Here is a 57671-nt window from a genome sequence, read left to right on the forward strand (position 1 = left end):
TAATTCTAAATAGGGCAGAGCCTTTTGTTTCGGTTCTAAATCATTCAACACATTTCGAATTGCTTGCAAATGCTTTACATTCATTATCTCACCTACTTAAGTACTTTTGAACATCCAATATCTCTTTGATATTATTATATGATCATTGCGATCACTTGTCAATGTTATTTTAAGCTTTATACGTTATTATCGTTTCCTCATCGAGAAGTTTCCAAACCCTTTTTGTTTGCCCCAACTTATCTCTGCGTCTATAGCTTAATTCTAAAAATATCAAATGTGGCTAGCATTTTTTCAAGCAGAAAAAATTAGGGGCTCCCACATGAAAACTTGGTTATCACGGAATTAATAACAACATAACCTGGAATTAAATGCAGGGAATTCCTACATCATTGTAGAAGAAAGAGACAATATTCTAATTGGGAGATGGTGGATTATATGTTTTATGAAGGTAAAATTTTTCGTCCTCCAAGTGAGGCGAAAAGCGTTATTTTACAGATCTCTGTTGGGTGTAAACATAACGCTTGCACATTTTGCACAATGTATAAGGACAAATCTTTTAGGATTAGATCACGAGCTGAAATCAAAGAAATTCTTAGCGTTGCCCAGGCTGAGGAACCAGATGCAGAACGAGTTTTTTTGGCAGATGGAGATGCAATTGCCCTTAATACTGACCTGCTGACTGAAATTCTTGATCAACTCTATCAAAGGTTCCCTCATTTAAAGCGAGTAGGAATTTATGGCGGCCCTAAAGACATTCTCGCCAAGAGCTCAGAAGAATTAGCAGCCCTAAAGGCCCATGGCCTTAATATCGTTTATTTAGGTGTAGAAAGCGGTAATGAAGATATCCTGAGGTCTGTTTGTAAGGGTGTCACCACTAACCAAATGATCGCTGCGGGGCAAAAGGTTAAAGCAAGCGGTTTAACACTATCCTGCACAGTTATTACCGGTCTGGGAGGAAAGGCTCTTTCCCATGAACATGCCATTGATACCGCACATGTTATCAGCCAAATAGACCCTCAATATTTAGCTGCTCTTACGTTAATGATAGACGGAGATGCACCTCTTGCCAAGGCTATAAAAGATGGTTCCTTCCAACTTCTCAGTCCTTTTGAATCATTAAAGGAACTTAGAACTATGCTTGGGAATCTAAAAGTATCAAACTGTATCTTTCGGAGTAATCACGCCTCGAACTATCTGTCGCTTCGAGCTACGCTTCCTGATGACAGAGATGAATTGTTACAGATTTTAGATAGTACTATTAATAATCAGACTATAGAGAGCCTTCGTCCTGAATACTGGAGAGGGTTCTAACATAAAAAGAAGCATAAATTGATCACTCAATTTTGCTTCTTTTTTTAATAAAGTTACGCTAACATTTCTTTTTTAACCAACCTAAGCATCTCTCCAACCGCACATTTTGTAGAATGACCAGGTAAGGCAGTAGCAGTCTTATCTCTCATTTTCTGAACTTCTTCAGGATAGGTCAAGAAATAATTTATCAACTGACTTACTTCCTCTTCAGTCTGAGCAACGATTCCCGCTCCTATCTTCTGAACAAAGTGTGCATTTTCTTCTTCTTGTCCGGGTATCGGCTTAAATATAAGAAGTGGTAAGCGCTTAGTTAGCGCTTCCGAAACCGTTAGTCCGCCGGCTTTAGTAATTATCAGATCAGAGACCGCCATTAATTCTTCGACATTATGGACATATTTCAACCTCACTAGAGGGTTACACCCTTGAGCGCTAAGCTCTTTCAAGGATTCATATAGTTTTTCATTTTTTCCACAAACAATTATAGCTTGAACGGGAACTTTAGAATCAACAAGCTTCTGGCAAATTCTATTTGCACTCTTTAAAATTCCATAGGATCCTCCCATTACTAAAAAGGTAGGTATCCCCGACTTTAAACCTAACTTAGAAAGTATTAACTCTCGGTTTACAGTTTCTTCAAATTTCGGACTTACCGGTATCCCGGTAACATGAATACACTCTGCCTTTATCCCCCAGGCTTGTAAACTATTCTTAACTTCTCCACAGGCAACGATGTATCGATCAACACCGGGATGCACCCAATGACTGTGAACTGTATAGTCAGTAATTATCGTAACTACAGGAATCTGTAGAATCTTTTCAGATCGTAATTGGGCTAATACGGATGAAACTGTTGGATAAGTACACACGATAAAGTCCGGTTTAAAGGTCTTAATATACTTCAGGAAATCGTTTCGTCCTAATTTATTTAAAAACTGTTGACTTATTGAACGGGGCTGAACCATAGAGGTTTTGTAATAAAACCGTCCCCAAAGTTTCGGGATATGATTGATAATTTCACCATAGACACTCTTGATCATCGAATTAATGGGTTTACTTAGAAAATCACCAAAATCCAGGTGAGCAATTGTTGCGGAAGGTTCCTGAATACGTATCCCTTCAATAACAGCTTCCGCTGCCCGCAAATGTCCGTTTCCGAATGATGCGGAGAATACAAGAACCTTTAATTGTTTCAAAAGTTTACTACCTCCCTCTTTATATGAGCTATTAACATGACGATATCACGACTTAGTGAACTTGTACAGCCAAGCCAAAATAAACCACTGAAAAGCAAGGAGTTCGGAGATATCTACAACCTAATACGTAGAATAGGAAACTCTCAGAATTCAAATCAAGTCATGGGTAAAAAAATCTTGACAAATTCCCAAGGCTATAAGTTATATTATAGGGACATCCTTCGTAAAAGAAAAGAAGCTTGGCGAAGATAGATTATCTTGGTCAGACTTCCGAAAGTAAATTTCTTCTGCTTTAATAAAAGGAGCGTGAATTTATGTCCCATAAAACAAATGCAGCCCGAATTTTAGACAAGAATAGAATACCCTATGAGCTAAAGGAATACGTGGTCGATGAATCAGATTTGTCAGCCGTTACTGTTGCTAATAAGGTCGGGCTAAGCATTGAGCAAGTCTATAAGACTTTAGTTGCCCGTGGTGATAAAACTGGGGTCATCGTTGCTTGTATCCAAGGCGATCATGAACTCTATCTCAAAGGGTTAGCTGCACTGAGCGGGAATAAGAAAGTTGAGATTGTCTCTCTAAAGGAGGTATTGCCTTTGACTGGTTATATACGAGGAGGGGTTTCCCCTATTGGAATGAAGAAGAGCTATCCTGTTTACATTGACTCTTCTATAACTAATCAAGAAAAAGTTTCTGTAAGTGCAGGATTGCGAGGATTCCAGCTTTATCTTAATCCTCATGACCTAATTTCAATAACTAAGGCACATTTAGGTACGATCTCAACAAAGCTATAATTTTAATTTACATATTTTTATAACCATAAGACAAAAAATCCTACAGGTTTTATTTCCTGTAGGATTTGTGTCGTTTTCACCTGGCCATTTAGTTTATCACACTAATACATAGTATCTATTTAAGGTTAGCGAAATTTGATCCTAATCTACCGCTTCCTAAATCACTCGCCGGGCCCCTACATAAACTGATTTCCAGTATGGCCCAATGCTATAAATTGTAACTCCCTTTGAAGAGGAAGCGTTAATAAATTGTCCGTTACCTACATAAATCCCGTCATGATCGACAACTCCATTGCCAGCAAAGGAGAAGAATACTAGATCGCCCGGCCGTAGATTCTCAAAGGATACATAGGTTCCTACAGTATATTGATCCCGGGATATCCGAGGCAAAGTGATTCCATTTTGTTTAAAAACATAATACACAAATCCGGAGCAGTCAAAACCCGTTGAAGGGGAAGTCCCCCCCCATTGATACTTAACTCCTATATACTGTTCTGCTGTAGTTAGTATACTATCGACCTTGCTCTGTGTTGGAGTCTGAGTCGGAGAAGTCTGAGTTTGGGTCTGTTGTTTTTGGAAATAAACATTGTTTAAGGTTTTTGCTGTTATCGGACCAACGAGTCCATCAGCAGTTAGCTTATTAGCTTTTTGAAAATTAATTACGCCTTGTTTGGTCAAATTCCCGAATACACCATCTGCCTTACCAACATTGTAGCCAACATAATTTAGTTTTGTCTGCAACTCCACAACATCCGGTCCTTTAGAACCTACTTTGAGTAAAACATCCCCAAGGGTTGCCATAGCAGTTGTTGGCAAAGAAAACATGAGACAAATTAAAAAAAACACAAGGATAATTTTCTTTTTCATTCTGTTCCTCCTATTACTTTGTTAATTTTGGGGACATTTATAGTGAAAAATCCACTTACTTTAATATCGGAATCCATAGGATAAGATTTCATTCTAAAAATCTGCCACAATTGAAAACTTTTTACATTGCTGTGTTTAATTGACGTTATAAGAGACGACCCCTGATCTACGTCTAGAAGGTCGAAACCGTTATGTTTTGGGTTTCGACCTTTAATTAACCAGTCGTTAATAAAAATTTTTAAAAGTGGAATGTTAGTTTATTTTTTTGGGGCAAAATAACTCAAACATTTAAGGAGGATACCGGATGAGTTACCAACTACCAAACTATAAACACCCCAGTTTTGATCAAGAACCTTTCGTATCCGCTCCAAATGCTCAAATTGTCGAAGTAAAAAATGCGGGGTCGGCTCCGGAAAACTATCATGCTCTCTCGATATATCCGGAGTATTTTAAAATAAATGGGAAATGGATTTTAGCGAGTGAAAGCCGAATGGATGGGGTTCCTGTCCTAAGGACAGATGGAAGGGTTCAAGTGGTTGAGTTTAGAAATTTAAACATTGGGGATAAAGTGATAACCGGAAGAGCCGAAGATGGAAGTGAGGGTGTTTTTGTTTATGCATCAGGGTTCAGTTCAACTGATACCCATTCAGAGTTATTTTCTTTTCGTTCCGGCCGTTCTAGGGAAACCGCTTTTTCAAAGGACTACGATGAACTTTATGAACTATTAAAGTATGAGCGGGATAATGGGTACATTGTTTGGGTCTTAGGTCCTGCAGTTGTCTTTGACTACGATTCTAGAACAGCTCTTTCCAGCCTTATATCAAATGGCTTTGCTCATGCTATTCTGGCAGGCAATGCTATGGCAACCCATGACCTGGAAGCAGCTATTTTTGGTACGGCGTTGGGGCAAAACACCTATAATCAGCAGTCTCCTCCTAATGCCCATTATCACCATTTAGATTTAATTAATATGGCTCGAGAGGCGGGCTCTCTTGAAGGTCTCATAGAAAAGAATCATATAAATGAGGGTATTGTGTATTCTGCTATCACTAATAACATCCCCTTGGTTCTTGCAGGTTCAATTCGTGACGACGGTCCACTGCCTTCCGTAATAGCCGATGTATATAACGCCCAAGATGAAATGCGCAAGCATACTCGTAAAGCTACGACTCTCATTTGTCTAGCCACTCAGCTTCACACTATTGCAACAGGAAATATGACACCGGCTTACATACAACATAATGGAGAGATCCGCCCCGTCTTCATATACTGTATTGATATCGCCGAGTTTGCCGTCAATAAACTCAGAGATCGCGGATCTTTAGAGGTCACTACTATGGTAACCAATGTACAAGACTTCCTAGTTCACCTTAAAAACAATTTGGTTCAAAAATGATTATCTTTGTTGAACACTTGTACCAGAGTCACTTAAGCCCAAAAAGAGTAGAGGCAAAAATCAATTGCCTCTACTCTTTTTGGATATATACTTTACATTCAGCCTAATCAGGAAAGCGTAAGCTCTTGTACCTGTGCATTTCTTAGTTTCTGCTGACTGAGTCCGATAGAGTCATCCAAATTATTTGATATCATTTCACTATTAATATTTCCATTAACCACTACTTCACCTTGAGAAACCCCATTACCTTGAGTCTCTTGATTTTCCACTATTTTCCCTCCTAACAATTTTTTATTATTATTCTCAAAAAGTAAAAAATCATTCAAAAAAGAACTCTCCAAAGCTGAACTGCTCCCTGCCAAGTTGACAGGGAGCAGTTCAAGCTATTTAGAGAGTTCTTTTTACGTCATTATCTATTATTTATTTAATTGAAATGAGCTCTTCAATGACACAATTCTATTAAATATGAGCTTGCCTTGTTTCAAGGACAAGGGATCAACATTAAAGTAGCCATGCCTAAAAAACTGAAATTTATCTTGTGGCTTTGAATCTTTAATATTTGCCTCGACAAACCCCTGGACGACCTCTAAGGAGTTAGGATTAATATGCTCTAAAAAGGAAGTATCGTCGCCTTCTTCCTGATCCAGAATCAAAGGTTCGTATTGTCGAAACTCTGCCGGGACTGCCTGAGAGGCTTCCACCCAATGAATAGTCCCCTTTACCTTCCTTCCTGTAAAGCCGGTTCCACTCTTAGTTTCAGGGTCGTAGGTGCAATGCAATTCGATAACTTTACCGGTTTCATCTTTTACTATATCGTTGCATTTTATAAAATAGGCGTTTTTTAAGCGAACTTCATTTCCCGGAAAAAGCCTGTGATATTTTGCCGGGGGATTTTCCATGAAATCATCTTGCTCAATATAAATTTCTCGCGAAAAAGGAATTTGGCGACTTCCCATTTCAGGATTTTCGGAATTATTTTCCGCCTCCAACATTTCAACTTGGTCTTCAGGGTAATTTGTAATAACCACTTTGAGGGGCTCTAATACAGCCATTGTTCTGGGTGCTTTAAGCTTTAAATCTTCTCTTATAAAAAATTCGAGCATTTTACTATCTACTACACTATCCGCTTTAGCAACACCTATTTCCCGAGCAAAACTACGAATAGCTTCCGGAGTATAACCTTTTCGACGAAGTCCCGAAATTGTCGGCATGCGCGGGTCATCCCAACCGTCAACAACCTGTTCATCCACTAGTTGTTTAAGTTTACGCTTACTCATAACAGTATTAGTAATGTTTAACCGGGCAAATTCGTATTGCTGTGGTACCTTATCCATTTCACACTCTCGTATGACCCAGTCATACAGAGGGCGATGATCCTCAAATTCCAAGGTACAAATTGAATGGGTCACCCCTTCAATTGCATCCTCTAAGGGATGGGCAAAGTCATACATGGGGTAGATACACCACTTGTCTCCTGTGTTATGGTGGGTTGCATGAGCAATCCTGTAAAGAACCGGATCCCTCATATTAATATTGGGAGAATCCATATCTATCTTAGCACGGAGAACCTTTTGTCCATCTTTGAATTCCCCTTGGCGCATTCGCTCAAATAATTCCAAGTTTTCTTCAACTGAGCGATCCCTATAAGGGCTTTTTTGTCCGACCTCAATAAGGGATCCGCGCATTTTACGAATCTCCTCAGCTGTAGAATCACAAACATAAGCCTTACCTTTCTTAATTAACAGGACAGCTCGGTTATACATTTCTTCAAAATAATCTGAGGCAAAGAATAATTCATCCCATTTATATCCCAGCCACATTACATCTTCTTTGATAGATTCTACATATTCAGTATCCTCTTTGACTGGATTAGTATCATCAAAGCGCAGATGAGTTTTACCCTTGAATTCATCAGCTAATTCAAAATTTAAAATAATGGATTTGGCGTGACCAATATGTAAATAACCATTAGGCTCAGGCGGGAATCGAGTAATAATGTGATCAACTTTGCCCGATTTCAAATCCTCGTTAATAATATTCTTAATAAAGTTCGAGGAGGCTTTATGTTCCATCGATATCACCTTTCTATTCTTCATCCTATCTGCCATTTTTTCCTTTGCACTAAATAATACTGCATTAGAACCGAGAGTTCAACTTTAGCCTATAAATACTTTCGAAGTGGTTTAATATTTTTTCTATATTATAGCATAGACAATTTTGGAATGATTTCAGTCCCATTATTTATTAATTTCGATAATCGATGTTAGGTCATCAAAACAAGTTAAACAGATAAAAAAGGGATGTAACAAAACTTAAAGCTTTGTTACATCCCCCTTTGAACAGATAGCTACGACAGGTTCGGCTCATCCTCGCTAAAGGATATGGTTTTACGGAATATAGCACCAATACTCAAATCTCGTTTTCTACATACTATCTATTGGGATTTGATTTCTACTAACGTAACCGAAACATCAACATTTTTGTTATCCCGGTATACTGTGACGGTGACCGTATCACCTGGCTTATTCTTTAACAACTGGTGGGTTAATTCCAAGGAGCTCTTAATCGCTATTCCATTGATCTTCGTTAAAACGTCTCCAGCTCGAATTCCTGCTTTCTCAGCCGGTCCCCCAGGTGTAACTTTGGAAATATACGCTCCTTCCGGCCATCCTCGTTGAGTGGCATATTCAGCCGTATATCTCGGATCAATTTGGACATTTAGCCCGGGATGACTGGCATATCCCTTCTCAATTAGCTGCTTAATTGTCGGCAGTGCATCTGTAATGGGGATTGCAAAGCCCATACCTTCAAATCCTTGTTCCTGATTCTTTGCAGAATTGATCCCAACCACCTGTCCTTGGTAATTAACAAGGGGACCACCGCTATTTCCCGGGTTAATAGCAGCATCTGTTTGGATAAGGTTAAAACTGGCTTCTCCGGGAATATTTAAAATACGATTTGTTGCCGATACAACCCCTGTTGTTACTGAGCGAGCAAATTCCTGTCCGCCGGGATTCCCAATAGCTACGACCGGTTCTCCAACTTGCAGTTTGGAAGAATCACCCAGCTGTGTAGCCACTAAGTCCTTCGTATCAGGTATTTGTACTACCGCTAAGTCAGTACGCTCATCACCGCCAACTAGTCTAGCATTAATATTTCGGCCATCCGCCAAACTAACAATAATCTTTTCAGCCCCTGAAATGACATGGTTATTGGTGACGATATATCCATTTTGGGCATCAATGATAAACCCGGATCCACTTCCTACTTCCGTCGATCCGCCCCCTCCAAATAAGGAGCCCCGAGATTGGAAATTAGCAATCCCGACCACAGCCGGACCTGTAGCTTTAGCAATCTGAGTTACAGGAAAATTCCCAGTCCCTTCAGTTTGAACAGAAGGAGTCGTAGGTCCTGTATTTAAAACAACTTGGCTTGAGGGGGTTACTTGTTTATTCCCGTATACCGTTGGTACTAAGGTTACGGCAATGATTCCGCCTAACAAGGCACTGACTAAAGCAACAATAACTGTCGAAAAAAAGCCAGGACCTCTCCGAGAATAATTATTATCCTTATAGTAGTCCATAACTTTAACCTCCTATTGCTATTATTCCATTAACACCATCAATTCATGCGGCGAATGCCTGGGGGCCACATGGACAGGGACATTTGCGAGATTCTTAGACCCCTTTGAATCGCGAAGAATGCCCAGCACTGTGGATAGGGCAATTTCCGGGGTATTATTTTCTTGACTCAGATGAGCCAAAACTACCCTTTGGGTGTTTTCCTGGATCCACTCTAAAAGTCCTTCAGCTACCTGTTTATTATCTAAATGACCAAACTTTCCTCGTATTCGCTTCTTCAGATAGGCTGGATAGGGCCCATATTGCAACCGTTGATCATCATAATTCGCCTCAACGATAAGGGCATCGCACCCCTTCAAATGACGATGCATTTCCTCAGTGATTATGCCACTATCAGTAGCAATTCCGACAGCCAAATCCTTCTTATTCTTTTTTTTGGGGCGTGAGATCTTGAGCCCATAGCTTTCCCGGCTATCGTGGGATGTCGGGTAGAGCAGGACGTCCAAACCGGCACAAGAAAAGGACTCTTCCACTTCAATGCGTTGATCTTCGGCAAGCTTTCCCAAGGAATGATTCATTACTTTCCAAAGTCCGGTTGTAGCATAGATGGGAATTTTTAGTTTCCTGGCAAGAATCCCTACTCCCCTAATATGATCCACATGTTCATGGGTAACCACAATTCCTTCGATGCCTGAACAAGAAAGATTTATTTGAGAGAGGTTATGTAACAAACTCTTGCCACTAATTCCACAATCCACAAGCAAATGTCGGTTATCCTCTCCAATAAGAATTGCGTTTCCGGAACTTCCGCTTGCCAAAGTTGTAAAGTGCAATTTTAGTTCCTCCGTTACTCACCATTTTTTAAGTTGGGATTGGACAACCCGTCGTTCGTTTGATTAGTGCTGAGTTGGCTTTGGGCCTGACTAATCATTGCCTCGATTTGTTCTTTGTCAGTACTGTTTTGAGCCAGGGGCAAGGCCTTTTGCCAATAATTAATTGCTCCTGTCCAATCCTGCTTAGCTTGAGAAAGGAAAATGCCATAGTTGATCATTGCTGTCATAAAATCCGGCTTGATGGTCAGCGCCTCTGTATAACTCTTTTCGGCTAGTTCATAATCCCCGCTGTAAAAAGCAGATGTGGCCATATCCACGATAATATTAGGATCTTTATTTGTTTGCAAAACCTTTTGGTAAACCTCAACAGCCTTTTTAAAATTATCCTGGACTTCAGTGGGCGCAACCATTTGAGCTGTCATACCGGCATTATAATATTCATTACCGAGAGCCGTCAGTAAAGAAATATTCTCCGGGGTACTTTTTTCCTGCTCAACCATTGCAGCTATGCTCGCCTTCTGAGATTGGTATTTTGCCTCTAAATTGGCGGTAGCATTGTTTGCCGGATTAGCCGAGGGGGTCTGGTCGAAAAAATATCCAATAAATGCTGAACCAACCATCGCAAGACTTACTAGAACTGCCAGGATACCTGCAAAAATTCGTTGTGATTTTTTATTCAAACCCATCCCTCCATTGACCATTAAATCCCAGTTACCATTGTACCATGTCTCTTTAAACCATCCAACCTATAATCTTAAGGGATATCCCACTCTCTTAACTTAGCAGTGACTATTCTACGCAAGAGATAAGGGATTTTGATTGTGTTGGATTTCTTTGATCTTTAAGTATAATGCTACTTCCAGACGCTTCTTCTGAAGCTCGCATCCTAAAGTATAAACATCTGTAAGACTTTTAGTAAAGGAGACGTTAGCAGCGTGACATCCCCCGCTGCAAGCAAAGCGGGCCCAACATTCACGACAAAGAGGCTTCATATATATGTGCGCCGAGCGAAAAGACTTAACTATCTCTTCCTTTAGCTGATTCGGATTTTCAGCGTAAAGTGATCCCAGTTTATAGTCCTCTTGTCCAACAAACTGGTGACAAGGATAAAGATCGCCCTCTGGAGAAATTGCCACATATTCATGCCCCGCGCCACATCCTGAAAGACGTTTAATCATGCAAGGCCCCTGGTCCAAGGCAACATTAAAGTGGAAAAAGTTAAACTCTTTATCTTGACCACGACGGCTTAATAATTCCTCTCCTAGCCGATCATAGGCTTCACATATTTTTTCAAGATCTCCTTCTTGGAAAGCGTAGGGTGCTTCCGGACTGGCTACGACAGGTTCAACAGAGATTTGATTAATCCCTAAATCCGCCATGTGTAAAACATCTTGATCAAAATCCGGGTTGAAATGGGTGTACGTCCCTCGAACGTAGTAATAGGTTCCTAAGGCGTAAGGTGAACTTTCCGGTCGTTTCGCAGCAAACTGTTTGATTAGAGGGGTGATTTTAGCGTAACTTCCCCGGCCATCGGAAAAGGGTCTCATTCGGTCATGCACTTCAGGGCGACCGTCTAAACTTAACACAACGCTGATATCCTCTTGTTCGAGATACTCCTGGATTTTATCATTTAATAATATCCCGTTGGTTGTTAACGTGAATTTTATGGTTTTACCCCGATCCGCCGCAGCCTTTCTTCCGTATTCAACCAGAGACCTGATTAAGCCGAAATTAAGCAAGGGTTCACCACCGAAGAAATCTACTTCACAATGATTTCTATGTCCAGACAAATTTAAAACAAAGTCGATCCCCTTCTTGCCTGTCTCCAAATCCATCATGCTTCTGCTTCCTCCAAAAGCACCTGTTTCTGCAAAACAATATTTGCAACGCAGATTGCAGTCATGAGCTACGTGAAGACAAATGGCTTTAACAATCGGCTTTTCCGGGTACGCCGGAAGCACCTGCTCTGCCTCTCTGGAAAATAGTGTACCTTGCTGGCGTAGTTCACCCAGTTCTCCAAGTATTTCAGAAAGTTCTTCTACCGTTAGTTGATTGCCGGATTGCCAAAGAAGCTGTCTAATCCCTTCTTCATTGACTTGCTCCGAGGCTTCCTGCAGCTCCTCGATGGCCTTCAGTACCTCATACGTGTCCTCATCAAGAATGTGCAGCGATCCGGAATTGACGTCGTGAGCGATGAATAAATCTCCTTGACGATAACTATGCACATTTTTTTTAACCAAATATTCGTTGTTTGACAATAAATCAAGCATTAATAATCCTCTCTTCCATAACCCTTATGAACAGAAACAGAACCCAACCCGGTATGCGGGTGGGTTCTGATATCCTATGTTGCAATTAAGCCTATAAGCCTTATTTAACACACACTTGGTTTCCAACAGTGCACGACGTCTTACAAGCAGATTGACAAGAGGTCTGGCACTTGCCACATCCTCCGGTTTTCACAGTAGAACTTAAGTTTGCTTTCACAATGGTCTGAATGTGTTTTGCCATTCAAACACCCTCCTCTCGAGTCTATCACGTCATTTAATTTGATTTATTTTTAAATTATAACACAACAATAAGAGGAATGGCAAAGCCTAAAACTTTATAAAGGGGCCTTCTTAAGGTTTTTTCTTCAACATTTTGTGTTGTAATCTTTTAAAAATTTGATCTGAAACCCTTATAAAAGGTATTAAAAAAATAATCTTTAAGGATAATCCTAATTATTCCCGAAGGATGTTGACGAATTTACTAGATTGTACATATAATGAGGTGTCACCGGGAAAATTTAAATTCTCTGTTAGGTGAGGCTCCTGCATAGACATACGCCACTGCCCAGAAATGTCGAGAGACGCCAATTGGGTAGAACAGGTACTACCGACATAAGGTTTTACTTAAGGTGGCTGAGATCCCTCTACGCTATGCAGTGCTAAAGCTCAACGAGTAGGGAGGTCGAACTTGTGTTTGCAGACCTTCTATTTTGGCATAGAGGTCTTTTTCTTTTTGTTCCATTAGTTTTTTTAACATTAAAGGAGGTGGATTTTATGGATTCTGGCCCTTATCACTCGCGTCTTCAAGTTATTAATACGAAGCATCTCGATTTTCCGATGGTGCCAGAACTCCGTTGCTGAAAGGAGGAAATTAAATGGAGGATCTAAAATTATTAGGAGAATTTTATTTTAGTCAATTACTTAACAAACCAATTAGAGATGCTGACGGACATCGGGTTGGTCGATTGCTGGATATGGCAATCCGTTGGGATAGCGTCTCTCCTCATGTTACAGGTATTCGTTACACAAAAGGGGCTCATGACTTAATTCCCATTAAGTTAGTGGATTCCTGGGATCATAACGGAATGAGGCTTAATACACTGTTTAATCCCAAATTAACCTGCCCTATACATGAGGATGAAACGTTTATAGGTAAATGGCTGTTAGATAAACAAATCATCGACTTAGAAGGCTCAAGAATAGTACGGGTCAATGACATTTCATTGTCTTGGGTGGCTCGGGAAGGTCACAATTATATTGTTTTAGTAGCAGTAGATATTGGTGTGCGCGGCTTATTCCGAAGATTAGGGGCAGAGTTCTTACTTAGTCGCCTAGATAATAAGTTTGTTGGTTGCCAGTTTATTAAACCTTTGGAAAACAGGACTTCAGCTCTTCAGCTCACTCGTGAAAAAGAGCAGCTTCGTCAACTTCATCCTGCAGATATCGCGGATCTAATAGAAGACATGGACTACAAGCAAAGAGCCGCTTTCCTTGACTCTTTGGATTCTCAACAAGCCATTGATGCGTTAACTGAGATGGAATTGGATGTACAGGTCGAAGTTATTACCCAAATGGATGAGGAACGCGCTTCTGATATTCTAGAGGAAATGCCACCGGATGAAGCAGCTGATATCCTAAGTGAATTATCCTCTGAGAAATCCGAAGAGCTTCTAAGTTTAATGGAGTCGGACGATGCCGAAGATGTTCGCGAATTAATGCAGTACGAAGAAGACACTGCCGGTTCTCTTATGACGACAGAATTTATTGGCTTGCCGATTTGGCTTACTGCTGAACAAGCAATTAATGAATTAAGACGCTTAGCTCCTGAAGCAGAAACTATCTATTATTTATATGTCGTGGATGAGCAAGAAACCTTAGAGGGTGTTCTTTCCCTCCGAGAGCTGATTATTGCCTCCCCTGAAACTACACTTAAAGATTTAATGCATACTAAAGTTGTCAAGATCTCTCCTTACGACGATCACGAGAAGGTGGCCGACACCATTCATAAATATGGTTTACTGGCTGTACCTGTCGTGGATGACCAAGATCATATCTTGGGGATCATCACTGTTGACGATGTCTTAGAACTATTGATGCCCGACCGACCTCGGGTGGAAATTTACTCCACCTTGATTGCCCGCCGGCGCCAAGCGAAAGGAGGGCATAGCGAATGAACTTAAAAGCACGTTTCGCCTTGTTTTTTGCTATCATGGGGCCGGGAATGGTTACTGCCTTTGCTGATAATGATGCCGGTGGAATCGCAACTTATGCTGCAGCAGGGGCTAAATATGGCTACTCCCTTATCTTTACCATGCTTATAAGTACTGTTCTTCTGGCCATAGCTCAAGAAATCTCAGCCCGAACTGGTGCTGTAACCGGCCGTGGACTCTCAGATTTAATCCGGGAAAACTTCGGAGTCAAATGGGCATTTTTTGCAATGAGTGTCCTCTTAATTGCTAATTTGGGAACCACCACCTCTGAATTCTCGGGGATTGCAACAAGCTTCGAAATATTTGGTGTGAATAAATATCTCTCCGTACCGATTATGGCCTTCATAATTTGGTGGCTTGTCATTAAAACAGATTATGCCAAAATGGAGAAAATCCTTCTGTTTTTGTGCTTAACATTTTTTAGTTATGTTATTTCCGGAATTATGGTCAAACCGCCTTGGCCGCATGTCTTCGTCGAATCTATCACTCCCACCCTCTTGGGAACTCCCGCCTTTCTGCTCATGGTTGTCGGAGTCATAGGAACTACGATAACTCCTTGGGGGCAATTCTATGTTCAATCCTCAGTTGTCGATAAGGGAATTACTGCTCAAGATTATCGCTATACCCGTTGGGATGTCTTGATCGGAACCTTCTTTACCGGATTCATTGCCTTCTTTATTATCGTATCCACTGCTGCAACTCTTTTTGCCAATAATATCTCTATAGAAACTGCTAAGGATGCCGCTCTGGCGCTAAAACCTTTGGCCGGAGAATATGCCAGTTTATTGTTTGGCTTTGGCTTACTCGGTGCTTCAATGTTAGCAGCCTTCGTGCTGCCACTCAGTACCGCTTATGCTGTTTGTGAAGCCTTCGGTTTTGAACACGGGATCAGCAAGTCTTATCGAGAAGCCCCGGTATTTTTCAGTCTATATACTATCTTAATTGTTTTAGGAGCAGCTATTGTCTTATGGCCTGGGCTATCCTTATATCATGTCATGTTGACGACTCAAGTGGTTAACGGGGTTCTCTTACCGCCTATTCTTATCTTCATGGTTCTTATCGCCAGCAAAAAAAGCATCATGGGGGAGTATGCTAATTCAACGTTTTTTAATATTATCGCTTGGACATTCACCTTAATCCTTGTTTTACTTTCTCTACTTTTGTTATTATCTACCTTGTTCCCTGAATTAGTTACTAATGCTTTCAGAAGCATAGGATTGTAGTCAACCTTCTAGTTCAATATGTAAGCTTTTTCGAGTATAAAAAATAGGCACCAGGGTGCCTATTTTTTGTGCTTGAGGCAGCTCCTCCAGCAGTGAATACTGTTGATTTTTCCCATTAGCGTATATTCCTATAGTTATCGTTTAATCTACCAACATAGGTAAAAAAAGGAGTGTTCTGTTTATGGGCTTTGGGCAATTGACAGTAGAGCTGATCTTTGGTTTTTTTAGCTTATTACTAGTTACGAGATTTTTAGGTAAAACTCAAATCACACAACTTACTGCTTTTGATTTTATTTCAGCTCTGATCATGGGTGAGCTTCTAGGGAATGCCATCTATGACGACGACACCGGCGTAGTAAAGATCTTTTATGCCATTACTGTTTGGGGACTCCTGATCTTTGCAATTCAAATTCTGGGTCAAAAATCTATTTTCTTTAGAAACCTTCTAGAGGGTACACCTTCTCTAGTCATTCAAAAGGGAGTCATTAACCGTCAAGCCCTTAAAAAAAACCGTATGAACATTAATGAACTACTTAATCTGCTAAGGATTAAAGATGTTTTTTCTGTTCGAGAAGTTGAATATGCTATCCTCGAAGCAAATGGGTCTTTGACTCTTTTAAGAAAACCTGAATTTGATACCCCGACACTAAGTGATCTTAAAATTCCTTTTCAAAGCAAATCACTACCCAAGCTTCTTGTAAGTGATGGAATAATACTTTCACATGAGTTACAAGAAGCTAACTTAAGTGAATCTTGGCTTAGAAATGAGTTGGAAATGCAGGGCTATAGCGATATTAACAATATTTTCTATGCAGAATGGAGAGAGGAAGATGGATTATTTGTTATTGAAAAGTAATTATTATAAATTTTCTATTGATTTATGGGGATTGCCTTCACCATGCGGAACAAGCCTACATATGCTGTTATTAAACTATTAAAACGTCGGGAAACAAAATGGATAAGGGGGCAACTCAAATTCGTCAGTACTGACGAATTTGACCCTACTACTAGAGGATTCGTTATCCACTAACCTTTCACTGATTAAGAAAATACCCACAAAATCCAGTGCTATTTAATCACAAAGTTGCTTTTCATCCTGGTAGTTGGGGATATCGAACATTCCAATACGCTTAAAGTAATACAGACTTTGAGTCTCTTGCTGCTGTATTCCGCCATATTCTTCGCAGACTCTTATAGTTTTTTCCATCGCACGGTTCCGGCCACGCCATAATTTATCGTAGATGCAATATTCTACGATAAATTAGGTGCCTTCACTTTTTTATTTCTAATTATTTAATATTGGGTCAACTTACAAGCGTTTTGAGGTATAATAAATATAATTTGGTTGTATGACCTTTTATCGAAAACTGCGGTCCATTGAAAGGGATGATCTTTTGAATTTCTCGGCATCCGAACTAATTTCCTTTATGGGGTTAGTAACTATACTAGTTATGATTCCTGGTCCAAATACTATATTAGTCACCCAATCAGTTAGTCTATACGGTAAGAAAGCGGGACTCTATAACGTAGTTGGCTTTATTTCCGGTCTTTACGTTCACGCTATTCTCTTTTCCATAGGTCTATCAATATTGATCATTAAATCATCAGAGATATTTCAGACAGTTAAACTTTTAGGTGCAGGATACCTCGCAACTCTTGGGGCAATTAGCTTATATTCTGCTTATAAAAATGATTTAAAAGATATTGATGATGTGCCCGGTAGAAGTGATACTACTCATCAATACAGTACTGAAGCAATAATAAAGTCTTTTCTCAAAGGTTTTACTTCTAGCGTCACAAATCCTAAGGCGGCCTTATTTTTCATATCTTTTTTCCCTCAGTTTATTCACAACTATTCTAATGTATTAGTTCAATCGTTATCTTTGACAATGTTATATTCAATTGTGTCTTTAGCTTGGTATTCTTTACTTATCTTCTTCATTCATAGATGTAGCAAGGTTTTCAAAAGCAGCAGAGTCCAAAGAAGAATAAAAATCATAACCGGTTTTATTTTCCTTGGCTTAGGGTTTAAATTAGCTACCCAAAAATAATGTATCTAAAATTTCAGAAGCATGAAATCTTTAGATGACCTGTAGCTATTAGGGCAAACATATCTCGTTGTCAACTTTTCAAGTTGTTGTTCTACTCTATGTATGGCTTTGTGTTTCCGCTCCAATGCAGACAGCTTTTACCATTTATCGAATTTATATAGTAAAGTCAGAGCCGTCACAAGGCTTGGCAATTAATTCTAAAGTCAGTCAAATAAAGCGCTGAGGTTTGTTATGCTCCCCATAAGGTAGACAGGTTAAATAAAAAACCGACTACCAGAAGGGGAGCATTTTTACGTCTAAACGATGCAAATTCACAGCAGAGGAAAAGAATAACATTTTGAAGGCTTACGAGAACGGAGCAACACTCCGTGAAATGACAGGTACCGTCAAGAGTTTTTCGCAAATTAGTTTCCGCTTGGTATGATAGCAAGGTCTATCTCCCGTGACCCAATAGCTGACTTGACATGGGGGCGAGGATGCTACCCTTAATCAAGGGATGGGGCTTACCCAAAAGAAATACATCCTAATGAGCCTCAGCCCTCGACCCATTGAAGCATCCGAGCAGGGTCCCATGTCAAGTCGACCCCAGAGATTCAATCGTCAATTAACCGGCTATTTGGTTTTTTTCTTTGTTCATTTCTTCAAGATGTTTCATGCTCATATACATTTTTGTTCCCCAAGCTTTACTGGCTACATGTCGCAATCTAGCGCACACAAGCATCAATGCCGAGTTTCCGTCAGGAAATGTACCAACGACTCGAGTTCTCCGACGAATTTCCCGATTTAATCGTTCGATGACATTGTTACTCCGCAGCTTTGTCCAGTGTACTTGTGGAAAATCCATGTAGGTTAGTGTTTCTACGATACTGTCTTCGACCTTCTTTGCCGCTTCTTTCAGCTTCATGTCTTTGAGTTTGACTACAACTGCTGCTGCCTTTTCTTTGGCCGCAGCTTTATCCTCCTGAGCATGAATTGCCTTCAACATAGCAATCATTAATAAAATTCTGTTTTAGGAGGAATGTTTACCTAACATGTGGAATATCGAAAAATATAAGATTAAATTTTTAATGCAAGGAAGTGTCTAAAAATGGCAATTATTGACGTAATAAAGTATAATGGCGGATCCGACGTCTTCGCTTGGAAATATCCAAGTGAAGAAATTGGCACATGGACGCAACTGATAGTAAATGAGTCGCAAGAGGCAATTTTATATAAAGGTGGACAGGCTTTAGATTTATTTACAAGCGGTCGACATACATTAGAAACAGCAAATATACCTTTATTGAATAATTTAATTAACTTACCTTTTGGAGGAAGGTCTCCTTTTGCGGCAGAGGTTTGGTACATAAATAAAATATTTTCGCTTGATATTAAGTGGGGAACTCCTACACCAATTCAATTGCAAGACCCTAAGTATAAAGTGTTTGTACCGCTTCGTTCTTTTGGACAATTCGGAATACAAATAGAAGATTCAAGAAAATTTCTCATGAAGTTGGTAGGAACTTTGCCGATATTTGATAAAGACAATATTACCAAGTATTTCAGAGGACTTTATTTGACGAAAGTAAAGGATGCCATTTCATTTTATATTATGAAACAGCAAGTAAGTGTCCTTGAAATTAATGCCTATCTTGATGAATTATCTGAGCATTTAAAAGAGAGAATGTTTCCGACTTTAGAAGAATACGGAATAAGATTGGTTAATTTTTATGTTAATGACATCAGTGTACCGGAAGATGATTCGGCCGTAATGAAATTGAAAGAGGCCCTTGCCAAAAAAGCAGAAATGAATATCGTTGGATACAATTATGTACAAGAGCGTTCATTTGACACTTTGGAAGGCGCTGCAACAAATCCAAGTTCAGGTCAAGCAGGATTAATGGGAGCGGGAATAGGACTTGGTATGGGTGTAGGTATCGGAGGAAATTTCGGACAACAAATGGGAGGAATTGCACAAACTATAAATACAAGAGTAATGAAAAAATGTCCTATCTGTAGTACCGACATAGAAGTAGATAAAAGATTTTGCGGTAACTGTAGTTTTGATACAAGCGCTAATGAAGCTCAAGGAAATTCCAATAATGTCACCTGCAGTAATTGCGGTTACGAATTTTCAAAAAATATGAAATTCTGCCCGGAATGTGGGGATACATATAAACCTTGTACCTTTTGTGGGGCTGATTTAAAAGAAGCTGCTACTAAATGTCATGTTTGCGGAAATGAGATGCCGAAGCCTTGTACGAAGTGTGGAGCTTTAATTCCTAACAATAATATCAAGTTTTGTCCAGAATGCGGAGAATCGCAAGTTAAAAAATGTTCAAATTGTGGCAATATAATTCTAGGCACCCCAAAGTTTTGCTCAGAATGTGGAACTAAAATTTAAGAGGTGATTTAAAATGAATATACGCACAAAGATATCTTTGAGTATATCTATCGGTTTTATAGTAATTGCGACTACTTTAGCGATTTTTTTCTTAGGTGATTCAATTTATAGTAAAACTAATTTGGAGTGGCTATCCCTTGCATTTGTTATATTATCTGAGATCGCTTTGTTTGCAGGAACAACGATAATGTCACTACAAGTTTCACCAACAAATAAAATGCTTATTCGTTCAGGAATGATTTCCACACTTTTTATTTATTGGGTAATTACTGTTGTTTGTGCTTTTTTTAAAAACATTTTTATTGATAACCTCAAGGGATATATCGTATTGCAAATAATCATCATTGCTATAACTGCGATTATAATTATTTTATTAAATTCGCTTGCAACAAGAGTTAGGCATGTTGATGAAAGAATAGTTCACTCAAAGGGACTAATGGATGATTGTCAAAAACGATTATTTGGTTTGAAATCAAATAATCGATATACACAATTTCAAAAACCTTTAAATGATATATATGAAATGTTAAAATACGGAGACAAAATCGGATCAAGCACTGTAGATACTGAAATCTCAAATGAGATTACTAATTTAGAAAAAGCTTTAGCAAATAAGGAAGCTCCCTTAACCTCCAATACAGATACAATTGTCGGTAATATCAAATTCTTAATAAAACGAAGAAATATGGAATTATCACAAGCAAAGAGAGGGAGCTATTAAATGAATTTTTCAAAGGCTGCAATAGTATCTCACATGATTTTAGGGAAAATTTTTAGCATTATCGGGTATACAGTTGGTTCGTTCTTTCTGTTATGCTGTTTTATATTTGTTAGTGACAATGATATGCCTGCCTCTCATAGAACCGCAGCTATAATTTTCTGTTTAATAATAATTGGAATTTCAATAATATTAATAATTAAGGGTGCTAAAATCAAACGCCTTATTGGTAGATTTAAAACTTATGTTAACCTTATATCAATAGAAAACATTACATCTATAGAAACCATTGCTTCTAGAACATCACAATCTATTGATTTCGTGAATGCTGATATGAAAATAATGATAGATAGAAAGTTTTTTGAAAATGCGTACTTAGACACAAAAACAAATGAGATAATTATTAGCAAACAGAATGCTACAACACCACAGTCATCTAATAATGTTCAAGCTATTACTACTGAGATCGAGACGGTAATATGTTCAGGTTGCGGTGCTTTAAATTCTAGGCAAAAAGGTTTAACGAGTAGTTGTGAATATTGTGGCTCACCATTGAAATAGCGTTTGATTAAAATTTGACACAAACTGAATTCACGCTATATCAAAGATAGAGGGACTATGAAAATAGAGGTGGATTTTATATGGAAAATGGATCAGAAAATCAAAAACTAAGTGCCCTTTATTCGTGGTGGGCAATTATATTATTTTTATTTTTATTTTTTCCCATCGGACTTTATTTGATATTTAAACGTATCTCACTGGATAAAAAAACGCTTTATCCTTATAGCATAGCAAAAGTAATAGGTTGGATATTTGTTTTTATTGGTAGTACGGGTGTCATATCCACATATAGTAGCACGTCTCAGAATTTTGTAGGAAAAACAGCCGCAATTATGTTTTTGATAGGCGGTATTACGTTAATTATATGGGGCGTAAAATTGCAGAAACAATCGTTAAGGTATAGTAAATATAGTGCTCTTATTATCGATCAAAATATATCAAGTTTAGATAATATTGCAAGCGCAACATCATTGAATTACGATGAAGTAAAAAAGGATTTGCAAAAAATGCTTAGTAAAAACTATTTTATCGGTGCTTACATTAATGAATCTTCAGGAGAAATTTTATTACCCAAGTCAAAAGCCAATAGAACTTACAATCAGTCATCCTCTGAAAAAGTACCCATCGTTTGTAAAAGCTGTGGTGCAAATAATATAGTGATTGCAGGAAGAGTTAGTGAATGTGAGTATTGTGGTTCACCTATAAATTGAAATACATAACTTCAAGAGTTCCTTTAGTCGCCATAAGCTTGATATGGTCATTCTTAATTTCAGTGACTTCCTCAGCTCTTAATCCTTCTGAAAGACTTAAAACGATCAGTAAGACAATTGGTACCGTCAAGAGTTTTTCGCAAATTAGTTTCCGCTTGGTATGATAGCAAGGTCTATCTCCCGTGACCCAATAGCTGACTTGACATGGGGGCGAGGATGCTACCCTTAATCAAGGGATGGGGCTTACCCAAAAGAAATACATCCTATGAGCCTCAGCCCTCGACCCATTGAAGCATCCGAGCTGGGTCCCATGTCAAGTCGACCCCAGAGATTCAATCGTCAATTAACCGGCTATTTGGTTTTTTTCTTTGTTCATTTCTTCAAGATGTTTCATGCTCATATACATTTTTGTTCCTCAAGCTTTACTGGCTACATGTCGCAATCTAGCGCACACAAGCATCAATGCCGAGTTTCCGTCAGGAAATGTACCAACGACTCGAGTTCTCCGACGAATTTCCCGATTTAATCGTTCGATGACATTGTTACTCCGCAGCTTTATCCTCCTGAGCATGAATTGCCTTCAACATAGCTGCGACTTCCTTCGTCTTCGATCGAGGTGTTACTGAAAACACATTTCGATAAAAATGGACATTACATCGCTGGAATTTTGCTTCAGGAAAGGTTTCATTCACTGCCTCCAGGAGTCCCAGGCATTTGTCTCCAATCACCAATTGGACTCCGGAAAGGCCACGCTCTTTTAAGCTTTTAAGGAACTCATGCCAACTGGCCTTGTCTTCTTTCATTCCTTCGGAGGCACCAATGACTTCTCGATAACCGTCTTCATTGACTGCCATAGCAATTAAGATAGCCACATTCTCATACTCTCCGCCCCAGTTGCGTTTGAGGTAGATACCATCAACATAGACATAGGGATACTTACCCTGCAGAGGCCGTTTACGCCACGTGTCTATGTGCCCATAGACTTTTTTATTAAGCTGGCTGACTGTCCCGGCGGATACTTTAGTTCCCCACAGGGCTTCAGTGATGTCCTCAACTCGACGAACTGAAACACCGGCTAAATACATCTCAATCAAAGCTTCTTCAACGGAGCTTTCTCGTCGGCGGTATCGTTCGATAATGGCTGTTTCAAAGGCAACTCCTTTAAGCTTAGGCATTTTCAACTTAACCTCCCCAGAGGTAGTGGTTAGATTTCGCTCGTAATGACCCGATCGGTACCCTTTACGATCCTCAGTACGTTCATATCGACCGGCATTCGTCAGCTCATTAGCTTCCTGATCCAGAAGGTTATTAAGAGTTTCCTCAACACTATGACGGACGAGTTCCTTTAACTCCTGCTTTATGACGCCTTCATTTAAGTGTATAATTTTCTCAGACATAGTCGCAACCCCTTTCTTGGTAGATTTGGTGTGGTAACTTTATCTTTCCAAGCGGTTGCTTCTATGTCCTTCTTTTTTGGGAACATAATTTTCTATTTGCGAAATTTATAATACCTTATCTGTCAAATCTGGGACGGTATGAACTGCAGCCTGCAACGCGATAGGAGGAAATAGGCAATGGGTGAAGAAAAGCCAAAGAAGAAAAAGAAGAAGGCGGGCAAACGGGGCAATAACGAAGGAACTATTTATGAGCGTTCAGACGGTCGCTGGACTGCCCAAGTTATTACCGGCTATGACAACTTAGGAAAGCCTAAACGCAAGACAGTCTATGGAAAAGGTCGTCAAGAAGTGGCTGAAAAACTTAAAACACTTTTACATGAAATCCAAACAGGAAGCTATGTTCAACCTACTAAAGTGATCTTTGGGGACTGGTTATTGAAATGGCTTAAAGCCTATAAGGAACCCAATGTAAAACCTGAAACTTATGTAGACTACATTGATTTAGCCAATAAGCATATCCTGCCCCGTCTAGGCGATATCCCCCTGCAAAGCATAGATTCTATTACTATCCAAGAATTCTATAATTATAAGGGTAAATTTGGCCGTCTGGATGGCAAACCAGGAGGCCTTTCACCTCGCCGCTTACATATGATGCACCAGCTTATCAATGGGGCCTTAATGAAGGCTGTAAAGGGTCGTATGATTCGTTTCAACCCCGCAGATGATATAGAATTGCCCAGCATTGAACATGAAGAATTTCAAACTTTTAGTATAGATGAGGTTAACCAATACCTTGAAGCACTTCAACAGGATAGATTGTATGCTCTTTTCCTATTAGAATTAACCACCGGCCTGCGAAGAGGCGAGATTTTGGGAATACCAAGAGACAAATTCAATCCAAACAAGGACGAAATTGAGATAGTTCAGACACTTAAGCGTAAGAAACTTGATGGAGAAGAGAAATCCCAACTCATATTCTCTACTCCCAAGACTAAAAAAAGCAAACGAAAGATTCCCCTTCTTCCAGAAGTGATCAAGCAAATTATTAAGTTCCAAGCAACTCAACGCCAGGAAAGACTATTTTTTGGCCCCAAATACCGAGATTGTGGATTGTTATTCACAAGTGAAGTAGGGACTCCCATTGAGCCGCGTAATCTCAATCGTAAGCACTATTCAATCTTACAAAAGGCCGAGCTTAAGCATATACGGGTACATGATCTACGCCACACGGTAGCTTCTCTGCTGCTTGACGATGGAGTAAACCCATCCAACGTGAGTGATATCCTTGGGCATACTAAAACCAGTACCACATTAGATATTTACGGACACAGCTCTACCCATGGCAAAGAAAGAGCCATCGCGCGTTTAGGAGATCTCCTAAAATCAGCTCGATAAAACCACAAAAGATCGGTCAACCCGATCTTTTCTATTTTGCATCATATTTTTCCCCGTTGCAGTAAAATTGCAGTCAAAAGGATTTTGATATACAGTTGCAGTAAATATAAAACACCGCAATCCCTTGCGGTGTCTACGTTTTCTTATGGAGCGGACGACGAGATTCGAACTCGCGATCCTCGGCTTGGGAAGCCAATGCTCTACCGCTGAGCCACGTCCGCATTATATTGGAGAGTTTGTCCTTTTTATCATTGGACACCTTTTTCCTGACAAAGAGAATTATAAGCGGAAAGCTCGAATATGTCAACTTCTAATGCCAAAGGTTATTATACTACCGGGAAACCGATATATTCCGATATGTATCCGATTTGCTGATCTGTAAGAGAATCAAACTCGGAGTTTTTAGCTGCAGTAAATACGCAAGTTCCCATGATCCAACCTAGCCGGTCATCATAGAAATTCCTTCCTAGTTCTTGGCTTTCACCTTTCTCATTACAGATACACACAATGTTGTCTGTTATAGGTACGATTTCAATAGACTCTCCAACTATTTCTTGGAAGTCTTCAAACGCACCTTCAATTTCCTTCAACTGTAAAGGCTGATTGATCGGTTCTCTTACTAATACTCTCAATCTAACTACCTCCTCTATTTTACTATGGACTCAGATATAGAGTCACTTCAGGTAAGAATACCTCAATATTCATAAATATTCTACCCTTAGTAAAATAAAAGAACCTCCAGAACTTTAGTTAACCTTGAAAGGAGTCTGCCCAATTTGCGAGCTCCCCTCTAAAGTTCTTGGATAATGTTAAAATTTTACAATATGGTTGGCTTCTGAAATGCTCCATGTAAGGTACAAAACCGCTTTTAGCAGCTGGAATATCAATTTGGCCCGAATGTCCGATACATATGACTTTGCATGAATCATGTACTCGAGTAAATATCTTTCTTAGTTCTTGCACGGTGAAATTTTGGCATTCATCTATAATAATCGTCATATCTTTAAGATTAGTTCCCCTAAGAAAAAGCGGAGTTTTAGGATAACACCAAATACTATCCATTACACGCTTCATACTTACCTTTCTACGTATAGCTTCGTTCACTAACGCCTCTTCATTATAAACACATTGAGCTGGGTTCTCATTTATTTCTAATAAAGCATCTATCAAGGGTTGATGATAAATGCTTTCCTTCTCAGACTGAGTCCCAGGTCTAAAACCCATTGCGGATTCTTGGACTGGATTAAAAATATATGTAAGTGGCTGCTTAAAAAGCTTAGCACATGCAACCGCCAAAGTTGTTTTTCCAGTTCCCGCCTTAGCATTAACCATTACTAATTGATAATCAAATATTGCATCAACATATTCACGTTGTTCTGCCGTCAGTCTAGGTGCAAACCCAAACAACAAGTTATTCTCCGCTAATGGCATAGTCCTCACCATCCTTTTGTGAATCCTTAAGTCCTCTGTTCCTGTTATTGTTAATTCATCCACAATAACTGACAATTCATTTTCTAGTATTTCTAAAAATGTTAACTTAATTCAATAGCATTTGCAATCTATAACTCTTAGACAACCTTCACAAATAATAAATAAACAAAAAAAGTCCTGATATTTCCTCGCAGGAAATTTACAGAACCTTAGGTTTCTCTCTATAATTATGACCTTAACTAACTACATCCAAATGATGGTGCCTCAGGACGGAATCGAACCGCCGACACGAGGATTTTCAGTCCTCTGCTCTACCGACTGAGCTACCGAGGCAAACAAATTGGTGACCCGTACGGGATTCGAACCCGTGTAACCGCCGTGAAAGGGCGGTGTCTTAGACCGCTTGACCAACGGGCCATTATAGTTTGTGAGGCATTTAAAAGGCGCTCACAAATATGAATATTACACTAAGTATCTACTTTTGTCAACACTAATTCTTTAATTCTTATAGTTTATTTGGCAAATTTCTTACGCTTAGAAAAGCCTCTTTATTTTAAAGATAAAACTATCAAATTTATTATACCTTTATAGGTTTTCGCACTACCAATTTAAGGAGTCTCTTACATTTAAGAGGGTTTATATCATTTTGGTAATGATTAAAAACAACCACATTGAGAATAAAGAAATGCAAACTTCAAGTCTACAGGACGCCCCCACTATAGATTATAGAATGGGGGCGCTAAAAGGCTAGGCCGTCTTATAACTCATTTCACTGAAACTTATTAGTCTACACTAAATTTCTTTAAAGTTTCCTGCAACTCTTCCGCCATATTAGCCAACACCTGGCTGGAAGAGGCAATTTCCTCCACCGAGGCTGATTGTTCCTCTGTGGCTGCCGATACGGTTTGGGTCTGTCCCGTAATTTCTTTACTCGTCTCATAGATCTCCGAAACCGAGGCGACTATTCTTTCACTGCCTACAGCCATTTGTTGAATTTCTTCAGAGATTTCTTCAATCTGAGCGGTTACGACATTAATTAAACCCGTTATTTCGCTAAATGCTTGTCCTGCAGTTTCTGCTACCTCTGTTCCCAATTTGACTTGATGGGTTCCTTCACTAATCGATAACACAGCCTTTTGTGTATCTTGCTGGATACCCGTAATTAGTGTCGCAATTTGCTTTGAGGCTTCTTGAGATTGTTCTGCTAGCTTTCTTACCTCGTCTGCAACCACCGCAAAACCACGGCCCTGTTCGCCCGCTCGTGCTGCTTCAATGGCTGCATTCAAGGCCAGAAGATTGGTCTGGGCAGCGATACCGGAAATGGTATCAACAATTTGTCCGATCTCCTTAGAACGCTCTCCTAAGTTCGTAACCATATCGGCTGATCCGGTAACCGTTCTTTCAATGTTCATCATTTGTTGTATCGTCTTATCGATCGCCTGACTTCCTTCAGACGCTGAGTGTGCAGTCCTTTCCGATGACTTTACCACTGTTTTCGCATTCTCCAACATATGCTGGATTCCTGCTGACATCTCTTCGACGCTTGCTGATGTCTCATTGACGGCAGTCAGCTGTTTCTCAGCACCTAAAGATACCTCCGTTATGGCTACCGCCACTTGGTGCGACGCTTGAGCAGATTGCTCCGCTCCCAGACTCAACTGCTGAGATGAGGCAGCAACTTGCTTGGAAGACGATGATATATGGTCAACCAGCTCGATTAAGTTTTCCGTCATTGTTTTAAAGGCTTTGCCCAGTTGACCTAACTCATCTTTAGAATTAATACTAAGATTCTCAACCTTGAGGTTTCCTTTGGCAATTTCATCAGCATTTTTTGCTATTGCTACAATATTATTTGTGATCTTCTTACTTAACATAGTCCCTAGAACGAGCGATATTCCTATAGCAACGAGCATGGATACTAGCGTAAAAATTATATCTCGTTTAGCCTTTTGTTCCAATTCAAGTTGTTTGACTTCAACAAGTTTATCAATATTATCTACCCAATTCCCAGTCCCGATTACCCAATTATAGGGTTCAAATAGCAAGGTGTAACTTCTCTTTGGCAAAGGCTCTGTTTCATTCGGCTTAGCAAATGTATAATCTGTATAACCACCACTAACTTGAGTTCCATTCTTTATGAACTCCTGAACAAAGGATACTCCGGCGCTATCTTTGGCTTCATAGCGGGATTTACCTTCAGTATCTCTTCCCAGCAGAACAACGTTTATCCCCTCTGTGGTATCCACCCAAAAATAATTTTCTCCATCAAAGCGCAAATTTCTTACTAAATCCGCCGCTTTCTTTTTCGCTTCTTCTGGAGTCAGTTCTCCCTTTTGCTGACTATTATAAACATCCTGTACTAGGCTGTGGGCAGTCTGTACCTGAAGCATAATCGTCCGATCGAATTGATCGTACAAGGTAGTTCGATACTGTTCAAGATTAGCTTTTTCCGCAACTAGTAAATTATAAATGCTGTACCCGCCGAGAATGGAACCCATTATTAGGGCCAATGTTACTAACATAAGAATAATTCGGTATTTAATCTTTGTCATCTCTATATATCCCCTTCATCCAAATAATTTGAGTCCATTACCTAATAAAAGAAAAAACCGCCCCCTTTAGACAAGGCGCGTTATAATCCTAATTGGTAACTCGGCCATCTTTACCCCTAAGAGTGGAAGATCCGTAGCTTTGCGTCCTGAGCTTTCGCTCAGTTTGCCTTGTCAATAACTTTATATCTTTATATAATTTTAAAAAATCTTCTTCATATTTGCTTTTATTTGACTATAACATACAAAAAGTAAATATTATATATATTTTTTCAATTTTCATCAAATTTCTGTTTCCTTTTACGTTCCAACCTTTGCTTTAACTATAATTAGACTAATATATAACAAAAAAAGACAGAGACCCCATTTAGTCCCTGTCCTTTTTTGAGCGCTATTTTAGGGTTGTAACCCTTTCGAATACCTTCTTGATACACTTAAACAATTATTTGGTGAGCCATCCGCGACTCGAACGCGGGACACCCTGATTAAAAGTCAGGTGCTCTACCGACTGAGCTAATGGCTCGTATTGGTACCACGAGTTATTATTCTACACGAAATTACTAAATGTGTCAAGATATTTTTGTCATTATAGGTATAGGTTTTCTATAAAACAACATAGAACATGGACAATGCTATATCGTGAATTTCTTCAAAGTTTCTTGCAACTCTTCCGCCATATTAGCCAACACCTGGCTGGAAGAGGCAATTTCCTCCACCGAGGCTGATTGTTCCTCTGTGGCTGCCGATACGGTTTGGGTCTGTCCCGTGATTTCTTTACTCGTCTCATAGATCTCCGAAACCGAGGCGACTATTCTTTCACTGCCTACAGCCATTTGTTGAATCTCTTCAGAGATTTCTTCAATCTGAGCGGTTACGACATTAATTGAACCCGTTATTTCACTAAATGCTTGTCCTGCGGTTTCTGCTACCTCAGTTCCCAATTTGACTTGATGGGTACCTTCACTGATCGATAACACAGCCTTTTGTGTATCTTGCTGAATACCCGTAATTAGTGTCGCAATTTGCTTTGAGGCTTCTTGAGATTGTTCTGCTAGCTTTCTTACCTCGTCTGCAACCACCGCAAAACCACGGCCCTGTTCGCCCGCTCGTGCTGCTTCAATGGCTGCATTCAAGGCGAGAAGATTGGTCTGGGCAGCGATACCGGAAATGGTATCAACAATTTGTCCGATCTCCTTGGAACGCTCCCCTAAGTTCGTAACCATATCGGCTGATCCTGTGACCGTTCTTTCAATGTTCATCATTTGCTGAATCGTCTTATCGATCGCCTGACTTCCTTCAGACGCTGAGTGTGCAGTCCTTTCCGATGACTTTACCACTGTTTTCGCATTCTCCAACATATGTTGGATTCCTGCTGACATTTCTTCGACGCTTGCTGATGTCTCATTGACGGCAGTCAGCTGTTTCTCTGCCCCTAAGGATACCTCCGTTATGGCTACCGCCACTTGGTGCGAGGCTTGAGCAGATTGCTCCGCTCCCAGACTCAATTGCTGAGATGAGGCAGCAACTTGCTTGGAAGACGATGATATATGGTCAACCAGCTCGATTAAGTTTTCCGTCATTGTTTTAAAGGCTTTGCCTAGTTGACCTAACTCATCCTTAGAATTAATACTAAGGTTCTCAACCTTAAGGTTTCCCTTGGCAATTTCATCAGCATTTCGGGCTATTGCTACGATATTATTTGTAATCTTCTTACTTAACATAGTCCCTAGAATTAGTGATATTCCTATAGCAACGAACATGGATACTAACGTAAAAATTATGTCTCGTTTACCCATTTTTTCTAATTCAAGTTGTTTAGCTTCAACAAGTTTATCAATATTATCTACCCAATTCCCAGTCCCGATTACCCAATTGTAAGGTTCAAATACCAAGGTATAACTTCTTTTTGGCGAAGGTTCTGTTTCATTAGGCTTAGGAAAACTATAAGCGGTAAAGCCCCCGCCATCCTGAGTTCCCTTAGCAATCATCTCTTGGATAAACAAATTTCCTGAGCTATCTTTAGACTCATAGCGAGATTTACCTTCAGTATCTCTCCCCAGCAGAACAACGTTAATCCCCTCAGTGGTATCAATCCAAAAGTAATTGCCATCATCAAAGCTCAAATTTCTTACTAAATCTGCCGCTTTCTTCTTTGCTTCTTCCGGAGTCAATTCTCCTCTTTGCTGGCTATTGTAAACATCCTGTACTAGGCTGTGAGCAGTCTGTACCTGTAGCATAATCGTCCGGTCGAATTGATCGTACAGGGTAGTTCGATACTGTTCAAGATTAGCCTTTTCCGCAACTATTAAATTATAAATGCTGTACCCGCCGAGAATAGAACCCATAATAAGGGCTAATGTTATTAACATAAGAATAATCCGGTACTTGATTTTTGTCATTTCTGTATGTCCCCTTCTGTCAAATACTTATTAGCTGCAGAGCATGACAAAACCTAACCAAGGCTACATATACAACTGTAACTTAACTTACATAACTGAACTAAAACTAGTCATCTCAGTGTTCTATGCAATGTAGAGATTTCGATTAGTGTCATATTTCTCTTATGAATATACCACATTAAGTACCAATATTATATACACATCGCCAAATTAATCCTATTTTCGACACTCTTTAACTCTTTCCTTAATTTCAAATATTTAACGTTTTCTTAACCCCTTAACATTTACTTTGATTCTAAAAATTTCTTATACTTGGTTAAATCTTCATTTTCTCTGCGCTCCAGACAAAGCAGTTAAAAGCATCCATACTAAAATAACAAAAAGAGAAGCATATCAATGATACGCTTCCCTTTTGTAATTTGTATTATAAAATTGAGCCAGTAGTATTCCTAGAAAATCTCTCCACGGACAATAGTTTGCTCACGCCCAGGTCCTACTGCTACTAAGGTAGCCTGCACTCCAGACAATTCTTCAATCCGCAGAATATAGTTTTGAGCTGCCTGAGGCAGTTCTTCAAAGTGACGAACTTGGGTAATATCCTCGTGCCAACCCGGCATTTCCTCATAAACAGGCTGACATAGCTTGAATATCTTTTGGCTTTGGGGGAATTCACGGATAATCTGTCCGTCAACACTATACCCCACGCAAATTTTAAGTTTCTCAAATCCTGTTAGAACATCAAGTTTGGTCACTGCAAAATCTGAAATTCCACTCACTCGAACAGCATAACGAGCTATGACCGCATCAAACCAGCCGCATCGTCGTGCCCGACCAGTGGTAGTTCCAAACTCGTGTCCATTCTTCCGCATTTCTTCCCCAACTTCATCTAATAACTCAGTAGGAAAAGGTCCTTCTCCGACACGAGTGGTATAGGCTTTAATAACCCCAATTACACGATTGATACGAGTAGGTCCTACTCCGGCTCCAATACAAGCTCCACCAGCAATCGGATGGGAAGAGGTTACAAACGGGTAGGTACCATGGTCTATGTCCAGCAGAGTGCCTTGTGCTCCCTCAAAGAGAACTTTCTCTCCTGCTTTGATACTTTCATCAATCGTAAGGGAGCTGTCTGTGACCATTGAACCGATTTTTTCTGCATAGCCCATATAGGTATTGTAAATCTCGTCAAATTCGAGAGCTTCCTTGCCGTAAACCTTCACAAACAAATTATTCTTTTCTACTAAATTGCGCCGAAGCTTCTCAGCAAACTCATCCTTGTCTAATAAATCAATCACACGGATTCCAATTCGAGACGCTTTATCCATATAGGCGGGCCCAATTCCACGCTTGGTGGTTCCGATTTTATGGTCCCCACGTGCCTCTTCTTCCAAACCGTCCAGCACCCGGTGGTAGGGCATAATAACATGTGCATTACTGCTAATGACTAGTTTCCCCGTTTTAATACCACGCTTCTCCAGGTACTCCAATTCTTCTAGTAGTACCTTCGGATCAATCACTACACCATTGCCAATAACACATGTCTTGTCTTCATAAAGGATTCCAGAAGGTATAAGATGGAGTTTAAACTCTTCTCCATTTGCCACAACCGTGTGACCAGCATTATTACCGCCTTGATATCTAACAACAACATTTGCTTTCTCTGCCAGGAAATCTGTTATCTTGCCCTTTCCCTCGTCCCCCCATTGAGAACCAATTAATACAACAGCAGCCATATAGATTTTCCTCCCATCTTTCCAGCTCTAATCTTCTAATCCTAGTCGCTTAAAGATATCCTCCACGTGACGCAGATGATAGCCCAAATCAAATAAGCCTTGAATCTCCACTTTTGTCAAATAGTTTAAAACCCGACTATCCTCAGATACCACATCTATAAAATCCAGCCCTTGATCCCAGGCATGAAAAGCATTTTGTTGAACCCAAGCGTAGGCCTCTTCTCTCATACATCCATGTTCAACAAGTGCCAAAAGTACCCGTTGAGATGATGTCAATCCATAGGTCTTCTGGAGATTCTTCTTCATCTGATCATCACGAATTTTGAGTCCAGAAATAACCTTGCTCATCTGGCGAAGCATATGATCCAGCAGAATACAACTGTCCGGGAGAATGATCCGCTCCACGGAAGAATGAGTCATATCCCTCTCATGCCAAAGGGAAATATTTTCCATTGCTGCTAAAGCATTTCCTCTTAACAGCCTCGACATTCCGGACACTTGCTCGCAAATGATCGGATTACGCTTATGGGGCATTGCAGAAGAGCCCTTTTGACCTTCTGCAAAGGGTTCTTCAACTTCTAGGATATCGGTACGTTGCAGGTTTCGGATTTCTGTGGCTATTTTTTCGATAGAGCCGCCAATCAGGGCTAAGGTAGTGACAAAATGGGCGTGTCTATCTCTTTGCAATATTTGATTACTTACCAAAGCATTTCCTAACTGCAGTTCCTGACATACAGCCTCTTCTATTTCTGGAGACACGTTAGCATAGGTTCCAACAGCGCCTGAAATTTTTCCCGCACTAACTGATTCTATAGCTTGGTCAAGACGTTCGCTTTGACGGTCAATCTCGGCAATCCATAAGGCTAGCTTCAAACCAAAGGTAAGGGGTTCCGCATGAATACCATGTGTCCGCCCGACCATTACTGTATACTTACTCTCCAGCGCTCGCTTAGCCAAAGCATCTCGTAACTCTTTTAAGTCCTTCTTAAGCAACAGTCCCGAATCTCTTAAGACAAGGCTTAATGCTGTGTCTTTAACATCAGAAGAGGTCAAGCCAAGGTGCAAATATTTCCCCGACTCCCCTATTTCCTCTACCACGGCTTGCAAAAAAGCAATTAGGTCATGGCGCACGATAGCTTCAATTTCTAAAACCCTTTTCGGATTAACTTTGGCCTTTTCCCGAATTTCCTTCATAGCTTCTTGAGGGATTTCTCCCCGCTTAGCCATAACCTCGGCGACCGCTAATTCAACTTGCAGCCAGCGGTCATATTCATATCCGTCCTGCCACAGTTTTCCCATTTCCTGATGCGTATATCGATCGAGCAACAAACTTCGCCCCCAGTCATTCTTAACCCCTTAGTTGATCTAAATTGTTATTATTAATTATTCTTTAGCGACAATATCTCTGGCAACAACAATCCCTGTAGCCGAAGCCTGCATTAACCCTCGGGTTATTCCTGCTCCATCTCCTATAGCGTATAACCTAGGTATGGTTGTTTCAAAATTTGGCGCAACTTTAACTTTAGATGAGTAGAATTTAACCTCTACCCCGTATAATAGTGTGTTTTTGGAATACATACCAGGTGCAATTTTATCAAAGGCTTTCAACGTCTCAATAAGAGAGGTCAAGTAGCGTTCAGGGAGTACATAACTTAGGTCTCCCGGAACAGCTGAACGAAGAGTTGGAACCGTTGTAGACTTTCGTAAGCGTTCCTCTGTTGTACGTCTCCCTTGTAAAAGATCTCCTAAGCGCTGAACCATTACACCTCCGCCAGTCAGCATATTAGCCAACCGGGCGATATATCGTCCATATTCTATGGGTTGGTTAAAGGGCTCAGTGAAACGAGTAGATACTAATAAGGCAAAATTCGTATTCTTGGTTTTTTTAGTCGGATCGGCATAACTATGTCCGTTTACAACCGCAATATCCCCATCATAGTGCTCTTCTGAGACTACACCGCCAGGATTGACACAAAAGCTCCGCGTCTTCAAATCATAGGTATCTGAATAATACACTAGCTTAGGTTCATATAGTTCACGTGTTAAATGATCAATTATAGAGTTAGGAACCTCGACACGGACACCTATATCCACCTCATTGTTTTCTGTTACGACACCCAATCGAACTGTCTGATCAGCAAGCCAATTCGCTCCGCCCCGGCCAGGGGCAGCAACCACATAGCGGGCATACACTTCATCAAGTTCTTCTTCACTTCGACGTTGAATAACAGCACCTATAGCACCTTCCGAGTCGGCAAGGATATTCTTTACCTCAGCAAGTTCCCAAAAAATCGTATTGGTCTTTTGCATGAGATGCTCATACATACCTTTCAGGACATCGTAAGCCAGTTCTGTTCCTAAATGTCGAACAGGGCAATGAATCAGGGCAATATTGTGACGGGATGCCTCATACTCAATCTCTTCAACCCGACGGTTATCTAAGCCATACACTGTTTCTTGAGCTCCGAAATGTCTGTAGATAGAATCGGCATAATCAATTAAATCCTGAGCTTGATCTTCTCTCATATATTCAACTAAACGACCGCCTACTGCAGGACTTAGAGACAACTTTCCATCACTGAAAGCTCCTGCGCCCGACCACCCTCTAGTGATAGCACAGGGATTACAGCCTCCGCAAACTCCTGTAGTACGCGCAGGACACTTGCGCTTTTCAATACTTCGCCCATTATCAACAATTAGAATTTTCAGATCTTTATTATGCTTCGTTAACTCTAAGGCCGTAAAAATTCCGGCCGGACCGGCTCCGATAATTAAGACATCAACATTATGTTTCAATGGTTTTCCCTCCTAAGAGCCGTTAATTTTTAGATTCATAAATAACCACATTCGCAAACAATTTTATCTTAACAATCCAGCCTCTCATTGTCAATCCAATTGTCGAACATTAATCTAAAAAATACATAAAACATTCGACATTTCTTGAGTCGCTACTTTATTATAAAACCACATAAAAACCCCCTTGCAAATTCGCAAGGGGTTAATATGACTTAAGCACTTTGATGTTGTCGATCAAGATTCACAAACTTTGTGAACTCTTTAAGAAACCCTAACTCGACGGCACCTACCGGGCCGTTCCGGTGTTTAGCAATAATCAATTCCGCAATTCCCTTTTTCTCTGACTCCGGATGATAATACTCATCTCGATAAATAAATGAAATCACATCTGCATCTGCTTCAATTGCCCCCGACTCAAGCAAATCTGACATAATTGGTCGTTTATCTTGGCGTTGTTCAACTCCTCGATTAAGCTGAGACAAAGCAATGACAGGCACTTTCAGTTCACGAGCCAGACCCTTAAGGGCTCTGGAGATCTGGGCAACTTCCTGCTGTCGGCTCTCAGATTTTTTTCCAACCGACAAGAGCTGAAGGTAATCAATAATTATCATTCCTAAATTGTGCTCCGTCTTTAGTCTCCGAGACTTTGAACGAAGCTCCGCTAAGGAAATACCAACGGTATCATCAATAAAGATTGGCGCATCAGAGAGCGGGCCTACTGCCCGGGTCAACTTAGGCCAATCCGTATCCAAAAGATCTCCGGTCCGTACACGTTGTTGGTCGACCATAGCCTCACCGCAGAGCATACGCTGAACCAACTGTTCCTTAGACATTTCTAAGCTAAAAATTGCCACAGGCACCTTAGCCCGAACTGAAGCATTTTGGGCCATATTTAAAACCAGGGCCGTTTTACCCATCGAAGGTCGGGCTGCAATAATCACTAAATCTGACGGCTGCCATCCGGAGGTCATCCTGTCTAAATCGGTGAAAAAGGTAGGAACACCTGTGAGATTTCCTTTATTAGCGTAGAGATACTCAATTTTTTCAAAGGTATCTAACAAAACATCACGAATAGCACTAAACCCATCTTTAACTCGCTGTCTGGAAAGATCCAGAATCAGTTTTTCTGCTTCTTCTAATAGGGAATGGGCTTCTTCCCCTGGCTCATAGCCCCGTTCCAGAATACTGCTAGTTGCCCGAATAAGCTGACGAAGAAGGGATTTTTCGGAAACGATCCGCGCATAATATTCCACATTTGCCGCAGTAGGAACGGAACGGGCAATTTCAGAAATTGTGGTTATGCCACCGACCTGTTCTAATCGCCCTTGGCGGTGTAAAGCCTCAGCAACACTGACCAGGTCAACCGGATCCCCCTTTTCCGAGAGATCACGAATTGCAGAAAACATTAACCGGTGATTGTCTCGATAAAAGTCATCCGGTTGAAGCAGCTCAAAGACCGAACTTCCAGCCTCCGGATCAAGCATCATTGCTCCTAAGACCGCTTGTTCGGCCTCTAAATTCTGTGGTGGAACTTTAATGAGTTCCATATTTTCTCTCCTCCGGTTCTAATCAGTGGGCACCAGTCCTTCAACGCGCAGGGTCGGCCATAAATGCCATAGGTTTTGACCATTGATGCCAAGAACTCCTGCACAAAAGAAAGCAAAAGGGCCTTTTGGAAAAGTTATAACTTTTAATCTTGTATAAAAATGTGGCTCATTGCCTCTTCAATCGTACTGACCGCTACAACTTCTATTCCTTGTAAGCTCTGCGGCACATCTGCCATATTTTCAAATGGAATTAAAACCTTTCGAACTTCAACTTGCTTAGCACCGAAAATCTTTTCATAAATGCCGCCAACAGGTTTAACTTTGCCTTGGATAGAAATCTCACCTGTCACCGCAACATCTTGTCGCAGAGGCTGTTTTTTTAAAGCACTATAAATGGCTAGGGTGGTTGCCAGTCCAGCTGAAGGACCATCAATCTTCGCCCCGCCAATTACATTAACATGAACATCATAATTCCGGATATCTTCCCCTGTAAGGTCACGAATAACAGCCGCTGCATTAAAGACAGCATCCCTGGCCATACTTCCTGCTGTTTCATTAAATCGAATGGTTCCTTTACCTTCTAAGCCTGTAAAGGTAATCGCCTCAATCTCCAAAACAGAACCCAAAAAGCCTGCTACTCCCAGTCCTAACACTCTGCCAATTTCCACATTGCTTTGAACCTTACGGAAAATAAAAGGGGTAAGTCTGGCAGATCGCAGAACCTCATAAACATCTGCGCTTGTCACTCTTATCTCCTTTTGATCTGGGTTACGATACCTAGCGAGGCCATAGGCGTCTGTCAAAATACTATTGGCCTTCCTACCCTCAATGACGTATTCACTAATTATCTCAGGGACATTGTCGTCTAAAATCACACCCAGCTTTTGACCTGCCTGGCGAATAATCTCTTGGACATCTTTCGGTTCCAAAGGGACAAAGAATACCTCAGAACAGCGTGAACGCAGGGCTGGATTAAGCTCGGCAGGATCCCGGGTGGTAGCTCCAATGAGCACAAAATCTGCCGGAGCCCCCTCATCAAAAAGCTTCTTAATCCATTGTGGTATCTGCACATTACCAGGATCATAGTAAGAGGAATCAAAAAACGCCCGCTTATCTTCAAGCACTTTAAGAAGCTTATTCAAAAGCAAAGGATCCATTTCTCCAATTTCATCGATGAAAAGAATCCCTCCATGAGCATCGCTTACTAAACCCATTTTCGGTTCAGGAATACCTGTATCTGCTAAGTCATGCTTGGCACCTTGATAGATTGGATCGTGTACGGAACCTAAGAGAGGGTTAGTTACATCCCGAGGATCCCACCTTAAAGTTGTTCCATCCACTTCAACAAAGGGAGCATCCTTAGAAAAAGGAGAAAAGGAACGTTTCTTAACTGTCTCCAAAGCAACCCTAGCCGCAGATGTTTTACCTACTCCAGGAGGGCCATAAATAATCATATGTTGAGGGTAGGGTGTTGCCAACTTTGCTAGGAGAGCCTGTACGGCAGCCTCCTGCCCAACAATTTCTTCTACAGCCTGAGGACGTAGTACATCAATAGCGGATCGTTTCAGTGAAATAGTATTCATCTTTTCCAGAATAGCTAACTTTTTAAGAGTTTGGGCATTCTCGGGCCCAGTAGTTTCTTTAAGCACGTTCATTTTAATCTCTTTGACGTAATCCTCATGACGTTCTTGCATCTTCTCGGAAACTACACGTTCCAGACGATCTTCAACAGCACGCCGTGCAATAAGGTCTGCAATTTGCTCTTCAACTTCATCTAGGAATTGGGGTATTTCTTGCAGCTTTGGTATCCTTTGATCCGTGGGATCATCAGAGACAATTTTCTTTAATCCTGCAACACGCTCAGTCAGTATCTCGGAGCGCATCAGCGCCAATGCCTCCAAGCGACTAGCCTTAAGCACTAGCTTATCAGTTCCATAATAGTTTGAAAGCAAGACATAAAGTGCTTCAACTTCCCGACTCCACTCTTCCTCATCTTGTAACCGGTCTCCGTGATTTGCTTGATTTAACCATTTTGTCAAAATCCCTTTCATCAGGGGTCCCCTTTCACGAGAACAGATTATTTGATATCAGTTGAAATCGAATTTTAGATTGAGCTTACATGTACCTGAAGCTTAGCAATTACCTCAGGATGAACCTTCACATTAACTTCATAACTGCCAAGAGCTTTAATCGGTTCTTTCAGATCTAACTTCCGTTTATCTATTTCCACACCATGCTGTTTTTTTAAGGCATCGGCAATTTCTTTACTGGTTACTGAGCCAAACAAACGGCCGCCTTCACCGGTTTTTGTTTTTACTTCTACTTTTAAGGCACTTAATTTATTCCCTAATAAAACAGCATCTTCTTTTTCTTTTACTTTACGGCGCTCTTCAACAGCCTTTTTATGAGAAATATCGTTAATATTACCTGTTGTAGCTTCAACAGCCAATTTTTTAGGGAATAAAAAATTTCTTGCATATCCATCTGCAACCTCTAAGATCTGTCCTTTTTTGCCGGTTCCTTTTACATCAGCTTGAAGAATTACCTTCATGAAAACTCCTCCTTTATGATTCTTCCGGTAGACGACGGAAATTCACAACTAGATCAAACAGTCCAAATATAATAATGCTTACAAAGCTAAACATGAAATAAATTAAATTCAATAAAATTAACACCCATTTGAGGAGCCTGGGGATTTTCGGTGATTGTAACAGAAAAAGGTAGGCAGCAATTCCTAAGACAAGGGTCAAGGCCCCATAAACAACCATAAGATTAATCCCTAGCCCCCGGATAAAAGCCCAAGAGAATTGATCCCCTAAGAGATAACAGGCAATTCCCAAAACTGCACCCCAAACTGCATACCAGGGAAGACGCCAATGAGTAAAGGGAACCCATACTAAATCCTTTCTAAAAAGGCGCCTCACAAAATAAAAAACAAAACCAAATTCAATAATCGCTAAAATCGCTGCTATACTCGGAAGGACTAAAGCATAAATCTCAATTCCTTGTTGCAAAATATCTCGGATCTGTACCTCGCTTATCCCTTGCTGACCCATAATCTCCAGCATACCGGATGCTTGGTATTGTTCTATGGTTGTATTGATCATAGCACTTGCGGTATTAGCATCAATTCCCTGCACAATAAAAGGAAGGGTCTGCGCTACACCTAAGCTTCCTGCCAAGACAGCACTCCAAAAAAAACTCACCCGAACAGGCCACCCCTTTTGCCAGCCGAAAACTCCCAGTAAACCTGCCAGAGGTACGAAGCCTAGATAATTAATTGCGTTTACCTGATAGACAAGCAAGGCGGCGATATAGCCAAGTGCTAAAAAGACGGAGGCAGTAAGCATTCCTTTGCGCCGACCTACGATAAATACACTAAACAATAAAAATACTTCCCAAAAAAATCCCCAGGTTCCCATAGCGATTCCCACAACCGGAAAGGTCATCAGAATTCCTCTCGCCAAATAATCTTGTGCCATTTCATCACTAATAAACATTATCTCCAACTTTCCCCATTAAAGTTAGTCCTCGGGAGCTAAGTAGCTTAATAATAAGCTCAAATCTCCCCATTGCTTTTCAAGACACATTTCATCTGTGATCTTTAAACTGTCTAAACGTTGCAATAGCATACGATCAAGCCTTGAAAAATCAAAACCTAATCTTCTAGCTAACAAATAACTCATTCCAACAAGATCTGCTAAACCCTGAATCATTTCATCTTCAGATCCACTTAAAGTTCCATGATGAACAAGCCACTGTGCCTGAATTAGATTAACCTTTAGTTCATCAATAGCTTTTAATCCTTTAACCACATCTACTTCAATATCCAGAGATGCCCCCTCCTAATCTCTCCATCCATTTCAGAGGCCCCTACTTCTGTCTAAGTAGGAGTTCCATGCTCTGCATAATTCTCATCTCAGCTTAGGCTGCAACAGTTCACAATCTGCAAAAACTGTCAGAGAATACAAACCATGCCTACCAGATACAGTTCGTGATAAACCTATAAATCTCCTGCAGTTCTGATTAATGAAAATTTAACCATTGCAGAACAATGTTCAGGATATAAGGCAAAAATACAAAAGGGAGCTCTCGCTCCCTTTCTTCTACTCTACACTATATGGCAATAAAGCAATACTGCGAGCCCGTTTGATGGCCAAGGTTACTTGGCGCTGATGCATAGCGCAGTTTCCTGAAATACGACGAGGTAATATCTTACCACGATCCGTAACGTACTTACGAATTTTATGTGTTTCTTTGTAATCCATTGACTCAACTTTATCTACACAAAAACTGCACACCCGCTTGCGTGGGCGACGTCCGCGTTCACGTTTCATACTAATTCTCCCCTTCCCCTATTAGAATGGGATGTCATCATCCAAATTCACTTCATGTCCAAAGGAACTATTCCCACCAAAGGATCTCGATTCTGCGCTTCCGCCTCCACTATCTTTTGGACTTAGGAAACGAACATCTTCAGCAATAACCTCTGTTACCCAGCGCTTTTGACCATCTTGTCCAGTGTACGAACGCACCTGAATTCGACCATCAACTGATGCCAGTTTACCCTTAGCTAAATAATTAGCACAGAGTTCAGCAAGTTGCCGATAAACTACGCAATTAATAAAGTCGGTATCTCTTTCCCCTTGAGAATTCTTATAATTGCGATCAATTGCTAATGTAAAATTTGCAACCGCTACACCTGTTGGGGTGTATCGCAATTCGGGGTCTTTCGTCAAACGGCCTATCAAGATGACACGATTTAACATATATGCCCCCCCGCTCTATTAGTCGTCTTTTCTAACGGTTAAGAAACGGATTACATCGTCGGATATTTTCATAACCCGCTCAATTTCTTGAGATGTACGGCCTTCACCTTCGAAATTCATCAGGATGTATTGGCCCTCTTTGTAATCATCGATTTCATAGGCTAACCGACGTTTACCCCACTTTTCAACCGTTAAGTTAGCTCCGCCATTGCTAGCAACGAGCCCGGCTAAACGATCTACAAGTGCCGTAGTTGCCTCTTCGTCCAAGTCTGGACGAATGATATAAAGTAATTCATACGCTTTCATATTTGCACCTCCCCTCGGACTAAACGGCCCCGACTTTACGGAGCAGGGATATTTAGACTACCAAGCAGAAATTATACCACTTCAAACTCAAAAAAGCAACATTTTAAGATAACTTAGTACTTTCATAGTTTTACCAGATTAACTTTCGAGCAGATCATTCTATAGCTTAGCCCGATACTAAAATGAATTTACTCTCTATACATTAAAACGGAAATGAACAATATCTCCATCATTCATAATGTACTCTTTGCCCTCCAGACGAACTAGCCCTTTGTCTCTGGCACCATTTAATCCGTTAAACTCAACAAAATCTTTATAAGAAACTACTTCTGCTCGGATAAAACCGTGTTCAAAATCAGTATGAATCACCCCAGCAGCCTTGGGAGCTTTTGTTCCCTGATAAATAGTCCATGCTTTCACTTCAATGGGGCCGGCAGTGAAAAACGTCATTAAACCCAACAAGTGGAAGGCAACGCGAATTAAGCGATCTAAACCAGATTCTTCAAGCCCTAAGTCTTCCAGAAAAGCAGCTTTTTCATCTGCCTCAAGTTCCGCGATTTCCGCTTCAATTTGAGCGCAAACAACAACGACTTCCGCACCTTCTTCAGCGGCAATCTCCCGAACTTGTTGAACATAGGGATTATCATCTGCTGTAGCTAACCCACTTTCACTAACATTAGCAACATAAAGCACCGGCTTTAGCGTCAAGAGTGGGAATCCCTTCAGAATCTCCCGCTCATCATCTGTAAAGGTCAAGGAACGGGCCCCTTTGCCTTGATTGAACACTTCCTTTAACCGTTCTAAAAGTGCAATTTCACTTTGTGCCTTTTTATCCCCCGTTTTTAGGAGTTTGGAGGTTCGATCTGAACGTTTCTCTATGCTTTCCATATCGGATAAGATTAATTCTAGATCAATAGTTTCTATATCTCGCTTTGGGTTTACATTACCTTCTACGTGGACAACATTCTCATCTTCAAAACACCGTACGACATGCACAATTGCGTCGACTTCACGAATATGAGATAAGAACTTATTACCTAAACCTTCTCCTTTACTTGCTCCTTTAACAAGTCCGGCTATGTCCACAAACTCCACAGTCGCTGGAACAATCTTCTTCGGATTGACCATCTCTGCCAGCTTTTGCAAACGTGAATCAGGAACCTCTACCATTCCAACATTAGGATCAATCGTGCAAAAAGGATAATTTGCGGCTTCCGCACCGGCTTGGGTGATGGCATTAAATAATGTCGACTTGCCTACGTTTGGCAAACCGACTATTCCTGCATGTAACGTCATGTCAGAACCTCCTCATAATACGCAAACGAACTACCTTAACCGATTATATGTGATGTTTTCATACACTGCAACCACTCTGCTCATTCAAACATGATACCCCCAAATAAGGTGACCTTGGTCTCAGTTTCTATTTTTCATCAACCCTTTGAAGAATCTCTTTTAAATTTCGTTCGAGTTTGACCCGCGGAATCCAGGCTTGATGCTGGCATCCTAAACACTGTATGCGGAAATCCATTCCCGTTCTCATTACCTTCCAATCCAGACTTCCACAGGGATGTGGCTTGCGAAGTCGAACAATATCTCCTACATTTAACGGAATCATTCAGTGATACCCCCTGATCGAGATTCGAAATTCGAGGCACGAATTCCCACGAAAGAACTTACCACGTTTTGCTTCTCATCTCGAGTTTTTGAGTTTCCTACCAAGCCGCTAGATTTGAGTAACTTAGTTTGATCTCCAAACTAAACAAATGACCGAATAAAACGTTAGTCTTTCCAAAAGTAACTTTATCGAGTTCTTAACCACTTGAATCCTTAATGGGATTCGTCACATAGACATTTTGTTGTGGTGTGCGAATTCCTTCTTTTAAGAAAGCACTATGTATTTGCCTCCGCAGTTCTCTCTCCAAACTCCACTGTTCATTGGGCTGTGTAAAGGCAATTACTCTTAATACCGTATTTCTTTCACCAAACTGGATTACTCCTTGTACGGTTGGCGGATCAATTATCTTGTCACCAAACTCTGTACCCACCTGTTCACAAACAGTATGCATTACAGACATAGCCTTGTCCAAATCCTCATCATAAGGAACCTGAATATCTACCAAGGCCCTCATTTTACCTCTACTATAGTTGGTAACCGCTGTGATACTACCATTTGGAATAATATGAAGTTCCCCGCCCCAATCCCTCAGATGTGTTGCCCTAATCCCTGTCTCTTCAACTACCCCTGAGAATTGACCGGTTTGTACATAATCGCCAACAGAAAATTGGTCTTCAAAGAGGATGAAGAAACCTCCAATTATATCTTTAACAAGGCTCTGGGATCCAAAACCTAAGGCTACTCCTAAGACACTAGCAGAAGCTAGAAGAGTACCTGTATCAAAGCTAAAAAGATGCTTAAGAACATGAATAATAGCAGTAAAGGCGATTAAATAAAACGCCATACTCTTAAGCAACGAAAAGATCGTATTAGACTTGCGTTCATCAAGCAGTTTTTTTCCTCTATGGTCTAACAACATCCGGCGTAATAAATAAATTGCTAACCCATAAGCAACACGTGCAATGATTAATACTAAAACTATATATATCAGAGAATTTAAGATGGTCATTCCCAATTTTTGCCATTCAAAATTTGAGAAACTATTATTAATCCATAGACTATTCATGTTACTGTCTTCCTTTTAGTTAATGGATCAGCCGGAATATTTCAGAAATGCCTGGTAGCCCCGGATCATCATGACAAGGTCTGCTATAGAGGCTATTTCCCAAGGTGAATGCATACTCAGAATTCCGACACCGCAATCTAAGACCTCCATGCCGTATATAGCCATGTATTGGGCTATCGTTCCTCCACCGCCTTGATCGACCTTTCCTAATTCTGCAGTTTGCCAACAAATCTTAGCATCATCAAAAATCCGCCGAACCTCCGCAACAAACTCTGCATTGGCGTCACTGGTATCATACTTCCCTTTAGAACCGGTATACTTGCTGATAACCAGACCTCGTCCTAAAAAGGCAGAATTTCGTTTATCCATAACCTCAGCATAATTAGGATCATAGCCGCCTGTGACATCTGCTGAGAGAGCTTTTGCTCGGGCTAAGGATCGTCTAACCAGTAATCCATCATATTTACCGCTTTGCAAGGTAATCAGTTCGGCAATGAAGTTCTCCAAATAACGAGCCTTCATTCCTGTGTTAGAGTCACTGCCAATCTCTTCTTTATCCGCAAATAGAACCAGTGTGGTCCACTCCGGCTGTTGAATTTCTGCAACTGCTTTCCAAGCTGCAAAGGAGCAAATACGATCATCCTGACCATAACCGATTACTAAGCTTTTATCCAATCCTGAATAGCGGGCTTTACCGGCTGGAACAACCTCTAGCTCTGCGCTGACAAAGTCATCCTCTTCAATACCATATTTATCTCTGAGGATAACTAAGATTGCAGATTTTACCCGTTCTTCCCCTTCCCCCAAGGAAGGATTGTGCCCTAACAGAAGATTTAGGCCTTCTCCAGATACTGCTTCACTCAGCTTTTTGTTATATTGATCCTTTGCTAAATGCGGGAGTAAATCCGAAATTGTAAAAACAGGGTCTGCTTCATCCTCTCCAATAATTATTTCAACCTTCTGCCCGTTGCGCAAGAAGACGACTCCATGAAGAGATAGAGGCAGTGCCATCCATTGGTACTTTTTTATTCCCCCATAATAATGAGTTTTTAGGAAAGCCAACCCTTCCTCTTCATACAAAGGGCGCTGCTTAATATCTAATCGCGGAGCATCAATATGGGTTGCGATTAGTCGAAAACCCTCGCTCAAAGGTCTCTGCCCTGAAATTGCTAAGATACCTGCTTTTCCTCGAACTGCCAAACGAACTCTTTGGCCAGGTTGAAAGCCTTCAAGCTTATCTAGAGGTACAAAACCTTCCCGTTGAGCCCAACTCTCAATAATCTGCCAAGATTCTCGCTCGGTTTTTCCTTTACTCAAGAAGGAAAGGTATTCCGTCATAGCCTCTCGTTCTTGATCTGATATCATTAGATCATCCCAGGCTAGTTTGACTTTTTTAGATCCCATTCAATCACCCCTAAAACTTAATTAACTTGATTTTACAATGTCAGTTTCTTTAAGTTTTCTTCATTTTCCCCTCGTTTATCCGACAGATATGTCAAACTTAACTAGATTCTCTTAAATAAGCCGACTACCATCTCAGAACCATACTCCCTTACCCATTGAAAGTGGCTCAAGCAACTTTTCTTTAAGTTGAGCAGAAAACATCTGATCTAAGAGGTTAAATGTTTGGATCAAATGGGGATATAGGTATGAATTTAGCACAAGCTCCATAAAACCATCATTTGAGCCGATATTTAGAAACGGCGACAATAATCCAGCTAATACTGACAGACCAATAAGTGCCCCTAGCCCGCCAAACAATAGCCCTCCTCCGCGATTAAATGACCCACTCCAGCTTCCAAGTGGGCGCAGAAGAATAGCTACCAGTATCTGAATACCTAACACCACAAAATAAAATACAAAGCCAAAAGCAAATAAGCTTAATATACTCTCGGTAATTGTCCCTGCCAAACTATGGGTTACTTGTTCAAGAGTTTGAGGCATTTGGGTACTGGCTATATCTGAAAAAGGGAAAAAACCACGCCATTGTTCAGGAATTATACCTAGGATATTCACTAGTACTTGTTGCTGCAGAGTTTGCGCTTTTGACTCCACAGTAGGAAGTAGTACACGGTAAATCATTGGCTCTATCCATTGTCTAAGTGGAAAATACTGTTCTGCGAGACTCAAGACAGCCATGTATTTCCACGATGCTACCAAGAACCCTACCAGCCATATAAAAAAATTAACAATACTTGTTATCAAACCTTTTTGGTAGCCATGTAGTGCTCCAAATAAGATAAAACCTATAATAAGTACATCGACTAGATTCACATAGTCCCTCCCTAATTGACCCTCGTCAGATTTCTACAAGCGTATAAATAAAGCTTATTCGGGTTGAATCCATAAAATCCTGCTGTATTATTATTCTTCTACTCTTCACTTTAGCTAACCCACAGAACCGATATATCAAAAGGCAGCTTCACGCTGCCTATTAAAACCAATTCCAACTACTCCGGATTTATTTTTGAAAAAAAGGTACCTAATCGCTCTAAGATATCTCAAACCTATATCCCAGGATTTCATAGTTCAAATTTTGGCGGGGATGTGTGCGAATCGAACACACCTCGGAACGTTCTGCGTCCCGACACGCGGATTTGAAGTCCGGGAGCAACACCAGTCACCATCCATCCCCTTACTAACGACAATCATATTATCACATTAATTATCATTTGGAAAGTAAATCAGTCAAAGTCCCAAACTTGATGGTTAGAACTTATTGCATTTGTACAAAATAATTCTAATAAAGAAACCCTTAGCACATATGAGTATAAAGGAGGATTAAGCAAATGAACCCTTCAGAAAATTCTATTTCTAACTTAACAAAGGAACAAATCGACGATCTCAAAGCATTGGAGCATAAGTTTAGCTCAATTACTGGTCAAGAAACTATCTTAATAGCCTATAAAACACAAACTAATGAAAGTCATTAAACAGCTCCTTTGTTATAATGAAAGCAACTCCCTTCCAAATAGTTCTCGACAATTTCAGTAATTTGCTCTTCTCGCATGGTAAGGTGCATCAACTGATATGAAGCTTGCATTAGGCTCTTTACACACTCAAGAGTTAGGTCTGTAATATGTGTACATCCTTCTTTTAGGCCAACAGCAGCTTGTACTTGTCTCCGAACATTTTTATTCAGATTTATTCCTACCAGCTTTGGAATTCGTTTTTGAGTTTCAGCACAATCCGTATGGGGGGCTCGACGGAATTCTCCCATTGCTGTTGTTATTGTACGAGTCTTTATCTCAATTTCCAAAGTCAAGCATAACTCATGATGAGTGTCAATAAAAGTACCATCCACAGTCAGAGTATCTTTGTCCTTTGAACGAACACTAATGGAAATTGAACGGTTAAATAGGTGCAATTCTTCCATCTCCTCATTTTTTTGGTAGTTTCTATCTACATTATATCTCTTTTCTTTAAGAAGAAAAGCACTGGGTGAATACCTCTTCATCCAGTGCTTCCTTTTTGAAATGAAACTAATATAGGTCTTTTTAAAGGATATTATTTTTTAATTTGATAACCTTTTGCATCCAATGATTTTTCAACTTCGTCAACCTGATCCCCCTGAAGACGAGCAAGAATCTGAACCTTATTGTCTTTGAGATGATATACAGCTAAACTTCCAATATTGACCTCATGTTCCTTAGTCACAAGGGCTAAATCCGACATAACCCCAATTTGGTCCTTAGTTTCAATCATTACGCGCTGTCCCGGACTACGAAATCCCATAATATCTAAAAAGGCATCTAATATATCCGAACCAGTTATTATCCCCACAACTTTACCTTCTTCAATGACAGGCAATCCACCAATCTTATGGTCTCTCATCATTAAAGCGGCATCCTCAATTTGAGTGTCTGGATGGCAAGTTATAACCTTCTTAATCGCAACTTCACGGATGGGCGTCTTGGCAATAAGGTAGTTAAGTTCAAAAATGCTCAACGTTGTTGCTGGAGAAGGAGAGACCTCACGGAGATCTCCATCTGTGACAAAACCTACAAGTTTACCCTTTTCTACAACCGGCAATTTACTAATCTTTTTTTCTCTCATAAGAGCCATTGTATCCGCAATAGATTTATCCGGGCCTACCGTAAAAACTTGAGCTGTCATAAATTGGCGAACATACATTTCTAATTACCTCCTTCTACTATTAAGCATAGCCAGCAAAAACCAAGTTACACTTTGGTACCAAGCTAATGCAACTGGCAGCACTTAGTAACCATTACGTCACGACCAAAATAGACCATGATCCCTAATCCGTCCATGCCTGCTTATTGTTACAATGTACCCTGAGACGAAGCTGGAGAGAAGGGAAAATCCGAGAAGTCTACTATCAGCCTATGATTTATATTAGCCTCCTAAGTAGGCCTTACGGACTTCTTCACTGGCGGCAAGTTCTTTAGCATCCCCGGAAAGAACTATCTTGCCAGTCTCTAATACATACGCTCTATTAGCAATAGAAAGAGCCATATGGGCATTTTGCTCAACAAGTAAGATTGTTGTACCGCTTGAATTAATCTCTTTAATTATTGAAAAGATTTGTTTTACTAAGATTGGTGCCAAACCCATTGAAGGCTCATCTAGCAGCAAGAGTTGAGGTTTAGACATCAGCGCTCTGCCCATTGCCAGCATTTGTTGTTCTCCGCCTGATAAAGTACCTGAAAGCTGACTTTTTCTTTCCAGTAAGCGTGGAAATAATTCGTAAACTTTCTTCATGTCTTCTTTAACGCCCGCTTTATCTTTACGTAAGTAAGCTCCCAATTCTAAGTTTTCAATGACAGTCATATTGGCAAATACACGTCTACCTTCTGGTACCTGAGATATTCCCTGAGAAACGATACTTTGAGGAGCAATACTAGCAAGGTCTGACCCTTTAAAAGAAACCTTACCTGTCTTTGGCCGCAGTAAGCCGGAGATTGTTTTGAGACAAGTGCTTTTGCCCGCACCATTTGAACCGATAAGTGTCACAATTTCCCCTTGATTAACTTCGAGGGAGATACCTTTAAGGGCGTGAATTGCACCATAGAATACATTTACATCTTCAAGGACAAGCATCAGACAACCTCCTCCCCTAAATAAGCCTCGATGACTTTGGGATTACTCTTGATTTCATCTGGTGTGCCTTGCGCAATAATCATTCCATAATCTAAAACATAGATTCGTTCGCATACGCCCATTACTAGGGACATATCGTGTTCAATTAACAAAATAGCTAGATTGAATTGTTGACGAATCCAGCGAATGAGATTCATAAGGTCGTGTGTCTCTTGAGGATTCATCCCCGCTGCAGGCTCATCAAGCAATAAAAGCTTAGGCTCTGTACCTAAAGCACGAGCAATTTCTAAACGGCGTTGTTCACCATAAGGCAAGTTTTTGGCAACTTCTTCAGCCTTATCCTCCAGATTAAAGATCTTGAGAAGTTCCATGGCTTTACGGTGCATTTCTTTTTCTCCAGCATAATAGCTTGGCAAACGTAAGAAAGCACTAAGCGTACTATAAGAACTTCTTTGATGATATGCTATCTTAACATTTTCAATAACACTCAGATCACTAAAAAGACGGATATTCTGGAACGTCCTAGCCATTCCACTTTGAGTAACCTGATAGGGTTTAAGCCCTCTCATATCTTTACTCTGAAATTTAACGCTGCCCTCCGTAGGCTCATAAACTCCCGTCAGTAAATTGAAAACTGTGGTTTTCCCTGCACCGTTTGGACCGATTAAACCGATCAATTCTCCGTCGTTGATCTCAATATTAAGGTTTGATACGGCTTTTAGACCCCCAAAAGATTTGGAGAGTTTGTCAATCTTTAGAAGAGGCATTCTTATCACCCTTCTTTCCGAGGAAACTTAAGCTAAATTCTTTAGTCCCTAGTAGTCCCTTCGGTCTAAAAATCATCATTACGATTAAAAGTATAGCTGTTATAACAAGTCTCCATTCTGGCCAACCTGATAATGCAGCAGAAACCACCGTCATTACCACGGCACCAAGAACGCTACCCGTTAAACTGCCTAAGCCACCGAGTACAACCATAACCAGAATATCAAATGACTTTAAAAAGCTAAAGGTTAGAGGTTGAATAATATATAGGTAATTAGCATAAATTCCGCCTGCCAATCCTGCAAAGAATGCACCAATTGTAAAGGCCATAATTTTATATTTTGTTGTATTAATACCCATTACATCGGCTGCAATTTCATTTTCTCGAATTGAAATACATGCTCGACCATGGGTAGACTTAATAAAATTTCTAATAATTATAATACTTAGGACCGTTAGCCAAAATGCCCATGTCCAAGTAATTGTTTTCGGCACTGAAAATCCTGAAGCCCCTCCAACATATGGTGTGTTTAAAAAGACAATTCTTACTATTTCTCCAAAACCTAAGGTTGCAATTGCCAAATAGTCTCCCTTTAGTCTTAAAGTAGGCAGACCAATTAAAAAACCGGCTACGGCAGCTGCCACTGCCCCAGCAATCAAGGCCAATAAAAGAGGTCCATGCAGTTTAACTACGACAATGGCTGCCATGTAAGCACCGATCGCCATAAAACCTGCGTGTCCAATTGAAAACTGGCCTGTGATCCCATTGATTAAGTTTAAGCTTGTTGCAAGAATTATATAGATACAAACCTGAATCAAAGTGAGGGCAACAAAAGGAGGTAAGATATCCATGAAAATACTTCCCTGAACGATGGCATAGACAAGTAGGACCCCCACTAAAGTTAGGACACTTTGACGATTAATCCGCTTACCCATGATTCCACCTACACTTTCTCACGGATGTTCTTACCAAAAAGCCCACTTGGCTTAACAATGAGAACAAGTATTAAAATTAAAAATGCTACTGCATCGCGCCATGTCGACGCTCCTAAACCACTAACAAATGATTCTGTAAGCCCTAAGAAAAATCCTCCTACCATCGCACCGGGAATAATACCAATTCCCCCTAAAACTGCTGCAACAAAGGCCTTAAGCCCCGGAATGATACCCATTAACGGATTAATTGTATTAAAGTATACTCCCATCAAAACCCCAGCAGCGGCAGCCAGAGCAGACCCAATTGCAAAAGTTGCCGAAATAGTGTTATTAACATTAATACCCATCAATAATGCTGCTTCTGTATCGAAAGATACTGCCCTCATGGCTTTTCCTATCTTTGTGTACTTAACAATACCATGCAGCAGAACCATAAGGACAACAGAGGTGACAATCATAACAATATCACCATATTTAATGATGATGCCACCTACATTGAAAATTGTGTCGGGAAAAACAGGAGGATAAGTGCGCATCTGAGGAGATACAACTAACATGCCCCCATATTCCAGGAAAAAAGAAACCCCAATGGCTGTAATTAAAGATGCAATTCGAGTAGCATTACGCAGCGGTTTATAAGCAATCCTTTCTATCAAAACACCTAAAATTGCACTAACAGTCATTGCAATTAGCAACGCCGGAATAAACGACATATGCAATGTAGTTGTTGCAAACCAACCTGCATAGGCTCCGACCATCATTACATCACCATGAGCAAAGTTTATAAGCTTTATGATACCGTAAACCATGGTATAACCGAGAGCAACTAAAGCATAAATACTTCCTAGAGAAAGTCCGTTTACTATCTGCTGCAATACTTGCTCAGTTACACTTCCCATATTCTCAACTCCTTACTCCCGAATAGTTTTTTCGATCTATCAAATTCGAGACAGCCACTTCTTGTCAATATGTGTTTCGATTTGTAACCCCTGGACAAATGATAAATATTTTAATCCTTTACCATGGCACTTGCCACAGTCTACTACAAAAAAGAGGGAGGGGTTGTCCTCCCTCCTTAGCTTCTTGTGACAATTCTTCCAAGTTGATAGATTATTTTGGGTTAACTTTTGTCATGAATACGCTTTTGCCATCTTTAAATTGAAGGATTGCGGCACTCTTAACTGGGTTATGAGTTGCTGGGTCAACATTCAATTCTCCACTTATTCCTTGGAAACCTTTCATGTTTTCCAGAGCACTTCTTAATTTTTCGGGTTCTGTACTACCGGCGTTCTCAAGAGCTTTAATTAAAAGATTTGCTGTATCATATCCAAGGGCTGCGAATGTGTCAGGCTCTGAATTATATTTTCCTTGGAAATCTTTAATGAATTGAGCCATTCCTGGATCATCCATAGCTCCATGATTGACGTAGTAAGTATTCTCTAATGCTGCAGCGCCTGCTACATCAACTAATTGAGGAGAACCCCAGCCGTCTCCGCCTACGAATACTTGCTTCATTCCCATTTCACGTGCCTGCTTAACGATTAAGCCTACTTCTTGATAATATCCAGGAACAAAGACTACATCAGGATTAGCAGCTTTAATTCGTACTAAGGTTGCTCGGAAGTCTAAATCACTGCCTGCTACATATTGTTCTGTTGCGACAATTTCTCCGCCTGATTTTTTAAAGTTTTCTTCAAACGAAGTTGCGAGACCTTTAGAATAATCTCCCTTTTGATCTATGAAAAGTGCAGCTTTCTTAGCTTTAAGGGTATCTGAGGCAAAGTTAGCAGCTACCTGACCTTGGAAGGGGTCAATGAAGCAAGCTCTAAAGATCCAAGGCTTTACCTTACCGTTTTCAAAGGTAACACTATCTGATGTGCCTGTAGGCGTAATTAGAGGCACTTTATTATCGGTGACTACTTGGACAGCAGCTAAAGTATTTCCACTTGTCATAGGTCCAAGTATTGCAGAAACTTTGTCTTGAGTTGCCAGCTTAGTTGAAGCTACAGTCGATTCTCCGGGGTCGGACTTATTATCTGAAGATACGTATTCAAGCTTCTTGCCTAATACTCCGCCTTTTGCATTTTGTTGCTCAAATGCTAGCTTAATAGCTTTCTCCGCATATTGTCCGAATGCGGCTGCTCCACCACTTAACTCAAGGTTACCGCCAACTTTTATAACCTCAGCGGACTTTTGCCCCCCAGCAGCTCCACAACCGGTTACCAAAGAAAGACTTAATAAGGCTACAGTTGCTATTGAAAATAGTTTTCTCATCTTTCTACCCCTCTCTAATATTGACCCTTTTTACTTCTGTTTATGGTACATAACTGTGATTCCTATAGTGATTTTTTAGGATTATTCTGCTTAATTCACCTCCAATTATAACCCTCAAGCACCTCTGGATATAGTACAAGGTCTAAGTCATCCAATCAAAAACTTATATGATTGGGTTTAATATCAGGCTGTTAGATAACAACCCTCTAGTTCTATATTCTATATATTATAAAACAATTTGACAAGCTATTAGAGTACAATGAGTCACGAATTTTATAAACAATTTGATGGTAAATGATAGCAAACCATCTCATTCTGGATTATTTCTATAGTTTTATAAAAAACATTCGACTAAATTGTATAACTCTGATAATAATGGAATATTTTTCTATTCATTCTTTTAGGAATTCATTTATCTTTCTAATCTTAAAGTTATAAAGCAAAATGAGTAATTAACTAAAATCTTTAAGCTAATTACTCATTCATCAAATCTATATTTTTCCCAGAATTCTCTTGTCTCCCTTTCGTTGAGTGACACGTTGTTGGTCAAAATACTCTAACAAAGGAACTGTATATTTACGGGAAGTCTCCCACAATTCTCTTACCTCTGCTACCCCAACTTCTCCTTTTAATCCTAACAATCCTATTAAGTTCTGCTTTGCCTCTTGAATATCCTCACTTTTAAAGTAAAACCCGCTGATAAACACCCATTCCCCCTGATCACATAAGTAGCCCGCATATTCTTGAATATCGGCTTTTCCTATTCCACACTTTTCAGCAGCTGAACTTAATTCAGGAGGCATAAGCTTGACAGTCTGCCACAGAGATCTTAAGTCATTTAATCCTTTCATAATTGAGAGCGGAATCTGTGCCCCTTCATTCGTTTGAACCTTACTTCCGGAGATTTTATAAAACTTTCGGGCACTTCCTTGTTCTAATATCATCTGCCAACGTCTATGACTCCACAGTATTCCTAGGCGGGTTTTTAGTTCTTCCCTACTAATTCCACCTCTTAACGGAAATTCTTGTTCATTTGTTTTTACAACTTTTATGAGTTTTTCTCTCCAGGTTTCAGCATCTTTTTTTGCCCAATAAAGAGCAACATCATCTTCTGACCAAATCTCTAACCTTTCCTGTTCCTCCAGCGATTTCAAGTTTTCAGCTAAATCATCAAGGTTGACGTGTAATCGATTTGCCAAATCTTTAGCAGCTCTTGGTTCATCCATCTCTCTCTCTAAAAGGTCGAGAGGATCTCCCTGATCTTTGATCTTCAGTTGTGCTAATACACTTTCCTTAAAGCGTTTCAATTTAAGCTCTGCTACATCTAATACTTTACCTCCTGCTATTGTGAAAGTAGGAGAGTAAAATCTTAAAACAAACCGGTCTCCTGGTGCTGCAAGAACGGGCTCTTCTAATAATATCTGAGCAAACCCCTCACCACCAGGATTAATCTCCTTATGTTCTAAGAGGTGTAGGCGTCCCAATATTTCAGTTGTCCCAATATGAAAGCGAACTCTCTGCCTCTGCACTAAAGGCTTTTCTGCTGTGGTAAGGTTTGTTACTTTTAAATCCAATATATTTCCAACTTTAAAAACCTTTGGTTTTACGAGTACTGAGCCCCTAACAACTTCTGATACATCTACCCCGGCAAGATTGACAGCTACCCTCTGGCCCGCCCCAGCAAAGTTAACTTTTTTATTATAAACTTGTAATGAGCGAACTTTTGACAGTAGATTACTAGGCTCTATTGCCAACTCCTGCCCCAATTCTATAGTCCCACTATGAAGAGTGCCTGTCACGACCGTCCCAAAACCCTGGATGCTAAAAACTCTATCAATTGGCATTCTTACTGGGCCGATTGACTTCTTACTTTCTACTTCAGAAAGCAAATTATCAATAATATCTCGAAGGTCGTCAATACCTTGACCTGTTACAGCTGAAACGCGACATATTTGAGCTTGATTGAAGGCCGTATCTTTAAGTTTATTATGTATCTCTTCATCCATGAGATCAAGCCACTCGTCATCAACAAGATCTGCCTTATTTATGACAACAATTCCTCTGGGAATTCCCAGCAAAGTCAATATATCTATATGTTCTTGAGTCTGAGGCATTATTCCCTCATCAGCTGCAATGACCAATAGTACAACATCCATTCCGCTTGCCCCCGCCAACATCTGACGGACAAAACGTTCATGACCTGGAACATCAATCATTCCAACTTGACGGCCGCTTGGAAGTAACATATGTGCAAAACCAAGTTCTATTGAGATACCTCTTTGCTTTTCTTCTTTTAATCGGTCAGTATCCATACCGGAGAGAGCACGAATTAGCTCAGTTTTACCATGGTCTACATGTCCGGCTGTTCCCACTAAATAGTGTCTTTCACCCATTTTAGTTCCCCTTAAGCTATTTGCATATTATATTTTATATCTTATATAGTTTACTAGTCATATTTACTATAGCAAAATTGTAACTTGTTTAGCAAACTCAAATTTATCTCTTTAGCCAATAATACATTATTACAGGTAAAAATACTAAGCCTAGGTATCCAAACAGAGGATAAACAATCTGCACAATTTGAGAAAATTTGACCCCAGCTAATGGCAGTAACAATACAAATAATGCTAATGTCGCTCTCCCATAGTTTAAACGACCTGAATCAACAACTCTGCTTATTAGACTAAAGCCATTCCCTACCGCTGCAGTAATCATAGCTAACCACAAGACTACAACATAGAAAAAAGCCGGCCATTCACCTAACTTGCCTGCAATTCCAACCATCGGAATTTCAAGGCCTAATATATCTGGAAAGCTTAGCAAAGATACACCTATGGCTAATGCAAATAATCCTAAAGCAATTCCTCCAAGCAAAGCCCCTAACCGGGCACCTGCTTTCTGTACATCTCGTCCAAGAGATGCAAATACTACCATTGCCAATGTAACGTTAAATGAGACATATAAGATGGCTGAGATAAACCAATTACTAACAATCGGGTTTTCGACGATTATGGTAGGTTGATTTCCCACTGAGCCGGCAAGAAATGTTGCTACTGTGGCAATTCCTAAACAAAAAATGAATTTTAAAGGAATGAGTACGGAATTTATCCAAAGCACTCCTTCTCCCCGATACCACAAGGCTAATGCGATCACACTTGCTGTCAGTAAAATACCTGACCACCTTGAGAAGCCAAAATACTCTTGAAAGAGAGCCCCACTGCCAGATATCATTGCTAGCATACCTACAAATAAGAGAATACTAACAAGGATATCTGCCCACCTTCCTAATTTTGAACCCAGCAAATAATTGAAGAAATCATCATAGGATGTTACTTTCCAACGACTCTGTAAATCAAGCATACCCCAACCTAGGAGCGAAAAAAGAAATGAACTCAGCACAACTCCTACTAAACCCCAATATCCAAACCGTGCAAAGAACTGTTGTATTTCCTGACCAGAGGCAAAGCCAGCCCCCATCACCGCACCTACGTAGGTTGCAGCCACTTGAAAAGATGTTTTCCAACGCAT

At 40.3% G+C, this 57671-nt stretch carries 52 protein-coding genes, 5 tRNA genes, 2 pseudogenes and 2 riboswitches (1 of these 61 only partly in view); of the genes and pseudogenes, 13 read left to right on the forward strand and 46 right to left on the reverse strand.

From position 1 onward, the window contains the following. A protein-coding gene (locus tag DESMER_RS22135; RefSeq protein WP_014905302.1) for a DUF1836 domain-containing protein crosses the window boundary here: on the reverse strand, window positions 1-84 show its 5' end (the start). Its footprint begins 486 nt before the window's first position; 84 of the gene's 570 nt are visible here — the first part of the coding sequence; the start codon lies at window positions 82-84; its stop codon lies beyond the left edge, outside the window. A 351-nt stretch (window positions 85-435) separates the two neighbouring features. Between DESMER_RS22135 and DESMER_RS22140 the strand changes: the two genes are divergently transcribed. Then, window positions 436-1311, forward strand: a complete 876-nt coding sequence (locus tag DESMER_RS22140) for a radical SAM protein (protein WP_014905303.1) — start codon at window positions 436-438, stop codon at window positions 1309-1311. A 53-nt stretch (window positions 1312-1364) separates the two neighbouring features. Here DESMER_RS22140 and DESMER_RS22145 read toward each other — a convergent pair whose 3' ends face one another. Next, the gene (locus DESMER_RS22145; RefSeq protein ID WP_014905304.1) at window positions 1365-2504 is read right to left on the reverse strand and encodes a UDP-N-acetylglucosamine--LPS N-acetylglucosamine transferase; all 1140 of its coding nucleotides are present in this window, start codon (window positions 2502-2504) and stop codon (window positions 1365-1367) included. Window positions 2505-2818: 314 nt separating this feature from the next. Here DESMER_RS22145 and ybaK point away from each other — a divergent pair, with 314 nt between their 5' ends. Continuing rightward, entirely contained in the window at window positions 2819-3298 is a 480-nt protein-coding gene (gene ybaK / locus DESMER_RS22155; RefSeq protein ID WP_014905305.1) for a Cys-tRNA(Pro) deacylase, read from the forward strand. A 156-nt stretch (window positions 3299-3454) separates the two neighbouring features. On the opposite strand, the gene DESMER_RS22160 is transcribed toward ybaK, so the two are convergent. Further along, window positions 3455-4165, reverse strand: coding sequence for a C40 family peptidase (locus tag DESMER_RS22160; RefSeq protein ID WP_014905306.1), 711 nt, complete (start codon window positions 4163-4165; stop codon window positions 3455-3457). Between the two features lie 304 nt (window positions 4166-4469). Between DESMER_RS22160 and DESMER_RS22165 the strand changes: the two genes are divergently transcribed. Then, window positions 4470-5561 (forward strand): putative NPN-dependent ornithine cyclodeaminase, encoded by a 1092-nt coding sequence (locus tag DESMER_RS22165; RefSeq protein ID WP_014905307.1) that lies wholly within the window; start codon window positions 4470-4472, stop codon window positions 5559-5561. A 107-nt stretch (window positions 5562-5668) separates the two neighbouring features. Here the strand turns inward: DESMER_RS22165 and DESMER_RS22170 are convergent, their stop codons facing one another. The 7 genes from DESMER_RS22170 to scfA all read right to left on the reverse strand — a co-directional run bounded on the left by DESMER_RS22170 (window position 5669) and on the right by scfA (window position 12486). Continuing rightward, window positions 5669-5887, reverse strand: coding sequence for a hypothetical protein (locus DESMER_RS22170; RefSeq protein ID WP_042334137.1), 219 nt, complete (start codon window positions 5885-5887; stop codon window positions 5669-5671). Window positions 5888-5977: 90 nt separating this feature from the next. Next, window positions 5978-7657, reverse strand: a complete 1680-nt coding sequence (locus tag DESMER_RS22175) for a glutamine--tRNA ligase/YqeY domain fusion protein (protein WP_083856528.1) — start codon at window positions 7655-7657, stop codon at window positions 5978-5980. Between the two features lie 338 nt (window positions 7658-7995). After that, window positions 7996-9144 carry a S1C family serine protease gene (locus DESMER_RS22180; RefSeq protein ID WP_014905310.1) on the reverse strand — a complete coding sequence of 383 codons (1149 nt, stop codon included), beginning with the start codon at window positions 9142-9144 and terminating at the stop codon, window positions 7996-7998. A gap of 21 nt (window positions 9145-9165) precedes the next feature. Continuing rightward, window positions 9166-9975: an MBL fold metallo-hydrolase gene (locus DESMER_RS22185; protein ID WP_014905311.1), complete on the reverse strand. Its 810-nt coding sequence runs from the start codon at window positions 9973-9975 to the stop codon at window positions 9166-9168. A gap of 14 nt (window positions 9976-9989) precedes the next feature. Next, window positions 9990-10661 carry a tetratricopeptide repeat protein gene (locus DESMER_RS22190; RefSeq protein WP_242831023.1) on the reverse strand — a complete coding sequence of 224 codons (672 nt, stop codon included), beginning with the start codon at window positions 10659-10661 and terminating at the stop codon, window positions 9990-9992. 108 nt (window positions 10662-10769) lie between these two features. Then, on the reverse strand, window positions 10770-12245 hold the full coding sequence (scfB, locus tag DESMER_RS22195; RefSeq protein ID WP_014905313.1) for a thioether cross-link-forming SCIFF peptide maturase: 1476 nt from the start codon (window positions 12243-12245) through the stop codon (window positions 10770-10772). A 100-nt stretch (window positions 12246-12345) separates the two neighbouring features. Next, entirely contained in the window at window positions 12346-12486 is a 141-nt protein-coding gene (scfA, locus tag DESMER_RS23325) for a six-cysteine ranthipeptide SCIFF (protein WP_014905314.1), read from the reverse strand. A gap of 278 nt (window positions 12487-12764) precedes the next feature. Continuing rightward, a riboswitch (M-box (ykoK) riboswitch) is annotated at window positions 12765-12930 on the forward strand. A 190-nt stretch (window positions 12931-13120) separates the two neighbouring features. On the opposite strand from scfA, the gene DESMER_RS22200 reads away from it, so the two are divergent. The 4 genes from DESMER_RS22200 (at window position 13121) to DESMER_RS22215 (ending at window position 17729) form a co-directional block, all read left to right on the forward strand. Next, a complete protein-coding gene (locus DESMER_RS22200; RefSeq protein ID WP_014905315.1) occupies window positions 13121-14419 on the forward strand; it encodes a magnesium transporter in 1299 nt (432 codons plus the stop codon). Then, complete coding sequence (locus DESMER_RS22205) at window positions 14416-15678, forward strand: Nramp family divalent metal transporter (protein ID WP_014905316.1); 1263 nt, start codon at window positions 14416-14418, stop codon at window positions 15676-15678. Before DESMER_RS22200 ends, DESMER_RS22205 begins: the two co-directional genes overlap by 4 nt. Window positions 15679-15859: 181 nt before the next feature. Continuing rightward, window positions 15860-16534, forward strand: a complete 675-nt coding sequence (locus DESMER_RS22210) for a DUF421 domain-containing protein (protein ID WP_014905317.1) — start codon at window positions 15860-15862, stop codon at window positions 16532-16534. 538 nt (window positions 16535-17072) lie between these two features. Next, window positions 17073-17729, forward strand: a complete 657-nt coding sequence (locus DESMER_RS22215; RefSeq protein WP_158405977.1) for a LysE family translocator — start codon at window positions 17073-17075, stop codon at window positions 17727-17729. A gap of 604 nt (window positions 17730-18333) precedes the next feature. Here the strand turns inward: DESMER_RS22215 and DESMER_RS22220 are convergent. Continuing rightward, window positions 18334-18738: pseudogene (locus DESMER_RS22220) on the reverse strand (transposase); the annotation flags it as partial. A 78-nt stretch (window positions 18739-18816) separates the two neighbouring features. On the opposite strand from DESMER_RS22220, the gene DESMER_RS22225 reads away from it, so the two are divergent. The 4 genes from DESMER_RS22225 to DESMER_RS22240 all read left to right on the forward strand — a co-directional run bounded on the left by DESMER_RS22225 (window position 18817) and on the right by DESMER_RS22240 (window position 22101). Then, window positions 18817-20112 carry an SPFH domain-containing protein gene (locus tag DESMER_RS22225; protein ID WP_014905319.1) on the forward strand — a complete coding sequence of 432 codons (1296 nt, stop codon included), beginning with the start codon at window positions 18817-18819 and terminating at the stop codon, window positions 20110-20112. 13 nt (window positions 20113-20125) lie between these two features. Continuing rightward, a complete protein-coding gene (locus DESMER_RS22230; protein ID WP_014905320.1) occupies window positions 20126-20833 on the forward strand; it encodes a hypothetical protein in 708 nt (235 codons plus the stop codon). Further along, a complete protein-coding gene (locus tag DESMER_RS22235; protein ID WP_014905321.1) occupies window positions 20834-21391 on the forward strand; it encodes a hypothetical protein in 558 nt (185 codons plus the stop codon). It begins immediately after the preceding gene. A gap of 80 nt (window positions 21392-21471) precedes the next feature. After that, complete coding sequence (locus DESMER_RS22240) at window positions 21472-22101, forward strand: hypothetical protein (RefSeq protein ID WP_014905322.1); 630 nt, start codon at window positions 21472-21474, stop codon at window positions 22099-22101. A gap of 343 nt (window positions 22102-22444) precedes the next feature. Here DESMER_RS22240 and DESMER_RS22245 read toward each other — a convergent pair. Beyond that, window positions 22445-23498 (reverse strand): annotated as a pseudogene (locus DESMER_RS22245) (IS256 family transposase). A 177-nt stretch (window positions 23499-23675) separates the two neighbouring features. Here DESMER_RS22245 and DESMER_RS22250 point away from each other — a divergent pair. Further along, complete coding sequence (locus DESMER_RS22250) at window positions 23676-24893, forward strand: tyrosine-type recombinase/integrase (protein ID WP_014905323.1); 1218 nt, start codon at window positions 23676-23678, stop codon at window positions 24891-24893. Window positions 24894-25039: 146 nt separating this feature from the next. Here DESMER_RS22250 and DESMER_RS22255 read toward each other — a convergent pair. The 25 genes from DESMER_RS22255 to DESMER_RS23710 all read right to left on the reverse strand — a co-directional run bounded on the left by DESMER_RS22255 (window position 25040) and on the right by DESMER_RS23710 (window position 47742). After that, window positions 25040-25114, reverse strand: a tRNA-Gly gene (locus tag DESMER_RS22255). A 105-nt stretch (window positions 25115-25219) separates the two neighbouring features. Then, window positions 25220-25525, reverse strand: a complete 306-nt coding sequence (locus DESMER_RS22260; protein WP_014905324.1) for a DUF3846 domain-containing protein — start codon at window positions 25523-25525, stop codon at window positions 25220-25222. A 118-nt stretch (window positions 25526-25643) separates the two neighbouring features. Then, a complete protein-coding gene (locus tag DESMER_RS22265) occupies window positions 25644-26324 on the reverse strand; it encodes a PhoH family protein (protein WP_014905325.1) in 681 nt (226 codons plus the stop codon). Between the two features lie 257 nt (window positions 26325-26581). Continuing rightward, window positions 26582-26657 (reverse strand) — tRNA-Phe (locus DESMER_RS22270). An 8-nt stretch (window positions 26658-26665) separates the two neighbouring features. Then, a tRNA-Glu gene (locus DESMER_RS22275) sits at window positions 26666-26741 on the reverse strand. A gap of 365 nt (window positions 26742-27106) precedes the next feature. Next, complete coding sequence (locus tag DESMER_RS22280; RefSeq protein ID WP_014905326.1) at window positions 27107-28876, reverse strand: methyl-accepting chemotaxis protein; 1770 nt, start codon at window positions 28874-28876, stop codon at window positions 27107-27109. Window positions 28877-28967: 91 nt separating this feature from the next. Next, window positions 28968-29054, reverse strand: a riboswitch (cyclic di-GMP riboswitch). A 266-nt stretch (window positions 29055-29320) separates the two neighbouring features. After that, window positions 29321-29396: transfer RNA gene (locus DESMER_RS22285), tRNA-Lys, on the reverse strand. A gap of 109 nt (window positions 29397-29505) precedes the next feature. Beyond that, window positions 29506-31272 carry a methyl-accepting chemotaxis protein gene (locus DESMER_RS22290; protein WP_014905327.1) on the reverse strand — a complete coding sequence of 589 codons (1767 nt, stop codon included), beginning with the start codon at window positions 31270-31272 and terminating at the stop codon, window positions 29506-29508. Between the two features lie 449 nt (window positions 31273-31721). Further along, window positions 31722-33005, reverse strand: coding sequence for an adenylosuccinate synthase (locus tag DESMER_RS22295; RefSeq protein WP_014905328.1), 1284 nt, complete (start codon window positions 33003-33005; stop codon window positions 31722-31724). Between the two features lie 27 nt (window positions 33006-33032). Further along, entirely contained in the window at window positions 33033-34331 is a 1299-nt protein-coding gene (gene purB, locus DESMER_RS22300; protein ID WP_471717192.1) for an adenylosuccinate lyase, read from the reverse strand. Between the two features lie 57 nt (window positions 34332-34388). After that, window positions 34389-35801 carry an NAD(P)/FAD-dependent oxidoreductase gene (locus tag DESMER_RS22305; RefSeq protein WP_014905330.1) on the reverse strand — a complete coding sequence of 471 codons (1413 nt, stop codon included), beginning with the start codon at window positions 35799-35801 and terminating at the stop codon, window positions 34389-34391. A gap of 212 nt (window positions 35802-36013) precedes the next feature. Further along, on the reverse strand, window positions 36014-37348 hold the full coding sequence (gene dnaB, locus DESMER_RS22310; protein ID WP_014905331.1) for a replicative DNA helicase: 1335 nt from the start codon (window positions 37346-37348) through the stop codon (window positions 36014-36016). A gap of 143 nt (window positions 37349-37491) precedes the next feature. Further along, window positions 37492-39399 carry a Lon family ATP-dependent protease gene (gene lonC, locus DESMER_RS22315; RefSeq protein WP_014905332.1) on the reverse strand — a complete coding sequence of 636 codons (1908 nt, stop codon included), beginning with the start codon at window positions 39397-39399 and terminating at the stop codon, window positions 37492-37494. Window positions 39400-39452: 53 nt separating this feature from the next. Continuing rightward, entirely contained in the window at window positions 39453-39899 is a 447-nt protein-coding gene (gene rplI / locus DESMER_RS22320) for a 50S ribosomal protein L9 (RefSeq protein ID WP_014905333.1), read from the reverse strand. A gap of 13 nt (window positions 39900-39912) precedes the next feature. Further along, window positions 39913-40848, reverse strand: a complete 936-nt coding sequence (locus tag DESMER_RS22325; protein ID WP_014905334.1) for a DUF2232 domain-containing protein — start codon at window positions 40846-40848, stop codon at window positions 39913-39915. Between the two features lie 24 nt (window positions 40849-40872). Next, window positions 40873-41163 (reverse strand): MazG-like family protein, encoded by a 291-nt coding sequence (locus DESMER_RS22330; protein ID WP_014905335.1) that lies wholly within the window; start codon window positions 41161-41163, stop codon window positions 40873-40875. Window positions 41164-41454: 291 nt separating this feature from the next. Beyond that, complete coding sequence (rpsR, locus tag DESMER_RS22335; protein WP_014905336.1) at window positions 41455-41685, reverse strand: 30S ribosomal protein S18; 231 nt, start codon at window positions 41683-41685, stop codon at window positions 41455-41457. A gap of 21 nt (window positions 41686-41706) precedes the next feature. Next, window positions 41707-42117, reverse strand: coding sequence for a single-stranded DNA-binding protein (locus DESMER_RS22340; RefSeq protein WP_014905337.1), 411 nt, complete (start codon window positions 42115-42117; stop codon window positions 41707-41709). An 18-nt stretch (window positions 42118-42135) separates the two neighbouring features. Beyond that, window positions 42136-42423, reverse strand: a complete 288-nt coding sequence (gene rpsF, locus DESMER_RS22345) for a 30S ribosomal protein S6 (protein ID WP_014905338.1) — start codon at window positions 42421-42423, stop codon at window positions 42136-42138. 195 nt (window positions 42424-42618) lie between these two features. Next, the gene (gene ychF / locus DESMER_RS22350; RefSeq protein ID WP_014905339.1) at window positions 42619-43719 is read right to left on the reverse strand and encodes a redox-regulated ATPase YchF; all 1101 of its coding nucleotides are present in this window, start codon (window positions 43717-43719) and stop codon (window positions 42619-42621) included. A 127-nt stretch (window positions 43720-43846) separates the two neighbouring features. Further along, a complete protein-coding gene (locus DESMER_RS22355) occupies window positions 43847-44041 on the reverse strand; it encodes a DUF951 domain-containing protein (RefSeq protein ID WP_014905340.1) in 195 nt (64 codons plus the stop codon). A gap of 196 nt (window positions 44042-44237) precedes the next feature. Then, complete coding sequence (locus tag DESMER_RS22360) at window positions 44238-45107, reverse strand: mechanosensitive ion channel family protein (protein ID WP_014905341.1); 870 nt, start codon at window positions 45105-45107, stop codon at window positions 44238-44240. Window positions 45108-45134: 27 nt separating this feature from the next. Beyond that, window positions 45135-46511 carry an aminopeptidase gene (locus DESMER_RS22365; protein ID WP_014905342.1) on the reverse strand — a complete coding sequence of 459 codons (1377 nt, stop codon included), beginning with the start codon at window positions 46509-46511 and terminating at the stop codon, window positions 45135-45137. Between the two features lie 132 nt (window positions 46512-46643). After that, window positions 46644-47381 carry a CvpA family protein gene (locus DESMER_RS22370; RefSeq protein ID WP_014905343.1) on the reverse strand — a complete coding sequence of 246 codons (738 nt, stop codon included), beginning with the start codon at window positions 47379-47381 and terminating at the stop codon, window positions 46644-46646. 263 nt (window positions 47382-47644) lie between these two features. Then, window positions 47645-47742: transfer RNA gene (locus DESMER_RS23710), tRNA-Sec, on the reverse strand. Between the two features lie 154 nt (window positions 47743-47896). On the opposite strand from DESMER_RS23710, the gene DESMER_RS24095 reads away from it, so the two are divergent. Beyond that, complete coding sequence (locus DESMER_RS24095) at window positions 47897-48040, forward strand: hypothetical protein (RefSeq protein WP_014905344.1); 144 nt, start codon at window positions 47897-47899, stop codon at window positions 48038-48040. Here DESMER_RS24095 and DESMER_RS22375 read toward each other — a convergent pair. The 9 genes from DESMER_RS22375 to DESMER_RS22415 form a co-directional block, all read right to left on the reverse strand. After that, window positions 48037-48564, reverse strand: a complete 528-nt coding sequence (locus DESMER_RS22375; RefSeq protein WP_014905345.1) for a DUF2889 domain-containing protein — start codon at window positions 48562-48564, stop codon at window positions 48037-48039. The genes DESMER_RS24095 and DESMER_RS22375 overlap by 4 nt on opposite strands. 50 nt (window positions 48565-48614) lie before the next feature. Next, window positions 48615-49241, reverse strand: a complete 627-nt coding sequence (locus DESMER_RS22380; RefSeq protein WP_014905346.1) for a CBS domain-containing protein — start codon at window positions 49239-49241, stop codon at window positions 48615-48617. Between the two features lie 222 nt (window positions 49242-49463). Further along, window positions 49464-50168, reverse strand: coding sequence for an ABC transporter ATP-binding protein (locus DESMER_RS22385; protein ID WP_014905347.1), 705 nt, complete (start codon window positions 50166-50168; stop codon window positions 49464-49466). Beyond that, window positions 50168-50935 (reverse strand): ABC transporter ATP-binding protein, encoded by a 768-nt coding sequence (locus tag DESMER_RS22390; protein WP_014905348.1) that lies wholly within the window; start codon window positions 50933-50935, stop codon window positions 50168-50170. Before DESMER_RS22390 ends, DESMER_RS22385 begins: the two co-directional genes overlap by 1 nt. Further along, a complete protein-coding gene (locus DESMER_RS22395; protein ID WP_014905349.1) occupies window positions 50916-51869 on the reverse strand; it encodes a branched-chain amino acid ABC transporter permease in 954 nt (317 codons plus the stop codon). Before DESMER_RS22395 ends, DESMER_RS22390 begins: the two co-directional genes overlap by 20 nt. Before the next feature lie 8 nt (window positions 51870-51877). Then, window positions 51878-52768, reverse strand: a complete 891-nt coding sequence (locus DESMER_RS22400) for a branched-chain amino acid ABC transporter permease (RefSeq protein ID WP_014905350.1) — start codon at window positions 52766-52768, stop codon at window positions 51878-51880. Between the two features lie 211 nt (window positions 52769-52979). After that, the gene (locus tag DESMER_RS22405) at window positions 52980-54143 is read right to left on the reverse strand and encodes an ABC transporter substrate-binding protein (protein ID WP_014905351.1); all 1164 of its coding nucleotides are present in this window, start codon (window positions 54141-54143) and stop codon (window positions 52980-52982) included. A gap of 491 nt (window positions 54144-54634) precedes the next feature. Continuing rightward, window positions 54635-56536: a selenocysteine-specific translation elongation factor gene (gene selB, locus DESMER_RS22410; RefSeq protein WP_014905352.1), complete on the reverse strand. Its 1902-nt coding sequence runs from the start codon at window positions 56534-56536 to the stop codon at window positions 54635-54637. Between the two features lie 103 nt (window positions 56537-56639). After that, on the reverse strand, window positions 56640-57671 hold the full coding sequence (locus DESMER_RS22415) for a YkvI family membrane protein (RefSeq protein WP_014905353.1): 1032 nt from the start codon (window positions 57669-57671) through the stop codon (window positions 56640-56642).

This window comes from Desulfosporosinus meridiei DSM 13257 (assembly GCF_000231385.2).
Taxonomy (GTDB): domain Bacteria; phylum Bacillota; class Desulfitobacteriia; order Desulfitobacteriales; family Desulfitobacteriaceae; genus Desulfosporosinus; species Desulfosporosinus meridiei.

Bases quoted from the DNA above. Each gene is read 5' to 3' on its own strand.
- DESMER_RS22140 (WP_014905303.1), top strand. From the start codon at position 436: ATGTTTTATGAAGGTAAAATTTTTCGTCCTCCAAGTGAGGCGAAAAGC.
- ybaK (WP_014905305.1), top strand. From the start codon at position 2,819: ATGTCCCATAAAACAAATGCAGCCCGAATTTTAGACAAGAATAGAATA.
- DESMER_RS22160 (WP_014905306.1), bottom strand. From the start codon at position 4,165: ATGAAAAAGAAAATTATCCTTGTGTTTTTTTTAATTTGTCTCATGTTT.
- DESMER_RS22165 (WP_014905307.1), top strand. From the start codon at position 4,470: ATGAGTTACCAACTACCAAACTATAAACACCCCAGTTTTGATCAAGAA.
- DESMER_RS22175 (WP_083856528.1), bottom strand. From the start codon at position 7,657: ATGAAGAATAGAAAGGTGATATCGATGGAACATAAAGCCTCCTCGAAC.
- DESMER_RS22180 (WP_014905310.1), bottom strand. From the start codon at position 9,144: ATGGACTACTATAAGGATAATAATTATTCTCGGAGAGGTCCTGGCTTT.
- DESMER_RS22190 (WP_242831023.1), bottom strand. From the start codon at position 10,661: ATGGGTTTGAATAAAAAATCACAACGAATTTTTGCAGGTATCCTGGCA.
- scfB (WP_014905313.1), bottom strand. From the start codon at position 12,245: ATGCTTGATTTATTGTCAAACAACGAATATTTGGTTAAAAAAAATGTG.
- scfA (WP_014905314.1), bottom strand. From the start codon at position 12,486: ATGGCAAAACACATTCAGACCATTGTGAAAGCAAACTTAAGTTCTACT.
- DESMER_RS22200 (WP_014905315.1), top strand. From the start codon at position 13,121: ATGGAGGATCTAAAATTATTAGGAGAATTTTATTTTAGTCAATTACTT.
- DESMER_RS22205 (WP_014905316.1), top strand. From the start codon at position 14,416: ATGAACTTAAAAGCACGTTTCGCCTTGTTTTTTGCTATCATGGGGCCG.
- DESMER_RS22210 (WP_014905317.1), top strand. From the start codon at position 15,860: ATGGGCTTTGGGCAATTGACAGTAGAGCTGATCTTTGGTTTTTTTAGC.
- DESMER_RS22225 (WP_014905319.1), top strand. From the start codon at position 18,817: ATGGCAATTATTGACGTAATAAAGTATAATGGCGGATCCGACGTCTTC.
- DESMER_RS22230 (WP_014905320.1), top strand. From the start codon at position 20,126: ATGAATATACGCACAAAGATATCTTTGAGTATATCTATCGGTTTTATA.
- DESMER_RS22235 (WP_014905321.1), top strand. From the start codon at position 20,834: ATGAATTTTTCAAAGGCTGCAATAGTATCTCACATGATTTTAGGGAAA.
- DESMER_RS22240 (WP_014905322.1), top strand. From the start codon at position 21,472: ATGGAAAATGGATCAGAAAATCAAAAACTAAGTGCCCTTTATTCGTGG.
- DESMER_RS22250 (WP_014905323.1), top strand. From the start codon at position 23,676: ATGGGTGAAGAAAAGCCAAAGAAGAAAAAGAAGAAGGCGGGCAAACGG.
- DESMER_RS22265 (WP_014905325.1), bottom strand. From the start codon at position 26,324: ATGCCATTAGCGGAGAATAACTTGTTGTTTGGGTTTGCACCTAGACTG.
- DESMER_RS22280 (WP_014905326.1), bottom strand. From the start codon at position 28,876: ATGACAAAGATTAAATACCGAATTATTCTTATGTTAGTAACATTGGCC.
- DESMER_RS22290 (WP_014905327.1), bottom strand. From the start codon at position 31,272: ATGACAAAAATCAAGTACCGGATTATTCTTATGTTAATAACATTAGCC.
- DESMER_RS22295 (WP_014905328.1), bottom strand. From the start codon at position 33,005: ATGGCTGCTGTTGTATTAATTGGTTCTCAATGGGGGGACGAGGGAAAG.
- dnaB (WP_014905331.1), bottom strand. From the start codon at position 37,348: ATGGAACTCATTAAAGTTCCACCACAGAATTTAGAGGCCGAACAAGCG.
- lonC (WP_014905332.1), bottom strand. From the start codon at position 39,399: ATGAAAGGGATTTTGACAAAATGGTTAAATCAAGCAAATCACGGAGAC.
- rplI (WP_014905333.1), bottom strand. From the start codon at position 39,899: ATGAAGGTAATTCTTCAAGCTGATGTAAAAGGAACCGGCAAAAAAGGA.
- DESMER_RS22325 (WP_014905334.1), bottom strand. From the start codon at position 40,848: ATGTTTATTAGTGATGAAATGGCACAAGATTATTTGGCGAGAGGAATT.
- rpsR (WP_014905336.1), bottom strand. From the start codon at position 41,685: ATGAAACGTGAACGCGGACGTCGCCCACGCAAGCGGGTGTGCAGTTTT.
- DESMER_RS22340 (WP_014905337.1), bottom strand. From the start codon at position 42,117: ATGTTAAATCGTGTCATCTTGATAGGCCGTTTGACGAAAGACCCCGAA.
- rpsF (WP_014905338.1), bottom strand. From the start codon at position 42,423: ATGAAAGCGTATGAATTACTTTATATCATTCGTCCAGACTTGGACGAA.
- ychF (WP_014905339.1), bottom strand. From the start codon at position 43,719: ATGACGTTACATGCAGGAATAGTCGGTTTGCCAAACGTAGGCAAGTCG.
- DESMER_RS22355 (WP_014905340.1), bottom strand. From the start codon at position 44,041: ATGATTCCGTTAAATGTAGGAGATATTGTTCGACTTCGCAAGCCACAT.
- DESMER_RS22360 (WP_014905341.1), bottom strand. From the start codon at position 45,107: ATGAATAGTCTATGGATTAATAATAGTTTCTCAAATTTTGAATGGCAA.
- DESMER_RS22365 (WP_014905342.1), bottom strand. From the start codon at position 46,511: ATGGGATCTAAAAAAGTCAAACTAGCCTGGGATGATCTAATGATATCA.
- DESMER_RS24095 (WP_014905344.1), top strand. From the start codon at position 47,897: ATGAACCCTTCAGAAAATTCTATTTCTAACTTAACAAAGGAACAAATC.
- DESMER_RS22375 (WP_014905345.1), bottom strand. From the start codon at position 48,564: ATGAAGAGGTATTCACCCAGTGCTTTTCTTCTTAAAGAAAAGAGATAT.
- DESMER_RS22380 (WP_014905346.1), bottom strand. From the start codon at position 49,241: ATGTATGTTCGCCAATTTATGACAGCTCAAGTTTTTACGGTAGGCCCG.
- DESMER_RS22385 (WP_014905347.1), bottom strand. From the start codon at position 50,168: ATGCTTGTCCTTGAAGATGTAAATGTATTCTATGGTGCAATTCACGCC.
- DESMER_RS22390 (WP_014905348.1), bottom strand. From the start codon at position 50,935: ATGCCTCTTCTAAAGATTGACAAACTCTCCAAATCTTTTGGGGGTCTA.
- DESMER_RS22395 (WP_014905349.1), bottom strand. From the start codon at position 51,869: ATGGGTAAGCGGATTAATCGTCAAAGTGTCCTAACTTTAGTGGGGGTC.
- DESMER_RS22400 (WP_014905350.1), bottom strand. From the start codon at position 52,768: ATGGGAAGTGTAACTGAGCAAGTATTGCAGCAGATAGTAAACGGACTT.
- DESMER_RS22405 (WP_014905351.1), bottom strand. From the start codon at position 54,143: ATGAGAAAACTATTTTCAATAGCAACTGTAGCCTTATTAAGTCTTTCT.
- selB (WP_014905352.1), bottom strand. From the start codon at position 56,536: ATGGGTGAAAGACACTATTTAGTGGGAACAGCCGGACATGTAGACCAT.
- DESMER_RS22415 (WP_014905353.1), bottom strand. From the start codon at position 57,671: ATGCGTTGGAAAACATCTTTTCAAGTGGCTGCAACCTACGTAGGTGCG.